Annotated in this window: 52 protein-coding genes and 1 riboswitch (1 of these 53 cut by a window edge); of the genes, 29 read left to right on the forward strand and 23 right to left on the reverse strand. The window is 67.9% G+C overall.

Features of this window, described 5'->3' with window-relative positions; translation table 11 throughout:
* The 18 genes from WS89_RS34945 to WS89_RS24225 all read left to right on the forward strand — a co-directional run.
* Window positions 1-86 (forward strand): DUF3400 domain-containing protein (locus WS89_RS34945; RefSeq protein WP_124556541.1); only part of this gene is annotated, 86 nt, incomplete at its 5' end.
* 85 nt (window positions 87-171) lie between these two features.
* Window positions 172-615: an HIT family protein gene (locus tag WS89_RS24145; protein WP_034208761.1), complete on the forward strand. Its 444-nt coding sequence runs from the start codon at window positions 172-174 to the stop codon at window positions 613-615.
* Window positions 612-1,025 (forward strand): gamma-butyrobetaine hydroxylase-like domain-containing protein, encoded by a 414-nt coding sequence (locus tag WS89_RS24150; protein ID WP_059504440.1) that lies wholly within the window; start codon window positions 612-614, stop codon window positions 1,023-1,025. Before WS89_RS24145 ends, WS89_RS24150 begins: the two co-directional genes overlap by 4 nt.
* A gap of 52 nt (window positions 1,026-1,077) precedes the next feature.
* Window positions 1,078-1,809, forward strand: a complete 732-nt coding sequence (gene ubiE, locus WS89_RS24155) for a bifunctional demethylmenaquinone methyltransferase/2-methoxy-6-polyprenyl-1,4-benzoquinol methylase UbiE (RefSeq protein ID WP_059504442.1) — start codon at window positions 1,078-1,080, stop codon at window positions 1,807-1,809.
* 41 nt (window positions 1,810-1,850) lie between these two features.
* Window positions 1,851-2,882 carry a Tim44 domain-containing protein gene (locus WS89_RS24160; protein WP_059793978.1) on the forward strand — a complete coding sequence of 344 codons (1,032 nt, stop codon included), beginning with the start codon at window positions 1,851-1,853 and terminating at the stop codon, window positions 2,880-2,882.
* A gap of 164 nt (window positions 2,883-3,046) precedes the next feature.
* A complete protein-coding gene (locus WS89_RS24165) occupies window positions 3,047-3,673 on the forward strand; it encodes a ubiquinone biosynthesis accessory factor UbiJ (protein WP_034208365.1) in 627 nt (208 codons plus the stop codon).
* 12 nt (window positions 3,674-3,685) lie between these two features.
* On the forward strand, window positions 3,686-5,263 hold the full coding sequence (ubiB, locus tag WS89_RS24170) for a ubiquinone biosynthesis regulatory protein kinase UbiB (protein ID WP_059504446.1): 1,578 nt from the start codon (window positions 3,686-3,688) through the stop codon (window positions 5,261-5,263).
* Between the two features lie 17 nt (window positions 5,264-5,280).
* Complete coding sequence (locus WS89_RS24175; RefSeq protein WP_059793980.1) at window positions 5,281-5,907, forward strand: SAM-dependent methyltransferase; 627 nt, start codon at window positions 5,281-5,283, stop codon at window positions 5,905-5,907.
* Between the two features lie 94 nt (window positions 5,908-6,001).
* Window positions 6,002-6,355: an FmdB family zinc ribbon protein gene (locus tag WS89_RS24180; protein ID WP_059504450.1), complete on the forward strand. Its 354-nt coding sequence runs from the start codon at window positions 6,002-6,004 to the stop codon at window positions 6,353-6,355.
* A gap of 61 nt (window positions 6,356-6,416) precedes the next feature.
* Window positions 6,417-7,067, forward strand: a complete 651-nt coding sequence (locus WS89_RS24185; protein ID WP_012329208.1) for a DUF502 domain-containing protein — start codon at window positions 6,417-6,419, stop codon at window positions 7,065-7,067.
* A 67-nt stretch (window positions 7,068-7,134) separates the two neighbouring features.
* Entirely contained in the window at window positions 7,135-8,937 is a 1,803-nt protein-coding gene (aspS, locus tag WS89_RS24190; RefSeq protein WP_059793982.1) for an aspartate--tRNA ligase, read from the forward strand.
* Window positions 8,938-9,094: 157 nt separating this feature from the next.
* Window positions 9,095-9,589, forward strand: a complete 495-nt coding sequence (gene nudB, locus WS89_RS24195; protein WP_059794089.1) for a dihydroneopterin triphosphate diphosphatase — start codon at window positions 9,095-9,097, stop codon at window positions 9,587-9,589.
* Window positions 9,586-10,860, forward strand: coding sequence for a cardiolipin synthase ClsB (clsB, locus tag WS89_RS24200; RefSeq protein WP_059793984.1), 1,275 nt, complete (start codon window positions 9,586-9,588; stop codon window positions 10,858-10,860). Before nudB ends, clsB begins: the two co-directional genes overlap by 4 nt.
* Before the next feature lie 199 nt (window positions 10,861-11,059).
* On the forward strand, window positions 11,060-11,659 hold the full coding sequence (locus tag WS89_RS24205) for a TetR/AcrR family transcriptional regulator (protein WP_006485742.1): 600 nt from the start codon (window positions 11,060-11,062) through the stop codon (window positions 11,657-11,659).
* A gap of 58 nt (window positions 11,660-11,717) precedes the next feature.
* Window positions 11,718-13,505 carry an acyl-CoA dehydrogenase C-terminal domain-containing protein gene (locus tag WS89_RS24210; RefSeq protein WP_059504456.1) on the forward strand — a complete coding sequence of 596 codons (1,788 nt, stop codon included), beginning with the start codon at window positions 11,718-11,720 and terminating at the stop codon, window positions 13,503-13,505.
* Window positions 13,506-13,618: 113 nt separating this feature from the next.
* Window positions 13,619-16,054 (forward strand): 3-hydroxyacyl-CoA dehydrogenase/enoyl-CoA hydratase family protein, encoded by a 2,436-nt coding sequence (locus WS89_RS24215; RefSeq protein ID WP_059504458.1) that lies wholly within the window; start codon window positions 13,619-13,621, stop codon window positions 16,052-16,054.
* A gap of 31 nt (window positions 16,055-16,085) precedes the next feature.
* Window positions 16,086-17,285 (forward strand): acetyl-CoA C-acyltransferase, encoded by a 1,200-nt coding sequence (locus WS89_RS24220; RefSeq protein WP_059504460.1) that lies wholly within the window; start codon window positions 16,086-16,088, stop codon window positions 17,283-17,285.
* Between the two features lie 91 nt (window positions 17,286-17,376).
* Window positions 17,377-18,144 (forward strand): enoyl-CoA hydratase, encoded by a 768-nt coding sequence (locus WS89_RS24225; RefSeq protein WP_059793986.1) that lies wholly within the window; start codon window positions 17,377-17,379, stop codon window positions 18,142-18,144.
* Window positions 18,145-18,196: 52 nt separating this feature from the next.
* Here the strand turns inward: WS89_RS24225 and fdhD are convergent, their stop codons facing one another.
* Entirely contained in the window at window positions 18,197-19,021 is an 825-nt protein-coding gene (gene fdhD / locus WS89_RS24230; protein WP_059504603.1) for a formate dehydrogenase accessory sulfurtransferase FdhD, read from the reverse strand.
* A gap of 120 nt (window positions 19,022-19,141) precedes the next feature.
* On the opposite strand from fdhD, the gene WS89_RS24235 reads away from it, so the two are divergent.
* On the forward strand, window positions 19,142-19,624 hold the full coding sequence (locus tag WS89_RS24235) for a nitrate reductase associated protein (protein WP_059504464.1): 483 nt from the start codon (window positions 19,142-19,144) through the stop codon (window positions 19,622-19,624).
* A gap of 35 nt (window positions 19,625-19,659) precedes the next feature.
* Here the strand turns inward: WS89_RS24235 and WS89_RS24240 are convergent, their stop codons facing one another.
* Window positions 19,660-20,055: an acyl-CoA thioesterase gene (locus WS89_RS24240; protein ID WP_006485741.1), complete on the reverse strand. Its 396-nt coding sequence runs from the start codon at window positions 20,053-20,055 to the stop codon at window positions 19,660-19,662.
* Between the two features lie 174 nt (window positions 20,056-20,229).
* Here WS89_RS24240 and WS89_RS24245 point away from each other — a divergent pair, with 174 nt between their 5' ends.
* Window positions 20,230-22,101 (forward strand): ABCB family ABC transporter ATP-binding protein/permease, encoded by a 1,872-nt coding sequence (locus WS89_RS24245; protein WP_059793988.1) that lies wholly within the window; start codon window positions 20,230-20,232, stop codon window positions 22,099-22,101.
* A gap of 249 nt (window positions 22,102-22,350) precedes the next feature.
* Here the strand turns inward: WS89_RS24245 and murU are convergent, their stop codons facing one another.
* Together murU and WS89_RS24255 are read right to left on the reverse strand one after the other, a co-directional pair.
* On the reverse strand, window positions 22,351-23,073 hold the full coding sequence (gene murU / locus WS89_RS24250) for an N-acetylmuramate alpha-1-phosphate uridylyltransferase MurU (protein ID WP_059793990.1): 723 nt from the start codon (window positions 23,071-23,073) through the stop codon (window positions 22,351-22,353).
* A gap of 22 nt (window positions 23,074-23,095) precedes the next feature.
* Window positions 23,096-24,145, reverse strand: coding sequence for an aminoglycoside phosphotransferase family protein (locus tag WS89_RS24255; protein WP_059793992.1), 1,050 nt, complete (start codon window positions 24,143-24,145; stop codon window positions 23,096-23,098).
* A gap of 221 nt (window positions 24,146-24,366) precedes the next feature.
* Here WS89_RS24255 and WS89_RS24260 point away from each other — a divergent pair, with 221 nt between their 5' ends.
* Genes WS89_RS24260 through rsmA form a run of 4 tightly spaced genes read left to right on the forward strand, consistent with a single transcriptional unit; the run spans window position 24,367 to window position 30,013 of the window.
* Window positions 24,367-26,727 (forward strand): LPS-assembly protein LptD, encoded by a 2,361-nt coding sequence (locus WS89_RS24260; RefSeq protein WP_059793994.1) that lies wholly within the window; start codon window positions 24,367-24,369, stop codon window positions 26,725-26,727.
* A gap of 51 nt (window positions 26,728-26,778) precedes the next feature.
* Window positions 26,779-28,137 (forward strand): peptidylprolyl isomerase, encoded by a 1,359-nt coding sequence (locus tag WS89_RS24265; RefSeq protein WP_059793996.1) that lies wholly within the window; start codon window positions 26,779-26,781, stop codon window positions 28,135-28,137.
* Window positions 28,138-28,148: 11 nt separating this feature from the next.
* Complete coding sequence (gene pdxA / locus WS89_RS24270) at window positions 28,149-29,138, forward strand: 4-hydroxythreonine-4-phosphate dehydrogenase PdxA (RefSeq protein WP_059793998.1); 990 nt, start codon at window positions 28,149-28,151, stop codon at window positions 29,136-29,138.
* A 47-nt stretch (window positions 29,139-29,185) separates the two neighbouring features.
* Window positions 29,186-30,013: a 16S rRNA (adenine(1518)-N(6)/adenine(1519)-N(6))-dimethyltransferase RsmA gene (gene rsmA / locus WS89_RS24275; RefSeq protein ID WP_059794000.1), complete on the forward strand. Its 828-nt coding sequence runs from the start codon at window positions 29,186-29,188 to the stop codon at window positions 30,011-30,013.
* Between the two features lie 85 nt (window positions 30,014-30,098).
* Here the strand turns inward: rsmA and WS89_RS24280 are convergent, their stop codons facing one another.
* On the reverse strand, window positions 30,099-31,034 hold the full coding sequence (locus WS89_RS24280; protein ID WP_059794002.1) for a DMT family transporter: 936 nt from the start codon (window positions 31,032-31,034) through the stop codon (window positions 30,099-30,101).
* A gap of 417 nt (window positions 31,035-31,451) precedes the next feature.
* On the opposite strand from WS89_RS24280, the gene gloA reads away from it, so the two are divergent.
* Window positions 31,452-31,835: a lactoylglutathione lyase gene (gene gloA, locus WS89_RS24285; protein ID WP_006477863.1), complete on the forward strand. Its 384-nt coding sequence runs from the start codon at window positions 31,452-31,454 to the stop codon at window positions 31,833-31,835.
* Window positions 31,836-31,943: 108 nt separating this feature from the next.
* Here gloA and WS89_RS24290 read toward each other — a convergent pair whose 3' ends face one another.
* From WS89_RS24290 to glyQ, 5 genes are read right to left on the reverse strand one after another with little or no spacing between them, the layout of a single operon-like run.
* Complete coding sequence (locus WS89_RS24290; protein ID WP_059504481.1) at window positions 31,944-32,831, reverse strand: M48 family metallopeptidase; 888 nt, start codon at window positions 32,829-32,831, stop codon at window positions 31,944-31,946.
* A gap of 45 nt (window positions 32,832-32,876) precedes the next feature.
* Window positions 32,877-33,641, reverse strand: a complete 765-nt coding sequence (locus WS89_RS24295; RefSeq protein ID WP_059794004.1) for a lysophospholipid acyltransferase family protein — start codon at window positions 33,639-33,641, stop codon at window positions 32,877-32,879.
* Between the two features lie 43 nt (window positions 33,642-33,684).
* Entirely contained in the window at window positions 33,685-34,248 is a 564-nt protein-coding gene (gene gmhB, locus WS89_RS24300; RefSeq protein ID WP_059504485.1) for a D-glycero-beta-D-manno-heptose 1,7-bisphosphate 7-phosphatase, read from the reverse strand.
* Between the two features lie 10 nt (window positions 34,249-34,258).
* Entirely contained in the window at window positions 34,259-36,358 is a 2,100-nt protein-coding gene (gene glyS, locus WS89_RS24305; RefSeq protein ID WP_059794006.1) for a glycine--tRNA ligase subunit beta, read from the reverse strand.
* A 22-nt stretch (window positions 36,359-36,380) separates the two neighbouring features.
* The gene (gene glyQ, locus WS89_RS24310) at window positions 36,381-37,385 is read right to left on the reverse strand and encodes a glycine--tRNA ligase subunit alpha (protein ID WP_006477868.1); all 1,005 of its coding nucleotides are present in this window, start codon (window positions 37,383-37,385) and stop codon (window positions 36,381-36,383) included.
* A 284-nt stretch (window positions 37,386-37,669) separates the two neighbouring features.
* Between glyQ and WS89_RS24315 the strand changes: the two genes are divergently transcribed.
* Window positions 37,670-39,343: a tetratricopeptide repeat protein gene (locus WS89_RS24315; protein WP_059794091.1), complete on the forward strand. Its 1,674-nt coding sequence runs from the start codon at window positions 37,670-37,672 to the stop codon at window positions 39,341-39,343.
* A gap of 54 nt (window positions 39,344-39,397) precedes the next feature.
* Here the strand turns inward: WS89_RS24315 and lnt are convergent, their stop codons facing one another.
* From lnt to WS89_RS24350, 8 genes are all read right to left on the reverse strand, one after another.
* Window positions 39,398-41,098, reverse strand: a complete 1,701-nt coding sequence (gene lnt / locus WS89_RS24320) for an apolipoprotein N-acyltransferase (protein WP_059794008.1) — start codon at window positions 41,096-41,098, stop codon at window positions 39,398-39,400.
* 52 nt (window positions 41,099-41,150) lie between these two features.
* Complete coding sequence (locus WS89_RS24325; RefSeq protein ID WP_059504489.1) at window positions 41,151-42,038, reverse strand: HlyC/CorC family transporter; 888 nt, start codon at window positions 42,036-42,038, stop codon at window positions 41,151-41,153.
* A 292-nt stretch (window positions 42,039-42,330) separates the two neighbouring features.
* The gene (locus WS89_RS34300) at window positions 42,331-42,480 is read right to left on the reverse strand and encodes a hypothetical protein (RefSeq protein WP_179949751.1); all 150 of its coding nucleotides are present in this window, start codon (window positions 42,478-42,480) and stop codon (window positions 42,331-42,333) included.
* Window positions 42,481-42,550: 70 nt separating this feature from the next.
* Complete coding sequence (locus WS89_RS24330) at window positions 42,551-43,183, reverse strand: gamma-glutamylcyclotransferase (RefSeq protein ID WP_059794009.1); 633 nt, start codon at window positions 43,181-43,183, stop codon at window positions 42,551-42,553.
* A 12-nt stretch (window positions 43,184-43,195) separates the two neighbouring features.
* The gene (gene ybeY, locus WS89_RS24335) at window positions 43,196-43,963 is read right to left on the reverse strand and encodes an rRNA maturation RNase YbeY (protein WP_059504491.1); all 768 of its coding nucleotides are present in this window, start codon (window positions 43,961-43,963) and stop codon (window positions 43,196-43,198) included.
* Between the two features lie 128 nt (window positions 43,964-44,091).
* Window positions 44,092-45,138, reverse strand: a complete 1,047-nt coding sequence (locus WS89_RS24340) for a PhoH family protein (protein WP_059504492.1) — start codon at window positions 45,136-45,138, stop codon at window positions 44,092-44,094.
* A 33-nt stretch (window positions 45,139-45,171) separates the two neighbouring features.
* On the reverse strand, window positions 45,172-46,557 hold the full coding sequence (gene miaB / locus WS89_RS24345) for a tRNA (N6-isopentenyl adenosine(37)-C2)-methylthiotransferase MiaB (protein ID WP_059504494.1): 1,386 nt from the start codon (window positions 46,555-46,557) through the stop codon (window positions 45,172-45,174).
* 214 nt (window positions 46,558-46,771) lie between these two features.
* Window positions 46,772-47,704, reverse strand: coding sequence for a LysR family transcriptional regulator (locus WS89_RS24350; RefSeq protein ID WP_059794011.1), 933 nt, complete (start codon window positions 47,702-47,704; stop codon window positions 46,772-46,774).
* Window positions 47,705-47,851: 147 nt separating this feature from the next.
* On the opposite strand from WS89_RS24350, the gene WS89_RS24355 reads away from it, so the two are divergent.
* The 3 genes from WS89_RS24355 (at window position 47,852) to ribB (ending at window position 51,090) form a co-directional block, all read left to right on the forward strand.
* The gene (locus WS89_RS24355) at window positions 47,852-49,027 is read left to right on the forward strand and encodes an MFS transporter (protein ID WP_059794093.1); all 1,176 of its coding nucleotides are present in this window, start codon (window positions 47,852-47,854) and stop codon (window positions 49,025-49,027) included.
* 211 nt (window positions 49,028-49,238) lie between these two features.
* Entirely contained in the window at window positions 49,239-49,925 is a 687-nt protein-coding gene (locus WS89_RS24360) for a helix-turn-helix domain-containing protein (protein WP_034208332.1), read from the forward strand.
* A 187-nt stretch (window positions 49,926-50,112) separates the two neighbouring features.
* Window positions 50,113-50,261, forward strand: a riboswitch (FMN riboswitch).
* Between the two features lie 118 nt (window positions 50,262-50,379).
* Complete coding sequence (gene ribB / locus WS89_RS24365) at window positions 50,380-51,090, forward strand: 3,4-dihydroxy-2-butanone-4-phosphate synthase (protein ID WP_034208331.1); 711 nt, start codon at window positions 50,380-50,382, stop codon at window positions 51,088-51,090.
* A 71-nt stretch (window positions 51,091-51,161) separates the two neighbouring features.
* On the opposite strand, the gene WS89_RS24370 is transcribed toward ribB, so the two are convergent.
* From WS89_RS24370 to WS89_RS24390, 5 genes are all read right to left on the reverse strand, one after another.
* Window positions 51,162-51,848 carry an HAD-IA family hydrolase gene (locus WS89_RS24370; RefSeq protein WP_059504500.1) on the reverse strand — a complete coding sequence of 229 codons (687 nt, stop codon included), beginning with the start codon at window positions 51,846-51,848 and terminating at the stop codon, window positions 51,162-51,164.
* Between the two features lie 180 nt (window positions 51,849-52,028).
* Window positions 52,029-53,015 (reverse strand): inositol 2-dehydrogenase, encoded by a 987-nt coding sequence (gene iolG / locus WS89_RS24375; protein ID WP_059794095.1) that lies wholly within the window; start codon window positions 53,013-53,015, stop codon window positions 52,029-52,031.
* A 73-nt stretch (window positions 53,016-53,088) separates the two neighbouring features.
* The gene (locus WS89_RS24380; RefSeq protein WP_059794013.1) at window positions 53,089-53,916 is read right to left on the reverse strand and encodes a TIM barrel protein; all 828 of its coding nucleotides are present in this window, start codon (window positions 53,914-53,916) and stop codon (window positions 53,089-53,091) included.
* Entirely contained in the window at window positions 53,913-54,968 is a 1,056-nt protein-coding gene (locus WS89_RS24385; RefSeq protein WP_059794015.1) for a hypothetical protein, read from the reverse strand. Before WS89_RS24385 ends, WS89_RS24380 begins: the two co-directional genes overlap by 4 nt.
* Window positions 54,969-55,108: 140 nt before the next feature.
* Window positions 55,109-56,029 carry the 3' portion of a LacI family DNA-binding transcriptional regulator gene (locus WS89_RS24390; protein ID WP_059794097.1) on the reverse strand. It continues 144 nt past the right edge of the window, so the window shows 921 of its 1,065 coding nt (coding positions 145-1,065); the start codon falls outside the window, past its right edge; it ends in the stop codon at window positions 55,109-55,111.

Consider the following 56,029-nt stretch of genomic DNA (forward strand, 5'->3'; position numbering starts at 1 on the left):
TCGCGCGCCAGGTGCTCGGCGAGAACTGGATGGCCGATTATGTCGCACGGGCGAACCATGGCGGGATCGAGCGCGTGCTGGTCTAATGCGGGCATGACGACCGCCCGACCGGGCCGGAAATGAGCGGGCGCCGGCGCAGCCATGCCGGCGCCGGTCCACATGGGAGCGACGATGGAATGCGTGTTTTGCCGTGAAGACGGCGGCGAGGTGCTCTGGCAGGACGAGGCGCTGCGCGTCGTGCTCGCGACGGGCGAGCACGACTACCCGGGCTTCTGCCGGGTGATCTGGGGCGCGCACGTGGCCGAGTTTTCCGATCTCGGCGAGCCCGAGCGGGCACACTTGATGCGCGTGGTCTATGCGGTCGAGCGGGCCGTTCGCCGCGTGATGCAGCCGAACAAGGTGAATCTCGCGAGCCTCGGCAACATGGTGCCGCACGTGCACTGGCACGTGATTCCGCGCTTTTCCAACGATGCTCATTTCCCGCAGCCCGTGTGGGCGCCGCGCCAGCGCAGCGTCTCCGAGGCGCTCCTGCGCTCGCGCGCGGCGCAGGCCTCGCTGCTGCACAATGCGGTGCGCGAGGAAATTCAACGCATGACCGATTCGAGGCAGCCATGAGCGGTTTGACTTCCACGACGCCGATTCCGTCCGGCGTTGTCGTGCACGCGGTATCGCGCGTGCTCGAATTGCAGTACCCGAACGGCGAGAGTTACCGGATTCCGTTCGAGCTGATGCGCGTGTATTCGCCGTCAGCCGAGGTGCGTGGCCACGGGCCCGGCCAGGAGACGTTGCAGACCGGCAAGCGCGAAGTGACGATCACCGCGCTCGAAGGCGTAGGCAACTACGCGCTGCAGCCGACGTTCTCCGACGGGCATTCGACCGGCATCTACTCGTGGGACCTGCTGTACGAACTGGCGACGCGGCAGGACGCGCTGTGGCGCGACTATTTCGACAAACTGAAGGCGGCGGGCGTCGAGCGCGACGCGCCGATGCAGGCGGCCAGCGCGCCGCACGGCCACTGCCACTGAAATCGACGGCGCCCGCTCGGCGCCGTCTTGGCATTTACTGAGGATCAACGCGATGAGCAAAACCCACTTCGGCTTCGAAAGCGTCGAGGAAAACGAAAAAGCGAAGAAAGTGGCGGGCGTGTTTCATTCGGTCGCGAGCAACTACGATCTGATGAACGACCTGATGTCGGCGGGCATGCACCGCGCGTGGAAGGCGTTCACGATCGCGCAGGCGAACGTGCGCCCCGGCTTCAAGGTGCTCGACATCGCGGCTGGCACCGGCGACCTGACCAAGTCGTTCGCGAAGGCGGCCGGGCCGACGGGCGAGGTCTGGCATACCGACATCAACGAATCGATGCTGCGCGTCGGCCGCGACCGGCTGCTCGACAAGGGTATCGTGACGCCGTCGCTGCTCTGCGACGCCGAGAAAATTCCCTTTCCGGACAACTACTTCGACGTGGTCACCGTCGCGTTCGGGCTGCGCAACATGACGCACAAGGATGCCGCGCTGGCCGAGATGCGCCGCGTGGCGAAGCCCGGCGGCCGCGTGATGGTGCTGGAATTCTCGAAAGTCTGGGATCCGCTGAAAAAAGCGTACGATCTGTATTCTTTCAAAGTATTACCGTGGCTTGGCGACAAGTTTGCGAAAGATGCTGAAAGTTATCGGTATCTTGCTGAATCTATCCGGATGCACCCCGATCAGGACACGCTGAAGACGATGATGGAACAAGCGGGCCTCGATGCCGTCAAATATTACAATTTGTCAGGTGGCGTGGTAGCTTTACACCTAGGGACCAAGTACTAAGGGGTTCTTTCCATACATTCGCCTTACATCTGGAGAAGCTGATGTCCGAATCGCGTTCGTTGTTCAACCGTAGCAAGCCGTCGAAGCCGTGGGCTCGACGGGTCGGCACGCTGCTGATGGTCGGCCTGCTCACGGCCGGCACGTTCGCATCGCTCGACGCCGAAGCCCGGCGCATGGGCGGCGGGCGCAGCATCGGCCGCCAGAATTCCGCCGTCACGCAGCGCCAGGCCACGCCGCCCGCGCAGCAGCCGATGCAGCAGGCCGCGCCGTCGCAGGCGCAGCGCGCGAACCCGGCTGCGCCCGCGCCGGCCGCGCAGCCCAACCGCTCGCGCTGGCTCGGGCCGATCGCCGGTCTCGCGGCCGGCCTCGGCATCGCGGCACTGCTGTCGCACTTCGGCCTCGGCGGCGCATTCGCGAGCATGATGGCGAACGTCATCGTGATCGCGTTGCTCGCGATGGTCGGCATCTGGCTGATCCGCAAGTTCATGAACCGCCGTCGCCCGCAGGAGCCGGCGTATTCGGTCGGCGGTGCCGCATCGTCGTCCGGCGGCTACTCGCAAAGCCCGTCGTTCCAGCAGGGCAACACCGGCAGCAACTACGCGGGTAGCGGCAGCAGCTACGCGAACGAAGCGCAGGGCGTGTTCGGCGGCGGTGCGGCGGCCGCCGGCGCGGCCGCGGCGGCAACGGCACCGCTGCAGGTGCCGGCCGGCTTCGACACCGAAGCGTTCCTGCGCAGCGCGAAAGTCTATTTCGTGCGCCTGCAGGCGGCATGGGACCAGGGCAACCTGGCCGACATCCGCGAGTTCACGACGCCCGAAATGTTCGCCGAGATCAAGATCGACCTCGATTCGCGCGGCAACGACGCGAACCAGACCGATGTCGTGCAGCTCGACGCGGAATTGGTCGCGATCGAGGATCGCGGCATCGAGCAGTCGGCGAGCGTGCGCTTCCACGGCCTGATCCGCGAATCGGCGAATACGTCGGCTGCGCCGTTCGACGAGGTGTGGAACCTGTCGAAGTCGGGCGGTCAGGGCTGGCTGCTCGCGGGTATCCAGCAGATCAACACGCACTGAGCGTGGCCGGCGGCCCGCCCCGCCGGGCGCTTGGGTGACGGCCGCCGCACTGCGACCGCTTGCCGCCCGGGTGTACGGTCAGGCACGGTCTGCCGCCGATCCGACGTTACAATAGAAACCCGCGTGGGCGCCCGGCCTGCGCGGGTTTTTTCTTTCCCAGCCCGATGACCTTTGCCGCCAAGCCTTTTGCTGCTGCCGTCAATCACTTGCTCGCGCGCGAATCATGGGCGCGCGATCGCCTGATTCCCTATGCGGGCAAGACTGCCCGGATCGACGTGTCTCCCGTCACGCTCACGCTGCTGGTGCAGCCCGACGGCTATCTTTCGGCCGTCGACGCGCACGATGCGCAACGGGTCGACGTGTCGATCGCGCTGGCCGGCGACACGGTCGCCGCATTTCTGCAGGGCGGCCAGGCGGCCGTGATGAAGCACGTGAAGATCGAAGGTGACGCGGAGTTCGCGACGCAGATCGCGAAGCTGGCCGAGCATCTGCGCTGGGAACCGGAAGAGGATCTCGCGAAGCTGGTCGGCGACGCGGCGGCGCACCGGATCGCGACGGTCGTGCGCGACGCTGGCGCGCGCGCACGCCGCACCGGCCGCAACGTGCTCGATTCCGTCGCCGAATACTGGCTCGACGAGAACCCGCAAGTCGTCCGGCGCGCGTCGCTCGGCGGCTTCGACGCCGAACTGGCGCGCGCACGCGATGCGCTCGCGCGGGTCGAAAAGCGGGTCGAGCGACTCGAACAAAAAATCGGCGCGCGCACGGGTTCCGGCCCGCGCGGCGCGCACTGAGGGCCGCAGGGCATGCGCATTTTCCGTTTCATCAAGATTGTCTACACCGTCATCCGCTTTGGTCTCGACGAAGTGATGCTGTCCCGGATCGACGACCGGCGCGTGAAGCTGCTGTTGCGGATCACGACGATCGGCCGCCGCTACTCCGATCCGCCCGCGGTGCGGCTGCGCCACGCGCTCGAAAGCCTCGGTCCGATCTTCGTGAAGTTCGGCCAGGTGCTGTCCACGCGCCGCGACCTGCTGTCGGTCGATTTCGCGAACGAGCTCGCGAAGCTGCAGGACCAGGTGCCGCCGTTCGATTCGGCGGTCGCGATCGCGATCATCGAGAAGTCGCTCGGTGCGCCGGTCGACGAGCTGTTCGACGAATTCGAGCGCGAGCCGATCGCGAGCGCATCGATCGCGCAGGTGCATTTTGCGAAGCTGAAGCAGGGCACACATGCTGGCAAGGCCGTCGCCGTCAAGGTGCTGCGCCCGAACATGCTGCCGGTGATCGATTCCGACCTCGCGCTGATGCGCGACATCGCGACGTGGACCGAGCGCATGTGGGCCGACGGCCGGCGCCTGAAGCCGCGCGAGGTCGTCGCCGAATTCGACAAGTACCTGCACGACGAGCTCGACCTGATGCGCGAGGCCGCCAACGGCAGCCAGTTGCGTCGCAACTTCGCGGGCCTCGACCTGCTGCTCGTGCCCGAGATGTTCTGGGATTTCTCGACGTCGCAGGTGCTCGTGATGGAGCGCATGACGGGCGTGCCGATCAGCCAGGTCGAGACGTTGCGCTCGGCTGGCGTCGACATCAAGAAGCTCGCGCGCGAGGGCGTCGAGATCTTCTTCACGCAGGTGTTCCGCGACGGCTTTTTCCATGCGGACATGCACCCCGGCAACATCCAGGTGAGCCTCGATCCGGAGACGTTCGGCCGCTATATCGCGCTCGATTTCGGGATCGTTGGCGCGCTGTCCGATTTCGACAAGAATTACCTCGCGCAGAACTTCCTCGCGTTCTTCAAGCGCGACTACCACCGCGTCGCGACGCTCCACCTCGAATCGGGCTGGGTGCCGCCCGAGACGCGCGTCGAGGAGCTCGAAAGCGCGATCCGCGCGGTGTGCGAGCCGTATTTCGACCGCGCGCTGAAGGACATCTCGCTCGGCCAGGTGCTGATGCGCCTGTTCTCGACGTCGCGCCGCTTCAACGTCGAGATCCAGCCGCAGCTCGTTCTGCTGCAGAAGACGATGCTGAACGTCGAAGGGCTCGGCCGCTCGCTCGACCCCGAGCTCGACCTGTGGAAGACCGCGAAGCCGTATCTCGAGCGCTGGATGACCGAGCAGATCGGCCTGCGCGGCTGGTACGAGCGGTTCAAGGTCGAGGCGCCGCAGTGGAGCAAGACGCTGCCGCAACTGCCGCGCCTGATCCACCATGCGATGGCCGCCCGCCACGACGCGCCGCGCGCCGCGAGCGAGGAGTTGATGCGCCAGATCCTCGTCGAGCAGAAACGGACGAACCGGCTGCTGCAGGCGTTACTGGTCTTCGGCCTGGCCGTCGGCGTCGGCGCGCTCGTCGCGCGCGTGCTGCTCGCGCTCGCGTACGGCGCTTGATCGAAAGGAGCACGGCGATGTCCGATCCGAAGCAACCGGCCGCACCGTCGGCCGCCGAATTCGCGACGAGCGACCCGGGCAGCGCGTCGTTCTGGAACGAGCGCTTCGAACGCGGCGTGACGCCGTGGGAATTCGGCGGCGTGCCGGACGGGTTCCGCGTGTTCGCGCATCGGCTCGAGCCGTGCGCGGTGCTGATTCCCGGCTGCGGCAGCGCGCAGGAGGCCGGATGGCTCGCGCAAGCCGGCTGGCCGGTGCGTGCGATCGATTTCGCCGCGCAGGCGGTCGCTGCTGCGAAGGCGCAGCTCGGCGCGCATGCGGGCGTCGTCGAACAGGCCGATTTCTTTCAGTACCGTCCGCCGTTCGACGTGCAGTGGGTGTATGAGCGTGCGTTCCTGTGCGCGTTGCCGCCGAGCCTGCGCGCCGGCTATGCGGCGCGGATGGCCGAGCTGCTGCCCGCGGACGGATTGCTGGCCGGTTATTTCTTCCTGGTGGCGAAACCGAAGGGGCCGCCATTCGGGATCGAGAGAGCGGAACTCGACGCGTTGCTCGCGCCGCACTTCGAGCTGGTCGAGGATTTGCCGGTGACCGATTCGCTGGCCGTGTTCGACGGGCACGAGCGCTGGCTCACGTGGCGTCGCCGCTGATGCGCGGGCGCCGCGACCATTGCCGGAGCGCGCCGGGGTTTCGGCTATAATTCAAGGTTTTGCAAGCCGTTTCCAGTTTCTGCGGGAAAATATCATGCCGATCTACGCCTATCGATGCGAAGCGTGCGGTTTCGCGAAGGACGTGCTCCAGAAGATGAGCGACGCGCCGCTGTCGCAATGCCCTGAATGCGGGAAGGATACTTTTCGCAAACAGGTGACCGCCGCCGGTTTCCAGTTGAAGGGCTCGGGGTGGTATGTCACCGATTTCCGCGGCGGCTCGGGCGGCGCCAGCGCACCGGCGACGGCGTCGGGCGACGCGGCGCCGGCAGCGCCCGCGGCGCAAGCCGCACCTGCCGCGGCCGCGCCTGCTGCGGCGAGCGGTTCGGGCAGCACCACGACGACGAGCGCCGCGCCGGCTCCGGCCGCGACGCCCGCCGCCGGCAGTTGACCGTCGCGGCCCGGCCGGGTCGCGACCAACCCGCGCTTCCGGCGCGGTTCATTGACGGCAGATGATGAAAAAGACGACCCTGAAAACGGTGTTCCTGACCGGCCTGCTGGTTCTCGTCCCGCTCGCGATCACGCTGTGGGTGCTCGGCCTCATCATCGGCACGATGGACCAGACGCTGCTCCTGCTGCCCGAATCGTGGCAGCCCGAGCGGATGCTCGGCTTCCATCTGCCGGGGATCGGCGCGGTGCTGACGCTCGCGTTCATCTTCGTGGTCGGGCTGGCCACGCAGAACTTCATCGGCCAGAAGCTCGTCACGTGGTGGAACGCGGTCGTGCGTCACATCCCGGTCGTCGGGCCGATCTACACGAGCGTCAAGCAGGTATCGGACACGCTGCTGTCGAGCAGCGGCAATGCGTTCCGCAAGGCGCTCCTGATCGAATACCCGCGCCGCGGCTCGTATACGATCGCGTTTCTGACCGGCACGCCCGGCGGCGACGTGGTCAACCATCTGACGGAAGAGTACGTGAGCGTGTACGTGCCCACGACGCCGAACCCGACGTCGGGCTTCTTCCTGATGCTGCCGAAGAGCGAAGTCATCGAACTCGACATGTCGGTCGATGCCGCGCTCAAGTACATCGTCTCGATGGGCGTCGTGGCGCCTTCGGCGCCGGTTCCGGCGCCCGCCCGCCGTCCCGTCGAGCCGCCGCTGTAAGTAAAGAATCATCGCCCGGGCCGCGCGTTGCGGCGCCCGTTGATCAAACCGAACGAAAGCAAACATCATGTCGATGCGTACTGAATACTGCGGTCTCGTGACCGAACACCTGCTGGGCCAAACCGTGTCGCTGTGCGGCTGGGTGCAGCGCCGCCGCGATCACGGCGGTGTGATCTTCATCGACCTGCGCGATCGTGAAGGCCTCGTGCAGGTGGTGTGCGATCCGGATCGCGCCGAGATGTTCGCGACCGCCGAAGGCGTGCGCAACGAGTTCTGCGTGCAGATCAAGGGTCTCGTGCGCAACCGTCCGGAGGGCACGGTCAACGCCGGCCTGAAGAGCGGCAAGATCGAAGTGCTGTGCCACGAACTGAACGTGCTGAACGCGTCGGTCACGCCGCCGTTCCAGCTCGACGACGACAACCTGTCGGAAACGACGCGTCTCACGCATCGCGTGCTCGACCTGCGCCGCTCGCAGATGCAGCACAACCTGCGCCTGCGCTACCGCGTCGCGATCGAGGCGCGCAAGTACCTCGACGAGCAGGGCTTCATCGACATCGAAACGCCGATGCTGACGAAGAGCACGCCGGAAGGCGCGCGCGACTATCTCGTGCCGTCGCGCGTGAACGCGGGCCAGTTCTTCGCGTTGCCGCAGTCGCCGCAGCTGTTCAAGCAGTTGCTGATGGTCGCGAACTTCGACCGTTACTACCAGATCACCAAGTGCTTCCGCGACGAGGACCTGCGCGCCGACCGTCAGCCGGAATTCACGCAGATCGACTGCGAGACGTCGTTCCTCGGCGAGCAGGAAATTCGCGATCTGTTCGAAGACATGATCCGTCATATCTTCAAGACGACGATCGACGTCGAGCTCGACGCGAAATTCCCGGTGATGCCGTACTCGGAAGCGATGGCGCGCTTCGGTTCGGACAAGCCGGACCTGCGCGTGCAGCTCGAATTCACCGAGCTGACCGACGCGATGAAGGACGTCGATTTCAAGGTGTTCAGCACGCCGGCCAACGCGAAGGACGGCCGGGTCGCGGCGCTGCGCGTGCCGAAGGGCGGCGAGCTGTCGCGCGGCGACATCGACGGCTACACGGAATTCGTGCGCATCTACGGCGCGAAGGGCCTCGCATGGATCAAGGTCAACGAGAAGGCGAAGGGCCGCGACGGCCTGCAGAGCCCGATCGTCAAGAACCTGCACGACGCATCGATCGCGGCGATCCTCGAGCGCACCAGCGCCGAAGACGGCGACATCATCTTCTTCGCGGCCGACCGCGCGAAGGTCGTCAACGACAGCCTCGGCGCACTGCGCCTGAAGATCGGCCATTCGGAATTCGGCAAGGCGAACGGTCTCGTCCAGGCCGGCTGGAAGCCGCTGTGGGTCGTGGACTTCCCGATGTTCGAGTACGACGACGAAGATGCGCGCTACGTCGCTGCGCACCATCCGTTCACGAGCCCGAAGGACGAGCACCTCGAGTACCTCGAGACCGATCCGGGCCGCTGCCTCGCGAAGGCGTACGACATGGTGCTGAACGGCTGGGAAATCGGCGGCGGCTCGGTGCGTATCCACCGCGAGGAAGTGCAGAGCAAGGTGTTCCGCGCGCTGAAGATCGGCGCCGAGGAAGCGCAGGCGAAGTTCGGCTTCCTGCTGGACGCGCTGCAGTACGGCGCGCCGCCGCACGGCGGTATCGCATTCGGTCTCGACCGCATCGTCACGATGATGGCCGGCGCCGATTCGATCCGCGACGTGATCGCATTCCCGAAGACGCAGCGTGCGCAGGATCTGCTCACGCAGGCGCCGAGCCCGGTCGACGAGCGTCAACTGCGCGAGCTGCACATCCGTCTGCGTCAGCCGGAGCAGCCGAAGGCGTAACGTGCTCTTCGCAGGTCGTGTGAGCGGTCACGCCCACGCGGCACCGATGAAAAAGGCGCAGCGATGCGCCTTTTTCGTTTTTTGCGGTACAGTCGCAGCACTTGCCGCACGTTCGGAGCACGGGTCCATGCACGGCCCTGTGCCGCATGAAACAAAGATGACGAAGCCGCCGAAAATCCCCGAATCCGTTCTCGTCGTGATCTACACGCCCGAGCTCGATGTGCTCGTGATCAAGCGTGCCGACCAGCCCGATTTCTGGCAATCGGTGACCGGCTCGAAGGACGCGCTCGACGAGCCGCTCGCCGTCACCGCCGCGCGCGAAGTGGCGGAGGAGACCGGCATCGCGATCGGCACGCCGGACGTGCCGGCCACCGCGCTCGTCGACTGGCATCACCGGATCGAATACACGATCTATCCGCAATACCTGCACCGCTACGCGCCGGGCGTCACGCGCAACGTCGAGCACTGGTTCGGCCTGTGCGTACCGCATCGCATCGACGTGACGCTGTCGCCGCGCGAGCATGTCGATCATGCGTGGCTGCCGTTCCGCGAAGCGGCCGCACGTTGCTTCTCGCCGTCGAACGCCGAAGCGATCCTGCAATTGCCCGTGCGCGTGGCGCTCGCGCGTGCGCCGCACGGCTCGTCCGCATGAATGCGGAAACCCGCAAGCGCTTCGCGCAATTGCGGCAGATGTTCCTGCAGGAGCGCGGCTCCGCGTCGCGGCTCGCGTTTACGGCCGGCAATACGGTGCGGCTGTGCGAAACCGGCGGCGAATTCTTCCGGGCGCTCATCGAACGGATCGACGCCGCCCGCGAGCAGGTGATGCTCGAAACCTACATCTTCTGCGACGACGAGGCCGGTCGCCCGGTGTCGGACGCGCTGATCCGCGCGGCGCAGCGCGGCGTGCGCGTGCGCGTGATCACCGACGGCATCGGCACCGCGCGCCTGCCGCTGTTCGACACGTGGGCCGAGTCCGGCGTTGAGCACTGCATCTACAACCGCTTCCTGTTCGGCCGCTTCGGCTTCTCGCGCACGCACCGCAAGCTCGCGGTGATCGATCATGCGGTCGCGTTCTGCGGCGGCATCAACATCGTCGACGACTACACGCAAGGCAGCGCGACGCTGCCGTTTCCGCGCTGGGATTTCGCGGTCGAGATGGCCGGCCCCGCGGTGTCGGACGTGCGCGCCGCATTCGAGCTGCAGTGGCACCGGATCCAGTTCGGCCACAAGCCCTATGCGCAGTACGCGGCGGGGCTGCACGGCGGCGAAGCGTTCCCGGACATGTTCCGGCGCTGGATGCGCAGCCACCGGTGGATCAAGGCCGGCGCGCTCCGGGTCGTGACCGAGCCGAGCGTCGCGTTCGTCGCGCGCGACAACGTCGTGAATCGCCGCGCGATCGAGAAGGCCTATCTCGCGGCGATCGGCCAGGCCCGCCAGCGGATCCTGCTCGCGAATCCGTATTTCATGCCGGGCCGCAAGCTGCGCCGCGCGCTGACGGGCGCGGCGCGACGCGGCGTCGACGTGCGGGTGCTGATCGGCCGCAAGGAGTTCGCGGCGCTCGATACGGCCGTGCCGTTCCTCTATCACACGCTGCTGCGCGCGGGCGTGCGCGTCGCCGAATACGACAAGACGATCCTGCACGGCAAGGTCGCCGTGATCGACGACAACTGGGCGACGGTCGGCTCGTCGAATCTGGACGCGCTGAGCCTGATGCTGAACAATGAAGCGAATGTCGTGCTGGTGCGCTACGATGCAGTGACGAACCAGTTGCGCGACGCGATCGCCGCTGCGTTCGCCGAAGGCCGCGAGATCGACGCCGCGCGCTACGCCGCGCGCCCGCGCGTCGAGCGATTGCTGAACTGGCTCGCGTACACCGCGTATCGTGTCGTGATGAAGGCACTGACGGTCGGCGGTTACGACTGACGCAGACTAAGCATTCGCTTCAAAAATCTGTCCGCACGTTCGTGCGGAAAAGCCGCTCCGGTCCCGCCGGAATCGCGCAAAATAGCGGCTCGGTTAGACACCGGTTTCTAATAATTTCCTTGTTTCGAGAGCGGCCGCACTCAATAATAGTACGGCCGTTCGATTTTATTCGAACCCCCGAACGGTTACAGAAAAAGCTATGCGAAAAGGCGAACAGACGCGTGCCGCGATACTCGAAGCTGCTTTGGATCTCGCCAGCCGTGACGGGCTGGAGGGGCTGACGATCGGCCTGCTGGCCGAGCGCATGCAGATGAGCAAGAGCGGCGTGTTCGCGCACTTCGGTTCGCGCGAAGACCTGCAGGTCGAGGTCGTCCGCGAGTATCACCATCGTTTCGAGAACGAGGTGTTCTTTCCGAGCCTGCGCGAGTCGCGCGGTCTGCCGCGTCTTCGGGCGATGCTGGCGCGCTGGATCGAGAAGCGCATCCAGGAGGTGACGACCGGGTGCATCTACATCAGCGGCGCGGTGGAGTACGACGACCGGCCGGACAGCCCCGTGCGCGAGCAGTTGATCGCGAGCGTGACCGCCTGGCGTGCCGCGTTGCTGCGCGCCATTTCGCAGGCGATGGAAGAAGGGCATCTGCGCACGGACACGGATCCGGAACTGATGCTCTTCGAGTTGTACAGCTTCACGCTCGGCCTGCATCACGACGCACGCTTCCTGCATTCGCCGGACGCGGTGCGCCTCACGTGGGCCGCGCTGGAAAAGACGATCGTTTCGTATCAGAGCGAGAGCCGTTAGCGGCGCGTGATCCGCCCGCCAGGAGCTCGAGCCGTTTTGCCCACCTTTGGAGAGAGTCATGGGACAGTACGCCGCGCCGCTGCGCGACATGCAATTCGTGTTGCACGAGCTTCTGAACGTCGAAGCCGAAGTCAAGCAAATGCCCAGGCATGCGGACCTCGACGCCGACACGATCAACCAGGTCCTCGAGGAAGCGGGCAAGTTCTGCTCCGAGGTACTGTTCCCGCTGAACCAGGTCGGCGACCGCGAAGGCTGCACGTATGAAGGCGACGGCGTCGTGAAGACCCCGACCGGCTTCAAGGAAGCGTATCGGCAGTACGTCGAGGCCGGCTGGCCGGCGCTCGGCTGCGATCCGGACTACGGCGGCCAGGGCCTGCCCGCGTTCGTGAACAACGCGCTCTATGAAATGCTGAACTCGGCGAACCAGGCATGGACGATGTATCCGGGCCTGTCGCACGGCGCGTACGAATGCCTGCACGCGCACGGCGCGCCGGAACTCCAGCAGCAATACCTGCCGAAGCTCGTGTCGGGCGAATGGACGGGCACGATGTGCCTGACCGAGCCGCACTGCGGCACCGACCTCGGCATCCTGCGCACCAAGGCCGAACCGAACGGCGACGGCTCGTACTCGATCAGCGGCACGAAGATCTTCATCTCGAGCGGCGAGCACGACATGTCGAAGAACATCGTTCACCTCGTGCTCGCGCGCCTGCCGGACGCGCCGCAAGGTACCAAGGGGATCTCGCTGTTCATCGTGCCGAAGTTCATTCCGGATGCTTCGGGCGAGCCGGGCGAGCGCAACGGCATCAAGTGCGGCTCGATCGAGCACAAGATGGGCATCCACGGCAACTCGACGTGCGTGATGAATCTCGACGGCGCGAAGGGCTGGATGGTCGGCGAGCCGAACAAGGGCTTGAACGCGATGTTCGTGATGATGAATGCCGCGCGTCTCGGCGTCGGCATGCAGGGCCTCGGCCTCACGGAAGTCGCGTACCAGAACTCGCTGGCGTATGCGAAGGAACGCCTGCAGATGCGCTCGCTGACGGGCCCGAAGGCACCGGACAAACCGGCCGACCCGATCATCGTGCATCCGGACGTGCGCCGCATGCTGCTCACGCAGAAGGCCTACGCGGAAGGCGCGCGCGCGTTCACGTACTGGTCCGCGCTGCAGATCGACAAGGAGCTGTCGCACGCCGACGAAGCGGTGCGCAAGGAAGCGGCCGACCTCGTCGCGTTGCTCACGCCGATCATCAAGGCGTTCCTGACCGACAACGCGTTCGAGTCGACCAACCACGCGATGCAGATCTACGGCGGCCACGGCTTCATCTCCGAGTGGGGCATGGAGCAGTACGTGCGCGACGCGCGGATCAACATGATCTACGAAGGCACGAACTCGATCCAGTCGCTCGACCTGCTGGGCCGCAAGGTGCTCGGCGACATGGGCGCGAAGCTGAAGAAGTTCGGCAAGCTCGTGACGGAATTCGCGGAAGCCGAAGGCGTGAAGCCGGAGATGGCCGAGTTCATCAACCCGCTCGCCGACATCGGTGAAAAGGTCCAGAAGCTGACGATGGAAATCGGCATGAAGGCGATGCAGAACCCCGACGAAGTCGGTGCTGCGGCCGTGCCGTACCTGCGTACCGTCGGCCACCTGGTGTTCTCGTACTTCTGGGCGCGCATGGCGCGCATCGCGCTCGACAACGAAGCATCCGGCGACCCGTTCTACAAGTCGAAGCTCGCGACCGCACGCTTCTACTTCGCGCGCCTGCTGCCCGAGACGGCCGCGACGATCCGCGCCGCGCGCGCTGGTTCGAAGACGCTGATGGAAGTCGACGAATCGCTGTTCTGACGCGAGTCCGGGCGGTGCGCGCCGCACGCCGCCCGAACGCAACGGTTCCTGGTACTCACTTCGCCGTGCAGCCCTCACATTCCGCGCTGCACGACACTATCCGGAGACATCCCGTGAGCAATTTCCTGATTCGCAAGGTCGCCGTGCTGGGCGCCGGCGTGATGGGCGCGCAGATCGCCGCGCACCTCGTCAACGCGCGCGTGCCGGTGCTGCTGTTCGACCTGCCGGCCAAGGAAGGCCCGAAAAACGCGATCGCGCTGAAGGCGATCGAGAACCTGAAGAAGCTGTCGCCCGCACCGTTCGGCGTGAAGGACGACGCGAAGTACCTCGAAGCGGCCAACTACGAAGACGACATCGCGAAGCTGGCCGAATGCGACGTCGTGATCGAAGCGATCGCCGAGCGGATGGACTGGAAGCACGACCTGTACAAGAAGGTCGCGCCGCACATCGCGTCGCACGCGATCTTCGCGACCAACACGTCGGGCCTGTCGATCACGAAGTTGTCCGAAGGTTTCTCGGACGAACTGAAGTCGCGCTTCTGCGGCGTGCACTTCTTCAATCCGCCGCGCTACATGCACCTCGTCGAGCTGATCCCGACTGCGCACACGCGTCCGGAAATCCTCGACCAGCTCGAAACCTTCCTGACGAGCGTCGTCGGCAAGGGCGTCGTACGCGCGAAGGACACGCCGAACTTCATTGCGAACCGCGTCGGCATCTTCTCGATCCTAGCGGTGATCACCGAAGCCGCGAAATTCGGCCTGCGCTTCGACGAAGTCGACGACCTGACCGGCAGCCGCCTTGGCCGCGCGAAGTCGGCGACGTTCCGCACCGCGGACGTGGTCGGCCTCGACACGATGGCGCACGTGATCAAGACGATGCAGGACAACCTCGCCGACGATCCGTTCTTCCCGGTCTACCAGACGCCCGCCGTGCTCGCCGAACTGGTGAAGCAGGGCGCGCTCGGCCAGAAGACGGGCGGCGGTTTCTACAAGAAGGAAGGCAAGGCGATCAAGGTGCTCGACGCGAAGACGGGCACCTACGTCGATTCGGGCGCGAAGGCGGACGAAACGGTCGGCCGCATCCTGAAGCGTCCGCCGGCGGAACGCCTGAAGCTCCTGCGCGAGACGGATCATCCGCATGCGCAATTCCTGTGGTCGATCTTCCGCGACGTGTTCCACTACATCGGCGTGCATCTCGAATCGATCGCCGACAACGCGCGCGACGTCGACCTCGCGATCCGCTGGGGCTTCGGCTGGAACGAAGGCCCGTTCGAAGGCTGGCAGGCCGCCGGCTGGAAGCAGGTCGCCGAATGGGTGCAGGAAGACATCGCGGCCGGCAAGGCGCTCGCGAACGTGCCGCTGCCGTCGTGGGTGCTCGAAGGCCCGGTCGCCGAGAAGGGCGGCGTGCACACGGCCGAAGGCTCGTGGGCGCCGGCGTCGAAGCGTTTCGTGCCGCGCTCGGACCTCGCGGTCTACGGCAAGCAGGTATTCCGCGCGCCGCTGATCGGCGAAGCGGGAGCCGATCCTAAGACCTACGGCAAGACGCTGTTCGAAACCGACGCGGTGCGCGCGTGGGTCGACGACCGTGCGGGTGAAGACGACGTCGTGATCGTGTCGTTCAAGTCGAAGATGAACACGATCGGGCCGAGCGTGATCGACGGCCTCGTGCAGGCGATCGAACTCGCGGAGAAGGACTACAAGGGCGTCGTGATCTGGCAGCCGACGTCGCTGAAGCTCGGCACGCCGGGCGGCCCGTTCTCGGCCGGCGCGAACCTCGAAGAGGCGATGCCCGCGTTCATGATGGGCGGCGCGAAGGGGATCGAGCCGTTCGTGAAGAAGTTCCAGGAAGGCATGCTGCGCGTGAAGTACGCGAACGTGCCGGTGGTGGCGGCCGTGTCGGGCATCGCGCTCGGCGGCGGGTGCGAGCTGATGCTGCACAGCGCGAAGCGCGTCGTGCACGTCGAGAGCTACATCGGCCTCGTCGAAGTGGGCGTCGGCCTCGTGCCGGCGGGCGGCGGCCTGAAGGAAGCGGCGCTGCGCGCGGCGGAAGCCGCGACGGCCGCGAATGCGACCACCGACATCCTGAAATTCGTCACGAAGTCGTTCGAGAACGCGGCGATGGCGAAGGTGTCGTCGTCGGCACACGATGCGCGCGCGATGGGGTACGTGAAGCCGTCCGACACGATCGTCTTCAACGTGTTCGAATTGCTCGACACCGCGAAGAAGGAAGCGCGTGCGCTGGCCGCCACCGGCTACCGTGCGCCGCTGCGCGCGAAGGACGTGCCGGTTGCGGGCCGTTCGGCGATCGCGACGATCAAGGCATCGCTCGTCAACATGCGCGACGGCCGCTTCATCAGCGACCACGACTATCTGATCGCGAGCCGCATCGCCGAAGCCGTGTGCGGCGGCGACGTCGAAGCCGGCAGCCTGGTCGACGAAGAGTGGCTGCTCGCGCTCGAGCGCCGCGCGTTCGTCGAGCTGCTCGGCACGCAGAAGACGCAGGAGCGGATCATGGGCATGTTGCAGACCGGCAAGCCGGTGCGTAACTGAGCGAGCGGACAGAGCGGACAAGGAGTCTGAAATGAGCAAACAATTGCAAGACGCATACATCGTCGCCGCCAGCCGCACGCCGATCGGCAAGGCCCCGCGCGGTGTCTTCAAGAACACGCGGCCGGACGAGCTGCTGGTTCACGCGATCAAGTCGGCGGTCGCGCAGGTGCCCGGTCTCGACACGAAGGTGATCGAGGACGCGATCATCGGCTGCGCGATTCCCGAAGCCGAACAAGGGCTGAACGTCGCGCGGATGGGCGCGCTGCTCGCAGGCCTGCCGCAGACGGTCGGCGGCGTGACGGTCAACCGCTTCTGCGCGTCGGGCATCACCGCGCTCGCGATGGCGGCCGACCGGATCCGCGTCGGCGAATCGGACGCGCTGCTCGCGGGCGGCTGCGAGTCGATGAGCATGGTGCCGATGATGGGCAACAAGCCGTCGATGTCGCCGCACATCTTCGATCGCAACGAAGATTTCGGCATCGCATACGGGATGGGCCTGACGGCCGAGCGCGTCGCCGAGCAGTGGAAGGTGAGCCGCGAGGACCAGGACGCGTTTTCGGTCGAGTCGCACCGCAAGGCGCTCGCCGCGCAGCAGGCCGGCGAGTTCGGCGACGAAATCGCTGCGTACACGATCACCGAGCGCTTCCCGAATCTCGCGACCGGCGAAATCGACGTGAAGACGCGCGAGATCAAGCTCGACGAAGGCCCGCGCGCGGATACGTCGCTCGAAGGCCTCGCGAAGCTGCGCACGGTGTTCGCGAACAAGGGCTCGGTCACGGCCGGCAACAGCTCGCAGACGTCGGACGGCGCGGGCGCGCTGCTCGTCGTGTCGGAGAAGGTGCTCAAGGAATTCAACCTGACGCCGCTCGCGCGCTTCGTGAGCTTCGCGGTGCGCGGCGTGCCGCCGGAAATCATGGGCATCGGCCCGAAGGAAGCGATTCCGGCCGCGCTGAAGGCCGCCGGCCTGAAGCAGGACGACCTCGACTGGATCGAGCTGAACGAGGCGTTCGCCGCGCAGTCGCTGGCGGTGATGCGCGATCTCGGCCTCGATCCGTCGAAGGTCAACCCGATGGGCGGCGCGATCGCGCTGGGCCACCCGCTCGGCGCGACCGGCGCGATCCGCGCGGCGACCGTCGTGCACGGCCTGCGCCGCCGCAACCTGAAATACGGGATGGTCACGATGTGCGTCGGCACCGGCATGGGCGCGGCGGGCATCATCGAACGCCTGTAAGCGGGACGCGACGAAGAGCGACGACGGTGCGCGGGCGACGAGCTCGCGCACCGTTTTTCATTCCGGTAGAGGACAGTTCAAGGAGACGGTTGTGGCCGACATTCAAGTGGAACGGGCCGACGGCGTGATGACGATCACGATCGCGCGCCCGGCGAAGAAGAATGCGCTGACGGCGGCGATGTACCAGACGATGGCCGATGCGCTCGCCGACGCGCAGGAAGACAAGGCGGTCCGCGCGATCCTGCTGCGCGGTAGCGAGGGCAATTTCAGCTCGGGGAACGATCTCGAAGATTTCATGAAGTCGCCGCCGAAGGACGACACCGCATCGGTCTTCCAGTTTCTGGCGCGGATCAGCGGCGCGAGCAAGCCGATCGTGGCGGCCGTGCCGGGCATCGCGGTCGGGGTCGGCGTGACGATGCTGCTGCACTGCGATCTGGTCTACGCAGCCGACACCGCGACGTTCTCGCTGCCGTTCGTGCAGCTCGGGCTGTGCCCGGAAGCGGCCTCGAGCGCCCTGCTGCCGCGCCTGGCCGGCCATCAGGTCGCCGCCGAGAAGCTGTTGCTCGGCGAGGCGTTCGACGCGCTGGAAGCGCACCGGATCGGCATCGTCAATCGCGTGCTGCCGGCGGCCGAACTCGACGCATTCGCGGCGAAGCAGGCGGCGAAGCTGGCGGCGTTGCCGGCGGCTTCACTGCGTGTGACGAAGGCGCTGTTGAAGGATACGGGCGGCGTGGCGACGCCCGCGCGGATGGCCGAGGAAGCGCGCCACTTCGGCGCGATGCTGCGCGCGCCGGAGGCGCGCGAGGCGATGACGGCGTTCTTCGAGAAACGCAAGCCGGATTTCCGTCAGTTCGACTGAACGGAGCAGGCCGCGCCGGCGGTGGCTCGCCGCTGCGCGGCCGCGATCGCGATCAGGCCGTGCCGTAGTCGACGTACCCCGTTTCGCGGCAGAAGCTGACGAGCCGCAAGCCGGCCGCCTTCGCGATCTCGATCGCGAGCGACGACGGCGCGGAGATGGTCGCGACCAGCGGGATGCCGACCCGCGCGGCCTTGCGTACGAGCTCGTAGCTCGCGCGGCTCGACAGGAACACGAAGCCGTCGGTGGGATCGGCACGCGACAGCACGAGCGAGCCGATCAGCTTGTCGAGCGCATTGTGGCGGCCGACGTCCTCGAATGCCGTCCGGATCGCGCCTGTTGCGTCGCACCATGCGGCCGCATGCAGGCCGCCGGTCAGTTTCGTGAGCGCCTGGTGTGCCGGCAGCGCATGCGCTGCACGCGCCAGCGCGTCGGGCGCAAGACGCGCGAGAAAGCCGGTATCGGGCACGCGTTCGGGCGCAAGGTCGAGCAGGTCGATGCTTTCTATTCCGCAGACGCCGCAGCCCGTGCGCCCCGCGAGCGCGCGGCGCCGGTCCTTCAGCGCGGCGAACGCCTGCTGGACGACTTCCAGGTGGACTTCCGCATGCGGCAGCGGCGCGTCGGCGTGCAGGATCACCTCGATGTCCTTGATGTCGCTGCCGCGCGCGACGATCCCTTCCGAGATCGCGAAGCCGACCGCGAACGCTTCGAGATCGCATGGCGTACACATCATCACCGCGTGCGAGATGCCGTTGAAGACGAGGGCGACCGGCCATTCCTGGCCGACGAAGTCGTGCGCGGTCTCGACCGCGCCGCCGCGCGTGCGGCTCACGGGCAGCTCGATCGCGCCGCGCGGTTCGTCTGATTGGGTCGGATTCACGAGCACTCCCGTTGATTCGAAGCACGGTCGGCGACGATCGTGCCGCCGCCCGCGCGCAGAGGTTCTAAAATACCCCAGGCAAGCCGGCCGCGCCGGCATCCGCCACGTCAGGTAACGACCATGGGACTCAGCGACGCTCCGTTGCTCTTCAACTTCGAACACGATTCGTCGGAAAACTTCACGTACATCCCGATGATCGTGCGTTTCAATCTCGACCGCTTCGGGCTGCGGATATCGCTCGAGCAGTGGCAACTGCTGCCGCTCGAGGACCGCAAGCTGCTCGCGCGCTTTCCGGCCGACGACGACACCGCGATCGAGCCCAACTTCGATCACGCGCTGTTCGAAATGCTGCGCACGCACGCCGATCTGGAGCCGTCATGGTTCCAGCCGGACGAGCAGCCGGCCTGGCGCGCCGTCGACGCGGTGCCGGAGTCGCTCGTGCAGCAAAGCGCGCTGGCCGGGCTGCCGGCGCCCGCGCTCGCGCAGTGGCAGCGGCTCGCGCCGTTCCAGCGCTACGTGCTGGTCAAGCTGTCGCGCAAGCCGGCGCTGAATCACGATTTCGTGCCCGCGATGCGCGAGTTCGGGCTGACGGCCGCGCACTGACGGCCGCCCGCCGCGCTGCGGTGCGCCGCCTGCCGTCAGAGCGGCGGCAGTTGCCGCGGCTTGCGGTCGGGCCCGGTCGCGACGTACGTGAGCGTCGCTTCGGTGACCTTCACGACTTCGCCCATCAGGCGCATGCGCTGCGCATACACCTCGACGTCGACCGTGATCGACGTGTTGCCGGTGCGCATGATGGTCGCGTAGAAGCTCAGCAGATCGCCGACGAACACCGGTTGCTTGAACACGAACGAGTTGACCGCGACCGTCGCGACGCGGCCGTTCGCGCGCTGGCTCGCGGGGATCGAACCGGCGATGTCGACCTGCGACATGATCCAGCCGCCGAACACGTCGCCGTGAACGTTCGCGTCGTGCGGTTGCGGGACGACGCGCAGCGCGGGCTGCTTCTGCGGGAGTTCGAGGGTCGAATCGGTCATGGCGGGGCTTTCATCCTGTAATAAATGGGCCGCCGCGCGCAGCGTGGCCGGCGAGGGCGCTGGCAGCGGCGCGAAGCGGCTTCTGCGACAATACAACGTTCGCAAATTGTACGAGAAAGCGCGCGAGCCGGCCGCCGATATGCGCGTCCCGTACCGCCGCACAACCCTTCCCCCATGCGCCGATTTCCCGCTTCCGGCGAGCCCGCGCCGGCTTCGACCGGGCCTCGCAACGACTGGCAGACCATCCGGTCGCTGCTGCCGTACCTGGTCACCTACAAATGGCGCGTCGCGCTCGCGCTCGGCTGCCTGATCGGTGCGAAGGTCGCGAACCTCGGCGTGCCGGTCGTGATGAAGCGCATCGTCGATCATCTGTCCGCCGTGCAGCAGCTCACCGCGCTCGGGCGTGCCGAGCAGTCGGCCGGCATCGTGCTCGCGGGCGGCGTCGGGCTGCTGGTCGTCGCGTATGCGCTCGTGCGGCTGTCGACGTCGCTCTTTACCGAGCTGCGCGAAATCCTGTTCTCGAAGGTCACCGAGAGCGCGGTGCGTCAGCTCGCGCTGCAGGTGTTCCGGCATCTGCACGGGCTGTCGCTGCGGTTTCACCTCGAACGCCAGACGGGCGGCATGTCGCGCGACATCGAGCGCGGCACGCGCGGCATCCAGCAGCTGATTTCGTATTCGCTGTACAGCATCCTGCCGACGCTCGTCGAGGTCGGGCTCGTGCTCGGCTTCTTCGTGGTCAAGTACGAGGCCTACTACGCGTACGTGACGTTCGCGGCGCTCATCACGTACATCGTGTTCACCGTGAAGGTCACCAACTGGCGCACGCATTTCCGCCGCACGATGAACGAACTCGATTCGCGCGCGAACTCGCGGGCGATCGACTCGCTGATCAACTACGAGACGGTGAAGTACTTCGGCAACGAGGAGTGGGAGGCGCAACGCTACGACGAGAACCTGAAGCGCTACCGCAAGGCCGCGATCCGCTCGCAGAACTCGCTGTCGGTGCTGAACTTCGGCCAGCAGGCGATCATCGGCACCGGGCTCGTGTTCATCCTGTGGCGCGCGACGCAGGGCGTGCTCGCGGGCAAGCTGACGCTCGGCGATCTCGTGCTGATCAACACGTTCATGCTGCAGCTGTACATTCCGCTGAACTTCCTCGGCGTCGTCTATCGCGAGCTGAAGCAGAGCCTGACCGACATGGACCGGATGTTCGGGCTGCTGACGGCGCCGAAGGAAGTGGCCGACCGGCCCGATGCGCCGCCGCTCGCGGTGGCCGGCGCGCAGGTGCGCTTCGAGCACGTGAACTTCGCGTACGAGCCGTCGCGGCAGATCCTGCACGACGTGACGTTTACGATCGAGGCCGGCACGACGACCGCGGTGGTCGGCCACAGCGGTTCGGGGAAATCGACGTTGTCGCGGCTGCTGTTCCGCTTCTACGATCTCGACCGGCAGGCGGGCGGCGCGATCCGGATCGACGGCCAGGACATCCGCGACGTCACGCAGGAATCGCTGCGCGCATCGATCGGGATCGTGCCGCAGGACACCGTGCTGTTCAACGACTCGATCTACTACAACATCGCGTACGGCCGGCCGACCGCGAGCCGCGACGAAGTGATCGCGGCCGCGCGCGCCGCGCACATCCACGACTTCATCGAGAGCTTGCCGAAGGGCTATGACACGCCGGTCGGCGAGCGCGGGCTGAAGCTGTCGGGCGGCGAAAAGCAGCGCGTCGCGATCGCGCGGACGCTGCTGAAGGATCCGCCGGTGCTGCTGTTCGACGAAGCGACGTCGGCGCTCGATTCGCGCTCGGAACGCGCGATCCAGCACGAACTCGACCAGATCGCGCGGCATCGCACGACGCTCGTGATCGCGCACCGGCTGTCGACGGTCGTGCACGCGCAGCAAATTCTCGTGATGGACCACGGGCGGATCGTCGAGCGCGGCACGCACGACGAACTCGTGCGCGCCGACGGGCTGTATGCGCAGATGTGGGCGTTGCAGCAGCAACGCGCGGCGGCCGGCGGGGAAGAGGCCGAGGCCGCGTGAGCGCGGGTGTCGCGACGCGGCGTGCGGCGGGAGCGGGCGGTGTGCAGGCTGTCGGCAGCGTGGTGTCGTCACCGCCGGGTGAGCCGGCGGGGCGTTCCCGACATTCGATCCCGGACCGGTTCGCGGCCGGTCGACCGGGCGCCACATCGGCCCGTCACTCCATCGGCTCGTCACCTCATCGAGCCGTCACCGTCACCCCATCGGCCGCCGCGCCGGCGAACCGGTAGTCGGCAGGCGGCCGCGAAACGATCAGCCCGCGGCGGTGCGCAGCCGCGCGTCGAGTTCGCCGAGCTGCGCGGGCGTGCCGACGTTCTCCCAGATCCCTTCGTACAGTTCGCCGCTCGCGCGGCCGGCTTCGATCGCCGCGCGATAGTACGGCGTCAGCGCGCGCCGCGTGCCGGGCGCGAGGTCGCGGAACATCCGCGTGTCGTACAGGCCGATGTTGCCGAACGTGAAGCGCGCGGCGCCGTCGAGCGCGAGACGGCCATCGTCGCCGAGCGCGAAGTCGCCGGCCGGATGGAATGGCGGGTTCGGCACCATCACGAGGTGCATCGCCGGCGTGTCGAGCGCGGCCATCCGGGCGGCGCGCGGCGCGAGCGTCCGGTAGTCGAACGCGCAGTACACGTCGCCGCTGACGGCCGCGAACACGGCCGGCTGCCCGTCGCGCTCGAGCAGCGGCAGCGCCTGCGCGATGCCGCCGGCGGTTTCCAGCGCGTCGCCCTCGGCCGAATACGCGAGCCGCACGCCCCAGCGCGAACCGTTGCCGAGCGCGGCCTCGATCTGCTCGCCGAGCCATGCGTGGTTGATCACGATGGTCTCGATGCCCGCACGCGCGAGCGCCTCGATCTGCCATACGATCAGCGGCTTGCCGCCGGCTTCGAGCAGCGGCTTCGGGCAGGTGTCGGTGAGCGGGCGCATCCGCTCGCCGCGTCCGGCGGCGAAGATCATCGCCGTGGTCAGGGTAGTGCTCATGTTCGACGGGGTGTGAGGACGGTCAGAACGTATAGCCGACGTCGGCCGGCGCGTTGCCCTCGAGCTCGTCGAGCAGCTTCGCGAACGGCACGAGCGGGCGGTAGCGTAGCGCGACCTTGCGCGCGTACGCGAGGAAGCGCGGCAGGTCGGCGAGGTAATGCGGCTTGCCGTCGCGGTAGTTGATGCGCGCGAACAGGCCGAGGATCTTGATATGGCGCTGCAGCCCCATCCATTCGAGCTGGCGGTAGAACTCGCCGAAGTCGGGATCGACCGGCAGGCCGGCCTTTTTCGCCTTTTCCCAGTAGTACGCGAAGCAATCGAGCTCGAACTCCTCGTCCCAGCTGATGAATGCGTCGCGCAGCAGCGACACGACGTCGTACGTCAGCGGCCCGTACACGGCGTCCTGGAAGTCGAGCACGCCCGGGTTCGGCTCGCACACCATCAGGTTGCGCGGCATGAAGTCGCGCAGCATGAAGCCTTGCGGCTGCGCATGCGCGCTCGCGACCAGCAGCGCGAACGTGCGGTCGAGCGTGCCGCGCATCGCGTCGGTGACGGGTTTGCCGAGGTGGCGGCCGATGAACCATTCGGGCAGCAGCTCCATTTCGCGGCGCAGGAACGCTTCGTCGAACGGCGGCAGCACGTCGGGCTTCGACGTGAGCTGGAAGCGGATCAGCGCATCGAGCGCGGCGCGCATCAGTGTTCGCGCGGCGGCCGGATCGGCCGGATCGAGCACCGAGATGTACGACGTGCGGCCGAGGTCGGTCACGAGCATGAAGCCCGCGTCGAAATCGTGGGCCAGCACGTCCGGCACGTGGTCGCCGGCCGCGGCGAGCAACTGCGCGACCTGGACGAACTCGCGGCACTTCTCGGGCGGCGGCGCATCGACCGCGATCAGCGTGCCGCCGGCGCTGGTGGCCGATGCGACGCGGAAATAGCGGCGGAAACTGGCGTCCGACGACGCGGGCGCGAGGGTCGACAGATCGAGCGCGTAGCGCTCGGCGAGCGGGCGCAGCCACGCGGTGAGCGCTTCGAGGCGGGCGTCGGGCTGGGATGCGGCGGATGGGGGCGTCATGAAACTCGGCGGAGGGGGGAACGTCTTGCCATATAATACCCCACGACTTTTTTGACGCGCCCCGCGTCAGCTTCCGCCGTGCAGGCTCGCCGCCTGTCGCGCCGTCCGCCCGATCGCCACCCCGGTTTGCGAAGAGCCGCAGTCGCGGCTCGACGGCGCGGGCTGCCGCGCGACGGCGCCGTGCAGGCGCGGTTGACAAGGGGCGATTCGCCAAACGATAGATGCCGCCCAAACCGCTATTCCCGAATGTTTTCCCCGGTGACGGGGCGCCGCGCAAACGGCGGCTCGCGCTCGCGCTCCTGGCCGTGCCCGGCCTCGTGCCGGCCGTGTCGTACGCGCAGCTGACGGGTGCGGCTGCGCAGCCGCAGCCGCTCGACTCGCCGTGGGATCTGCGTCTCGCGCCCCAGCTCGAGGATCATCCGCTGAAGGACGGCGCGAAGCCGGCCGCTTTCGTGATCGCCGACCATACGAGCGGCACCGCCGAGCAGGACCTCGCCGCGAAGGGTTCGGCCGAGCTGCGGCGCGGCGACGCCGTCGTGAAGGCCGACGCGATCCACTACGATCAGGATACCGACATGGCCGATGCGTACGGCCAGGTCAAGGTGATCAACGGCGGCACGTCGTTCGCGGGCCCCGAGGCGCACCTGAAGATCGAGGCGAACCAGGGCTTCATGACCGCGCCGAAGTATCACTTCAACGTGACGGGCGGGTCGGGCAGCGCGGAGCGCGTCGACATGGTCGACAACGAGCGCTCGGTGTTCGTCAACGGCACGTATACGGCGTGCCAGTGCTCGACGAACCCGGCGTGGTACATCAAGGGCAGCCGCTTCGATTTCGATACGGGCGCCGACGAGGGCACCGCGCGCAACGGCGTGCTGTTCTTCCAGGGCGTGCCGATCTTCGCGAGCCCGTGGATGACGTTCCCGCTGTCGGGCGAGCGGCGCAGCGGCCTGCTGCCGCCGACGTTCTCGATGAACTCGAGCAACGGCTTCGAGCTGACGCTGCCGTACTACTTCAACATCGCGCCGAACCGCGATCTCACGCTCACGCCGCGCATCATCTCGCGGCGCGGCGTGATGACCGAAGCGACGTTCCGCTACCTGTCGCCGTCGTATTCGGGTACGTTTACGGCCAATTACCTGCCGGACGACCGGCTCGCGCACCGCAACCGCTACGCGATCTACTGGCAGCACCAGCAGAACTTCGGCGGCGGCTTCGGCGGCTACGTCTACTTCAACAAGGTCTCGGACAACACGTATCCCGAAGACCTCGGGTCGTCGAACCAGTTCATCAACGGCACGCAGACGCTGTACCAGCAGGAAGCCGGCCTCACGTACAACAACGGCCCGTGGTCGGTGCTCGCGCGCTACCAGCACTGGCAGACGCTGCCGCCGTCGATCGCGCCGTACAGCCGCGAGCCGCAGTTGAACGTGAAGTACACGAAGTACAACGTCGGCGGCTTCGACTTCGGCGCGGAAGCCGACTACTCGCGGTTCCGCATCACGACCGCCGATGCGACCCAGGGCGACCGGATCGTCTTCAACCCGTACATCTCGTACGGCGTGTACGGCCCCGGCTACTTCGTCGTGCCGAAGGTCCAGTACCACTTCGCTTCGTACGACCTGAACTACCTGTCGTCGACCACGCCGAACAACCCGAAGCGCTTCACCGAGTCGATCCCGACCGTGAGCTTCGATTCGGGGTTGATCTTCGATCGTTCGGTGCGCCTGTTCGGCCAGGACTTCATTCAAACCCTCGAGCCGCGCCTGTACTACGTGTACACGCCGTATCGCGATCAGTCGAACGCGCCGCTGTTCGACACCGCGGAATCGGACTTCGGCCTCGCGGAGATCTACCAGCCGAACACGTTCGTCGGCAACGACCGGATCGCCGATGCGAACCGGATCACGGCCGGCCTCACGTCGCGCTTCATCGATCCGCGCACCGGCGACGAGCGCGCGCGCTTCGTGATCGCGCAGCAGTACTACTTCGCCGATCAGCGCGTCACGCTGAACCCCGGGCAGAGCGCCGTGCTGGCGCGCCACTCGGACCTGATCGTCGGCGCCGCGCTGAAGCTCGGCTCGGGCTTCATGTCGGAAACGGCGTTCCAGTACAACCAGAACAACAACCAGCTCGTGAAGTCGAGCGTCGGTTTCGGCTACAGCCCGGGCGAGCGCCGCGTGATCAACGTCGGCTACCGCTATACGCGCGCGAACACCACGCTCGACAATCAGCCGATCAACCAGTTCCTGGTGTCCGCGCAATGGCCGCTCACGCGCCGCCTGTATGCGATCGGCCGTTTCAACTACGACCTCGCCGGAGATCGCGTGGTCGACGGTCTGGTCGGCTTACAATACGACGCGGATTGCTGGGCGCTCGGGGTCGGGGTGCAGCGGGCCGCGAACGGCATCAATTCGTCGGGACAGCAGAACTCGTCGACGCGATTCATGATGCAGCTGACGCTCAAGGGCTTGTCGACCATCGACAACGGCCTCGTGTCCGCATTCCGCGCCGGGGTGCCGGGCTACACGCCGTTGCCGCCGCCGCCGCCGCCGATGTCCCGCTTCAGCAACTACGAGTAACGCCGGCATGTCTGCACCGGTCAGCACGATTTCAATGGAGTTTCAGTGGCAATGAAGAAAACCCTTCGTTTCGCGGCAGTCGTGTCCAGCCTCGCCGCGTCCGCCGCGCTGCTCGTCGCCGCGCCGGCCGCGGCGCAGGCGCTCGGTTCGCAAGGTGCGCAGCTCGCCGACGAAGTCGTCGCCGTCGTCAACAACGACGTGATCACGGGCCGCGAACTCGACCAGCGCGTGGGCCTGATCGCCCGCCGGCTGCAGCAGCAGAACGCGCCGGTGCCGCCGGCCGACCAGTTGCGCGCGCAGGTGCTGAACCAGATGGTGCTCGAACGTATCCAGGTGCAGAAGGCCAAGGACGACGGAATCCGCATCGACGACGCGACCGTGCAGTCCACGCTGCAGCGGCTCGCGCAGGCGAACGGGATGACGCTCGACCAGTACCGCGCGCGTCTCGAGGCGCAGGGCGTGCCCTGGAGCATCTTCACGAGCGACGCACGCACCGAGCTGATGCTGTCGAAGCTGCGCGAGCGCGAGGTCGACGGCAAGATCACGGTGTCGGACGCCGAGGTCGCGAACTACATCGCGAGCCAGCGCGGGCCGAACGCGTCGCAGCAGCAGGACCTGCGTTTCCAGCACATCTTCATCAAGGCGCCCACCAACGCGCCGCAGGCCGACATCGAAGCCGCGCAGAAGAAGGCCGAAGCGCTGCTGCAGCAGGCGAAGTCGGGCGCCGATTTCGAGCGGCTCGCGAAGAACAACTCCGAAGCGAACGACGCGAAGAAGGGCGGCGATCTCGGCTTCAAGTCGCCGAGCGCGCTGCCGGCCGACGTCGTCGACGCCGCGTCGAAGCTGCGCCCCGGCCAGGTCAATCCGACGCTGATCCGCGTGCCGGACGGCTTCGAGATCGTGCGCCTGGTCGATCGCCGCCAGAGCCAGGGCGCGAGCGCCGCCGCGCCGAAGATCGTGCAGACCCACGTGCGCCACATCCTGCTGCGTGTCGGCGAAGGCAAGTCGGAAGGCCAGGCGCGTCAGCAACTGATCGACATCCGCAACCAGGTCGAGGCCGGCGGCGATTTCGCGAAGTTCGCGCGCACCTACTCGCAGGACGGTTCCGCATCGCAGGGCGGCGATCTCGGCTGGATCAGCCCGGGCGAGACCGTGCCGGAATTCGAGCGCGCGATGAACAACCTGCAGGACGGCCAGATCAGCCAGCCGATTCGTACCGAGTACGGCTACCACCTGATCCAGGTGCTGAACCGCCGCGAGGCCGAAGGGTCGGTGCAGCAGCAGATGGACATCGCCCGTCAGGCGATCGGCCAGCGCAAGGCGGAACAGGCATATGCCGACTGGCTGCGCGAGCTGCGCGATTCGTCGTACGTGCAGTACAAGATCGGCGGCGTCGGCCCGGCGAACTGAGCGAGCATCGGATGACCACGCCCGCGCTGCAGATCGCGATCACGACCGGCGAACCCGCGGGGGTCGGCCCGGAACTGACCGTGCAGGCGTTGCGTGACGCCGCGCAGCGCTGGCCCGACGCGCATTTCACCGTGCTCGGCGATGCAGCGCTGCTCGACGTGCGGGCCGCGGCGGTCGGCGCCGACCGGGCCGCGTGGGCCGGCGGCACGCAGGTGTCGGTCGCGCATCATGCGCTGGCGGTGCCGGCGCAGGCGGGCAAGCTGGACGCGGCGAACGGCCGCTACGTGCTCGGGCTGCTCGACGCGGCGATCGACGGCGCGCTGGCGGGCCGGTACGACGCGATCGTCACCGCGCCGCTGCAGAAGAGCACGATCAACGACGCGGGCGTGCCCTTCACCGGCCATACCGAATACCTGGCCGAGCGCACGCATACGCCGCGCGTCGTGATGATGCTGGCGGGCACCGGCGACCGGCCGTTGCGCGTCGCGCTCGCGACCACGCACCTGCCGCTGAAGGACGTATCGGCCGCGCTGACCATCGACGGGCTCGTCGAGACGCTCGCGATCATCGATCGCGACCTGCGGCGCGACTTCGGTCTCGCCGCGCCGCGCATCCTCGTGACGGGCCTGAACCCGCATGCGGGCGAGAACGGTTATCTCGGCCGCGAGGAGATCGACGTGATCTCGCCGGCGCTGGCCCGCGCGAACGCGCAACGCATCGACGCGCGCGGCCCGTATCCGGCCGACACGCTGTTCCAGCCGCGCCATCTGGCCGATGCCGACTGCGTGCTCGCGATGTTCCATGACCAGGGCCTGCCCGTGCTGAAGTACGCGACGTTCGGCGAGGGCATCAACGTGACGCTCGGGCTGCCGATCATCCGCACGTCGGTCGATCACGGCACCGCGCTCGATCTGGCCGGCACGGGCCGCGCGGATCCGGGCAGCATGATCGCCGCGCTCGATACGGCCGTCACGATGGCGCGGCATCGTCGCGCAGCCTGACGCTGCCGGCTTACCCCATTCGTCGTATTTTTCGTTTTACTCAGTCGATGTCGAACAGCAGACAGCACCAAGGCCATTTCGCGCGCAAGCGCTTCGGGCAGAACTTCCTCGTCGATCACGGCGTGATCGACTCGATCGTCGCGACGATCGGCCCCGCGCGCGGCCAGCGGATGGTCGAGATCGGCCCCGGGCTCGGCGCGCTGACCGAGCCGCTGATCGAGCGCCTCGCGACGCCCGAGTCGCCGCTGCACGCGGTGGAGCTCGATCGCGACCTGATCGGGCGCCTGCAGCAGCGCTTCGGCGCGTTGCTGGAGCTGCACGCGGGCGACGCGCTCGCATTCGACTTCCGTTCGCTCGCCGCGCCCGGCGACAAGCCGTCGCTGCGGATCGTCGGCAACCTGCCGTACAACATCTCCAGCCCGCTGCTGTTTCACCTGATGACGTTCGCCGATGCGGTCATCGACCAGCATTTCATGCTGCAGAACGAAGTCGTCGAGCGGATGGTCGCGGAGCCGGGCACGAAGGCGTTCTCGCGGTTGTCGGTGATGCTGCAGTACCGCTACGTGATGGAAAAGATGCTCGACGTGCCGCCGGAATCGTTCCAGCCGCCGCCGAAGGTCGATTCGGCGATCGTCCGGATGATTCCGTACGAGCCGCACGAACTGCCGGACGTCGATCCGGTGCTGCTCGGCGAAATCGTCACGGCTGCGTTCTCGCAGCGCCGCAAGATGCTGCGCAATACGCTCGGCGATTACCGCGAGACCGTCGATTTCGATGCGCTCGGCTTCGATCTCGCGCGCCGTGCGGAGGACGTGAGCGTGGCCGAATACGTCGGCGTCGCACAGGCGCTCGCGGCGCGGCGCAAGGCCGGATGACGCGCGTGGCGCAAGCCTGTCGGCTGTATCGAAGAGGCTGCCTGACCGGCAGCTTTTTTATTGCCCGCGCGTCTTGCGCCGGTCGTCACGACCGCCGGCGCGGCGGCGCGTTGACGAGCGCGATGCCGGTCAGCACGAGCGCGGCCGCGGACATGAAGCGCCAGCCGACCGTTTCGCCGAGCAGCAGCACGCCGAACGCGACGCCGAACAGCGGCGACAGGAACGTGAAGACGGACAGCCGGGACGCGCTGTAGCGCGTCAGCAGCCAGAACCACGACAGGTAGCTGACGAACGCGACGATCACCGACTGGTACGCGAGGCTCGCGATCGCGAGCGGCGTGACCTGCGCGAACGACATCTGCCCGAGCAGCGCGGCGAGCGCGACCAGGACGACCGCCGATACCGCGAGCTGGTAGAACAGCGTCTTGCTCGCGCTCACCCGCGCGAGCGTCGTCGAACGTACGACGACCGTCGTCGCGGCCCACATCGCGCCGCCGAGAATCCCGAGCGCGTCGCCGGCGAGCCCGGCCAGCACGGACGCGCCGGGCGCGCGTGGCTTCAGGAAGCCGTCGGCGAACGCGAGCGCGATGCCGGCGAATGCGAGGCCGACGCCGGCCCATTGCGTGCGCTGCAGTCGCTCGCCCGGTGCGAACAGGTGCAGGCCGAGCGCGGTGAAACACGGTGCCGTGTACAGGAAGATCGCCATGTGCGACGCGCTCGTCAGCGTCAGCCCGAAGAACACGCAGACGAATTCGCCGGCGAACAGCGCGCCGGCCGCGAGCCCCGCGCCGAACGTGCCGTCCGCCTGAAACAGCGGCGTGCCGCGCGTGCGGGCCCAGCCCCATAGCAGCAGCGCGGCGATCACCGAACGCAGCCCGGCCTGGAACATCGGCGCGATCGCGGCGTTCGTGCTCTTGATCGCGACCTGCTGGAAGCCCCAGATCGCGCACAGCAGCAGCATCAGGCCGACGGCGCGCGTATCGAGTGTGCGGCGCACGGGGGCGGCGGCGAGCGCGGTCATCGGCGCACCTCGCGGATGCGGTACGGCGACGGCGCGTTCAGGTGGGCGGCGCGCCCGGCGCGCTCGAATCGATGGTTTCGCACGGCAGTGGGGCGTACGGAAGAGTGGGTGGTCGCGGTCGGGCGGCAGGATGCATGCCCGATTTTGGTGCGAAGTGGAAGGATGTTACCCGATCGGCGCGGTGGCCGGGGGAGGCGGATCGTGCCGTTTTCCGCCGCCGCGCTCGTGCTCGCGACAGGCAACCGATGCACCGCATCGGGCCGCGCCCCGACCCGGTGCATCTGGCCAGGCGCTCCCGGCTAGGTGCCCTCGGCCAGGCGCCCCCAACTAGGCATCCCCAACTAGGCGTCCCCGGCGAAATTCACCCGACTCCGGTAGAATTTCCGGCTCTGGAAAGTCCCCACAGGAGTACAACACATGCGTTTGCTGCATACGATGCTGCGAGTCGGCGATCTCGACCGCTCGATCAAGTTCTACACCGAATTGCTCGGCATGAAGCTGCTGCGTCGCGAGGATTATCCGGAAGGCAAGTTCACGCTCGCGTTCGTCGGCTACGAAGACGAGAGCACGGGCACCGTGATCGAGCTGACCCACAACTGGGAGACGCCGTCCTACGATCTGGGCAACGGCTTCGGCCATCTGGCGGTGGCGGTCGACGATGCGTACGCGGCCTGCGAGAAGATCAAGGCGCAAGGCGGCAAGGTCACGCGCGAGGCGGGCCCGATGAAGCACGGCACGACCGTGATCGCGTTCGTCGAGGATCCGGACGGCTACAAGATCGAGTTCATCCAGAAGAAGTAAGCGCGCGATGAACCGGGCTGCGGCATGCGATGCCCGCCGCAGCAACGAAACAGGGCGGTGCGGGGTAACCCGTACCGCCCTGTTTCGTTGGCGGCGAAGCCGCGCGCGTCAAAGCGACGGCAGCAGCTCGGGCGGGTGATGCTTGAGCGTGTGCCGCGCTTCGCGGAACTCGGGGAAGATCGATTCGACGGTCTGCCAGAAGGCCGGGCTGTGGTTCATCTCGCGCAGGTGCGACAGCTCGTGCGCGACGACGTAGTCGATGATCGACATCGGAAAATGGATCAGCCGCCAGTTCAGGCGGATCTTGCCGTCGCTCGAGCAACTGCCCCAACGCGTCGCGGCCGACGACAGCGCGTACATCGAATACGTGACGCCGAGCCTTTCCGCGTAGACCGCGAGGCGCTCACCGAAGATGCGTTTCGCTTCGCCTTGCAGCCAGCCCTGCACGCGATCCTTGATCTGCTGCATGTCGGCCTGCACGGGCAGCGGCAGCGACAGCCGCAGCGCATCGGCATCGAAGCCGACGGCGCCCGCGCCGAGCGCGATCGTCACCGTCTTGCCGAGATACGGCAGTTGCGCGCCGTCGCGCCAGTCGATCTGCGGCAGCGCGCGCTGCTCGGTGCGCGTCTTCCACTCCGCGAGCTTCGCGAAGATCCAGCGTTGTTTCTCGGCGATCGCCGCTTCGATGTCGGCGAGCGTGACCCAGCGCGGCGCGGTGATCGACAGCCCGCTGCCGTCGATCGTGAAGCCGATCGTGCGGCGCGCCGAGCGCTTCAGCCGGTATTCGAGCACACGGCTGTCGAGCGCCAACGTGCGCACGCGTGAACGATCGGGCGCCGGGCCCGGATCGAGCGGCGCGGCCGGGGCGGCTTCGGGCGGTGCCGGCGGCGCGGCAGGCGCCGACGGGGCCGCGGCCGGCCCGTCGAAGAGCGGCAGATCCATCTGGCGATGATCGAGGGCCACGACGGCAGGCCGTGGCCGCGGACGCTGTTTCATCAGTTCGCTTCTTTTTGTCGTACGCAACGGCTGCAATCCGGGGCTTCAGGCGCGCGCGGCATCGCGGGTGCCGGCGTTGCCCGCCTGACGATACGCATCGGGATCGATGCGGCGCATTTCCGCTTCGATCCATGCTTCGACCTGCGAGTTCAATGCATCGGGCGTCAGCCCTTCGCTCGCGATCGGCTTGCCGATCGACACGGTGACGACGCCCGGGAATTTCGTGAACGAGTTGCGCGGCCACACACGACCTGCATTGTGCGCGATCGGCACGACCGGTGTGCCGGTTTCGATCGCGAAACGCGCGCCGCCCGTCTTGTACTTGCCCTGCTTGCCGACCGGCGTGCGCGTGCCTTCGGGGAACATGATCATCCATGCGCCTTCCGACAGGCGCTTCTTGCCCTGGCGGATCACCGACGCGAACGCGTTCTTGCCTTCCTTGCGGTTGATGTTGACCATGTGCAGCATCCCGAGCGCCCAGCCGAAGAACGGCACGTACAGCAGCTCGCGCTTGAACACGTAGCAGAGCGGCTTGGGCATCAGCGCCGGAAACGCGAGCGTTTCCCACGCGGACTGATGCTTCGACAACAGCACGGCCGGGCCGTCGGGCAGGTTCTCCATCCCTTCGATCCGGTAGCGGATGCCGTTCAGCCAGCGCACGACCCACAGCGTCGACTTGCACCAGCCGGCTGCCATCCAGTAGCGCGCGTCGGGGCGCATGAACGGAAACGCGATGAAGCACGCGGTGGCGTACGGCACCGTGTACAGGATGAAGTAGATCAGCAGCAGCAGGGAGCGGACGAAGCGCATCGGTGTGAGTCTGGCGTTGGGGAGGATGCGCGCGGCAGCCGCATCACTCGTATTCGTGTGAAAGAAAATCGAGCGCGAATGCGCGCAGGTCGTCGTGGACTTTCGTGCCGTCCGGCAGATTGCCGGCGGCGAGCGTCTTCTTGCCCTTGCCGGTCAGCACGAGGTGCGGCTGGAAGCCGACCGCGACGCCGGCCTGCAGGTCGCGCAGCGAATCGCCGACGACCGGCGTGTTGGCGGGATCGATCTCGAAGCGCTCGGCGATCATCTGCATCATGCCGGGTTTCGGCTTGCGGCAGTCGCAGCGATCCTCGGCCGTGTGCGGGCAGAAGAACACCGCGTCGATGCGCGCGCCGACCGCGGCGGCCGCGCGATGCATTTTCAGGTGCATCTCGTTGAGCGCGGCCATGTCGAACAGCCCTCGACCGATGCCGGACTGGTTGGTCGCGACGACCACGCGGTAGCCCGCGTGGTTGAGCCGCGCAATCGCCTCGAAGCTGCCGGGCAGCGCGATCCATTCGTCGGGCGTCTTGATGAACGCGTCCGAATCGACGTTGATCACGCCGTCCCGGTCGAGGACGACGAGCTTTCGGTTGGGGCTGATCGGCATCGTTCGGCCCTTATGCGGCGAGCTTCGAGATGTCGGCGACGCAGTTCATCTGCTGGTGCAGCGCGGACAGCAGCGCGAGACGGTTCGCGCGCAGTGCCGGATCTTCCGCGTTGACCATCACGTCGTTGAAGAACGTGTCGACCGGCGCACGCAGCGCGGCGAGCGCCGAGAGCGCGCCCGTGTACGCACGCGCCTCGAGCTGCGACTGCACGCGCGGCGTGACGGCCGCGAGCTGTTCGTGCAGCGCCTTCTCGGCGGCCTCGACGAGCAGGGTCGACTGCACCGCGCCGTTCGCGACGCCTTCCGACTTCTTCAGAATGTTCGAGATTCGCTTGTTCGCGGCCGCGAGCGCTTCGGCTTCCGCGAGGCGCGTGAATTCACGCACCGCGTCGAGGCGCGCGACGAGATCGTCGATGCGCGTCGGGTTCAGGCTCAGCACCGCGTCGATTTCGCCAGCCGAATAGCCGCGCTCGCGCAGCAGGCCGCGCAGGCGATCCATGAAGAACGCGAAGATCGCGTCGGTCGATTCGGCGACGCCCGGCACGCCGTCAAAGCGTGCGTGGGCCGTGCGCAGCAGCGCCACGAGATCGAGCGGCAACTGCTTTTCGAGCAGCAGGCGCAGCACGCCGAGCGCGTGGCGGCGCAGCGCGAACGGATCCTTTTCGCCGGTCGGCGCGAGGCCGATGCCCCAGATGCCGACGATCGTCTCGAGCTTGTCGGCGAGCGCGACGGCGGTCGACACGGGTGTGGTCGGCAGCGCATCGCCGGAGAAGCGCGGCTGGTAGTGCTCGGCGCAGGCGAGCGCGACGTCGTCGGCTTCGCCGTCGTGGCGCGCGTAGTACGTGCCCATCGTGCCCTGCAGTTCCGGGAACTCGCCGACCATGTCGGTCAGCAGGTCGGCCTTCGCGAGACGTGCGGCGCGCTTCGCGTGCGCGGTGTCCGCGCCGATCGCCGGGGCGATCTCGCCGGCCAGCGCCTCGAGGCGCTCGACGCGTGCGAGCGCCGAACCGAGCTTGTTGTGATAGACGACGTTCGCGAGTTGCGGCACGCGTTCGGCGAGCGGCTTCTTCTTGTCCTGTTCGAAGAAGAACTTCGCATCGGCGAGGCGCGGGCGCACGACGCGCTCGTTGCCTTCGATGATCTCGCCCGGCGTCTTCGTCTCGATGTTCGACACGATCAGGAAGCGCGAGCGCAGCTTGCCGGCGACGTCGGTCAGCGCGAAATACTTCTGGTTCGTCTGCATCGTGAGGATCAGGCATTCCTGCGGCACCTGCAGGAATTCGTCCTCGAAACGGCACGGGTAGACCACCGGCCATTCGACCAGCGACGTTACTTCGTCGAGCAGCGATTCGGGCATCACGACCGTGTCGCCGTTCGCATGTTCGTTCAGCTGCGTGCGGATCGTTTCGCGGCGATCGGCGAAGTGCGCGATCACGCGGCCCTTGTCGCGCAGCGTGTCGGCGTACGCGCGCGCATGCTGGATCGCGACGAGACCGTCGGACAGGAAGCGGTGGCCGAGCGTGGTGTCGCCGGCGTCGACGCCGAACGCGGTGACGGGCACGACGCGGTCGTCGTGCAGCACCGTCAGGCGATGCACCGGGCGCACGAACTTCACGTCCGAGCCGTCCGGGCGCTGGTACGTCATGAATTTCGGGATCGGCAGCTTCGCGAGCGCTTCGTCGAGCGCGGCCTGCAGGCCGTCGGCGAGCGTGACGCCGGCCGCCGAATAGTTGATGAAGAACGCTTCGGCCTTGCCGTCCTGCGCGCGCTCGAGATCGGCGATCGACAGGTTCGGGTGGCCGAGCGCCGCGAGCTTCTTCGCGAGCGGGGCCGTCGGCTTGCCTTCGGCGTCGAGCGCGACCGACACGGGCAAAACCTTTTCGCGGACCTGCCGGTCGGGCGCGACGGCGCGCACGTTCTGCACGACGACCGCGAGGCGGCGCGGCGTGGCGTAGCGTTCGAACACGAGTTCGCCTTCGACGAGGTCGCGCGCCGCGAGGCGTTGCGCGAGACCTTCGGCGAATGCGTCGCCGAGGCGCGCGAGGGCCTTCGGCGGCAGCTCTTCGGTCAGCAGTTCGACGAGCAGGGGGGCGGGATGATTATGCGTCATGGTTGGAATGAATCTCGTCTCGTCAGTCCTGATCGATCTTGCGTTCGACCTTGAGCGGCGGCGCCCATGCCGGCTGCGCGGCGTCCTGGGCGTCGGTGGTGAGGCCCGGCACGCCCGGCGGGTTGCCGAGCATCGGAAAGCCGAGCTTCTCGCGCGAGTCGTAGTAAGCCTGCGCGACGAGACGCGACAGCGCGCGGATGCGGCCGATGTACGCCGCCCGCTCGGTGACCGAGATCGCGCCGCGCGCGTCGAGCAGGTTGAACGTGTGGCCGGCCTTCAGCACGAGCTCGTACGCGGGCAGCGCGAGCTGCGCGTCGATCATCTTCTTCGCTTCGGCTTCGTAGCTGTTGAAGAACGTGAACAGCAGGTCGACGTTCGCGTGCTCGAAGTTGTAGGTCGACTGCTCGACCTCGTTCTGGTGGTACACGTCGCCGTACGACAGGCGGCGCAGCTCGGGGCCGTTCGGGCCTTGCTCCTCCCACTCGGTCCACACGAGGTCGTACACGTTCTCGACCTTCTGCAGGTACATCGCGAGGCGCTCGAGGCCGTACGTGATCTCGCCCAGCACCGGCTTGCATTCGAGGCCGCCGACTTCCTGGAAATACGTGAACTGCGTGACTTCCATCCCGTTCAGCCACACTTCCCAGCCGAGCCCCCACGCGCCGAGCGTCGGGTTCTCCCAGTCGTCCTCGACGAAGCGCACGTCGTTCTGCTTCAGGTCGAAGCCGAGCGCTTCGAGCGAGCCGAGGTACAGGTCGAGGATGTTTTCGGGCGCCGGCTTGAGCACGACCTGGTACTGGTAGTAGTGCTGCAGGCGGTTCGGGTTTTCGCCGTAGCGGCCGTCCTTCGGGCGGCGCGACGGCTGCACGTACGCGGCGCGCCACGGCTCGGGGCCGACCGCGCGCAGGAACGTGTGGACGTGCGACGTGCCCGCGCCGACTTCCATGTCGATGGGCTGGAGCAGGGCGCAACCCTGCTTGTCCCAGTAGGACTGCAGCGTCAGGATGATTTGCTGAAACGTAAGCATGAAGAGCCTTCGTGGCGCTGGCGCTCCGTTGCGGACGGCGCTCCGGGCGGGCCCGGAGGGTCGGCTCGCGCGGCGGCGCGGCTTGTTAGTGTGCTGAAACGCGTAATTTTACCGGATCGGCGACCGGATGCGGCCGGAAGGCGGATGCGGGCGTTGCCGCACCGGTCCGGCGGCCCGCGCACACGGGCGCCGGCGCCCATGCCGCGGCGCTTCGCGCGGGCGTTATGATGCGCGTATTGCGGTGCGCGCTGCGCGCCGCGTCACCGCTTGCCGATGCCGATTGCATGGACGAACCGACCGACATTCTGATTCCCCTGCTTCCGCCGTTCCTCGCCCTGCTCGGGCACGCCGCCGACGCTCAGGCGCGCGGCGAGCGCTCCGCGCACGATCTTTGGCTCGCCGCCGCCGCCCATCTGCACGCGGTCGATACGGCGGCGATCGCGCAGCTCACGGCCACGCTCGTCGCGCGGCAGCGCACGGGCGATGCGGTTGCGCTCGCCGAATGCGCGGCGCGTGCGCAGCCGGGTGTTGACGCGTACTTCAATCACGGCTACGCGCTGCAGATGGCCGGCCGTCACGCGGATGCGGTCGCGCCGTACCGCGCGGCGCTGGCGCTCGATGCCGGTTGGCCGTCGCTGCGCAACAACCTCGCGATCGCGCTGCGCTTGTCGGGCGGCGACCGCGCGGAAGAGATCGCGCTGCTCGACGCGGCCGTGAAGCATGATCCGCACGACGTGCAGGCGTGGATCAATCTCGTCGTCGCGCGGATCGCGACGCACGATCTGGACGGTGCGCTCGCGTGCGCCGAGCGGCTCGCCGAGCTCGCGCCCGACAACGCGCTCGCGATGAACAACGTCGCGATGGCGATGAAGGAGGCGCAGCGCTGGGACGATGCCGAGCGCCATGCGGCGCGGGCGTGCGAACTGGCGCCCGACGATGCGTCGTTCCGCTTCAATCTCGCGATCATCCAGCTCGTGCGCGGCAACCACGCAGCCGGCTGGCGCGGCCACGAGGCACGCTGGGACGGCGCGGGCGAGTTGCGCGGCCGCCGGCCGGCGCTGCCGGGCCCGCGCTGGCAGGGCGAGCCGCTCGCCAGCAAGACGCTGCTGGTGTGGGGCGAGCAGGGGCTCGGCGACGTGCTGCAGTTCTGCCGCTTCGTCGCGCCGCTCGCCGAACGCGTGCATCGCGAGGGCGGCCGGCTCGCGTGGAATACGTTTCCGGCGCTCGGCACGCTGATGCAGCGCAGCCTCGGCGCGCACGCGGACACATTCGGCGCGGGCGGCGGCGTCGACGCGCTGCCGGCATTCGATTACGAAGTACCGCTGATCGGCCTGCCGCTGATGCTCGGCATGGAGGCATCGACGCTCGCCGCGTCGGTGCCGTACCTGCGGGCCGAGCCGGGCGCATGCGACGCATGGCGCGCGCGGCTCGCGGGCGACGGCCGGCCGAAGGTGGGGCTCGTGTGGACGGGCAGCGCGGGCCATCAGCGCAATCCGTTCCGGCGCGTCGGGCTCGAGCGCTATGCCGACGCGTTTCGCGGCATCGACGGCGTCGCGTTCTATTCGCTGCAGCCGGGCGCGGACGCGGATGTCGCCGACGCGCGCGCGGCGGGTTTCGCGATCGAAGACTATACGGCCGAATTGAAGAGCTTCGACGATACGGCGGCGTTCATCGGCGCGCTGGATCTCGTGATCACCGTGTGCACGTCGGTCGCGCACCTGGCCGGCGCGCTCGGCGCGCGTACCTGGGTGCTGCTCGACGTGAATCCGCACTGGCCATGGCTGCTCGATCGCCGGGACAGCCCGTGGTATCCGACCGCGACGTTGTACCGGCAGCCGACGTTCGGCGCGTGGGCGCCGGTGATGGAGGAAGTGAGCCGCGACCTGCGGCGCGTCGCCGCGCAGTGGGAACCATCGGATCGATCGGACCGATCGGACCAATCGGCCCGGCAGGCCTGAACCGCCGGCCCGCCCGCGGTCACGGGCCGCCGCGCTCGACGGCGGCCCGTTGCGTCATTGCGCTTCGTCGTCGCCGTGGCGTCGGCCGTTGCGCCGGCGCAAGCCCGGCCCGAACGTGAAGCCGAACGCGAGCAGCACGAACGACACCGCGAGTACGATGTTGTTGCCGCTCGTCACGTACGGCGTGAAGCCGCTGGTGCCTTCGATCCGCACGTCGAGCGAGCCGATCGTGAACGGCTTCAACTGGCCGAGCACGCGGCCGTGCGCATCGATCGCGGCCGTCATCCCCGTGTTGGTCGAGCGCAGCATCGGCCGGCCCGTTTCGAGCGAGCGCATCCGCGCGATCTGTAGATGCTGGTCGAGCGCGATCGTGTCGCCGAACCACGCGAGATTCGTCACGTTGACGAGCACGCCGGGCGGCTGCGGATTGTCGCGGATCGTCGCGGCGATTTCCTCGCCGAACAAATCCTCGTAGCAGATGTCGGCCATCACCGGCTGGTTGTGCACGAGGAACGGCTTCTGCACGGGCGCGCCGCGCGCGAAGTCGCCGAGCGGCATCTTCATCAGGTTGACGAACCACCGGAAGCCCCACGGAATGAATTCGCCGAAGGGCACGAGGTGATGCTTGTCGTAGTGATAGATGTCGCGCGAGTTCGGCGTCACGCCGTACAGGCTGTTCGTGTAATCGACGTACCGGCCGTCCTCGGTCACCGACGCGCCGACCGCGCCGAACAGCACGGCCGAACCGGTCGTGTCGCTGAACTTGCGGATCGCGACGGCGAACGGTTCGGGCAGTTCCTGGATCATCACCGCGATCGCGGTCTCGGGCGTGACGATCAGGTCGGCCGGCTTCTCGACGATCATCTGCTGGTACATCTTGATCGCCGCGTCGATGCCTTCCTGCTCGAACTTGATGTCCTGCTTCACGTTGCCCTGCAGCAGCCGCACGGTGAGCGGCGCGTTCGCGGGCACGGTCCACGTGACCTGCGACAGCGCGAGGCCGGCCGCGACGAGCGCGGCGGCGATGCCGGCCGGCGCGGCGATGCGTACGCGCGCGTTGCCGCTCGATGCGCCGGCGCCGCCGACCCGCAGCGGCGACGGGCGCGCGGCGGCGAGCGCCTGCACGACCAGTGCGGCGAACAGCGCGAGCACCCACGCGATCCCGTACACGCCGACCACCGGCGCAAAGCCTGCGAACGGGCCGTCGACCTGCGGGTAGCCGCTGCCGAGCCAGGGAAAGCCGGTGAACACGGTGCCGCGCAGCCATTCGCCGAGCGCCCACGCGCTCGCGAACGCGAATGCGCCGTGCCAGGTCGGCGAGAACGGCCGCGGGTCGGGCTCGCGGCGATGCCACGCATGGCCCGCGCAGAACGACCACAGCCCGGCCGCGAACGCCGGGTACAGCGACAGATACAGCGAGAACAGCACGAGCGCGCCGCCCGCGAGCGGCGCGGCCATCTCGCCATACACGTGCATGCTGATGTAGAGCCACCAGACGCCGCTGATGAAGTTGCCGAAGCCGAACGCGCCGCCGGTGAGCGCGGCGCCGCGCCAGCTCGACGTGCGCGTCAGCTGCGCGAAAAACCAGACGAATACGACGAGCTGCAGCCAGCCGCCATGCGGCGTGGGTGCGAAGGCGAGCGTATTGGCCGCGCCGGCGAGCAGCGCGGCCGGATAGTGCCAGCGCGGCAGCGCGCGGCCGGGCGCCGGCGCGAGAAGGCCGCCAGCCGGGCGGGACGGGATCGGATCGTCCATGTGAAGCGGAAGAGGGCGAGCGGTTGAAGGAAGCGCGGCCGGCGCGGGGCGGTCAGTCTTCGTGCGAGGTTTCGGCGCGCCGGCTGGCGAGCGGGTTGCGGCGCACCAGCAGCACATGAACCTGGCGCGCATCGCCGCGCTGGATTTCGAACACGAGGTTGCCGAGCTGCAGCTTCTCGCCGCGGTGCGGCACGCGTCCGAAATGATGGGTGATCAGCCCGCCGATCGTGTCGACTTCGTCGTCGGGGAAATCGGTGCCGAACACCTCGTTGAACTGCTCGATCTCGGTGAGCGCGCGCACGCGGTAGCGGCCGTCCGGCCCCGAGATGATGTTGCCGGCTTCCTCGTCGAAGTCGTATTCGTCCTCGATGTCGCCGACGATCTGTTCGAGCACGTCCTCGATCGTGATCAGGCCAGCGACGCCGCCGTATTCGTCGACGACGATCGCCAGGTGGTTGCGGTTCACGCGGAAGTCGTGCAGCAGCACGTTCAGGCGCTTCGATTCCGGAATGAACACGGCCGGGCGCAGCATCCCGCGCACGTCGAACTCTTCCTCGGCGTAGAAGCGCAGCAGATCCTTCGCGAGCAGCACCCCGATCACGTTGTCGCGGTTCTCCTCGTACACGGGATAGCGCGAGTGCGCCTTTTCGAGGACGAACGGGATGAAATCCTCGGGCTTGTCGGCGATGTTGATCGCGTCCATTTGCGCGCGCGGCACCATGATGTCGCGCGCGCACAGATCGGATACCTGGAACACGCCTTCGATCATCGACAGCGAATCGGCGTCGATCAGGTTGCGTTCGTGAGCGTCCTGGAGGATTTCCAGCAATTCGCCGCGGGATTCGGGCTCGGGCGAGATGAAGTCGGTCAGGCGCTCGAGCAGCGAGCGCTTTTCTTGCGGTTTGTCGGTTGGCTTACGACTGGGATACGAATCGTTCATGGTGGTGCGCCCGGGTCATGCCGGGGCGCGCGGTCACGGAGTAGGCAAGGATACACCAAGGGCACGACGCGGCCATGTCACCCGGCCGCGCGGCCAGGGCGGGCGGCTCGCGCTGCCCCGCTCGCGGACGGCCGCGCCGGGCGCGGCGGCGTCCTCGGGCTCATCCTATCGCAGAAAGAGCCGGCGGGGCGCTGCGGCCAAAAATCGGCGGCGGGAAGGGCGACGCGGCCCGACGCGGGAAACGGCCGTGACGGCGGCATTCCGCCGCAGGCGGGCGCCGCCGGCGCGCGGTTCAGAACCGCATGCCGGCCGAGCAGCCGCCGGCTGCCGCGCCGTTGGTCGCGGCGCCGCCGCAACCGAGTATCCCGCAGCCGGACAGCGCGACGCTCGCGGCGACGAGCAGCGCGGCGATCCTGCAACGTGACCGGCATGACGGTTTCATCGGCAGTGTCCTCGGGAAGGTGGGCGGCGCAGTGCCGCATGCATGGCGGCAGGCCGGGTGTCGTGTCGGATCATCGGCATCGTGCGAGCAACCCTTCCAGCGCGCGGTCGGGGATGCCGCTCGCGCGCAGCGCGTCGACCGTGCGGCTCACGTAGTCGAGCGTCGTGCCGTAGCGGCCGGCCGCGCAGCCGAACACTTCCTTCACGACGGGGTCGGTCAGCTTGCCCGTATAGGTCGGTGCGTCGCGGCGCATCACGAACGCGAGCGCGGTCACGCGTTCGCCGGTCTCGAGCGAGCACGGCAGCCACGCGGGCCGGTACGAGCCCATCGGCATCTCGCGCTTCCACAATGTCTCGAGGTGCGGCTGCGCGGTCGGCCCGGCGAGCCGGAAGGCGATGCCCGTGCACGAGCCGCCGCGATCGAGCGCGAGCACGAGGCCCGGCCGTTCGGGGGTGCCGCGGTTCACGCGCGACCACAGGTAGAGCCCGCGGTGATAGCCGTGCACCTTGCCGCGCACGGCCGCGACGGTCGGCAGCCCGGGGTTCCAGATCAGCGAGCCATAGCCGAACAGCCAGAGATCCTGCCGGCCGTCCCAGTCGCGCATCGTATGCGCGAGGGACGCGGCGAGTTCGTCTTCCGTCAGCAGACGGCCTTCGCCGATCGACGGCGGGTAGGCGGGCGGCAGCATCGCGGCGTGACGCATCGGACGGATGGCTTACTGGTACGGGTTCGGAAAACCCAGTTTCGCGAGGATGTCGACTTCGAGCGCTTCCATTTCGGCCGCGTCCTCGTCGCTCGTCTCGTGGTCGTAGCCCTGCGCGTGCAGCGCGCCGTGCACCAGCAGGTGCGCGTAATGGGCCATGAGCGGCTTGCCCTGGTCGTGCGCTTCCTTCTCGACCACCGGGCAGCACAGCACGAGGTCGCCGATCACGGTGCCGTCGGGCGCCGGGTCGTACGCGAAGGTCAGCACGTTGGTCGGATAGTCCTTGTGGCGGTAGCCGGCGTTCAGCGTACGGCCTTCGTTTTCGCCGACGAAGCGCACGGTGAACTGCGCGCTCGCGAACAGCGCCGGCTCGATCCATTCGGCGATCAGCTTGCGCTTGGGCAGCGTCTTGCGCAGCTCGCTCGTGATCTCGTCGCCGTACTGCACGGACAGGTCGAATTCCAGCGCGCGCGGCTCGTCTTCCGGGTCGTCCTCGCGCGGGGCGAATTCGGCGCCGACGTGCAGCGTCACGCTGTCGTAGTGCTCGGGCTGCAGCGCGAGCTTCGCGCGCATCGCCGGATCGTTGTGCTGCGCGACGATCGCGACAGCCGCGTCGCCCGAGCTGCCCGACAGGTCGAACATCAGGCTGCGGCCGTCCGGGAAGTCGATTCGCAGCCCTTGTGCGTTGACGGTCCGGGCCTTGCCCTTTGCGTCGAACAGCGAAAGGCGGGGGGAGTCGGACGCGGCGCGGCCGGATTTGCGGGAACGGGAGGATTTCATGACGCGTGCGGCGATTGGGACGCGTTGAGGATACACCAAACGGCCGATCGCGCCCGAATTCGCCCGGGCGAAAAAAAGCCCGGCGCGCCGTCTGGCGGGCCGGGCCGGCCGGGGCAGCGCGCCGCCGCTCAGCCGTCCTGGTGCTGCGCGTGGAATTCGTCGTACGCCTCGACGATGCGCGCGACGAGCGGATGGCGCACCACGTCCGCGCTCGTGAAGCGCGTGAGCGCGATGCCGCGCACGCCGCCGAGCACCTGCTGCGCCTCGACGAGGCCGCTCTTGTGGCCGCGCGGCAGGTCGACCTGGCTCGTGTCGCCGGTCACGACCGCCTTCGAGCCGAAGCCGATCCGCGTGAGGAACATCTTCATCTGCTCGGGCGTCGTGTTCTGCGCCTCGTCGAGGATGATGAACGCGTGGTTCAGCGTGCGGCCGCGCATGTACGCGAGCGGTGCGATCTCGATCATCTGGCGCTCGAACATCTTGGCCGTCTTGTCGAAGCCGAGCAGGTCGTACAGCGCGTCGTACAGCGGCCGCAGGTACGGGTCGACCTTCTGCGCGAGGTCGCCCGGCAGGAAGCCGAGCCGCTCGCCGGCCTCGACGGCCGGGCGCGTCAGCACGATCCGCTTGACCTGGTCGCGCTCGAGCGCGTCGACCGCGCACGCGACCGCGAGGTAGGTCTTGCCGGTGCCGGCCGGCCCGATGCCGAACGTCACGTCGTGCGACAGGATCTGCTTCAGGTATTCGCGCTGCGCGGGCGTGCGGCCGCGCAGGTCGGCGCGCCGCGTGTAGAGCTTCGGCGCCGGTTCTTCGTCCGGCTCGTCCGCGTCGAGCTGCACGACGGGTTCGTCGAACGGATGGTCGGGGTCGCCGCGAAAGCGCACGTCGAGCGGTTCCTGGCGGCCGTTGCCGGCCGTGTGGCGCACCTCGACCAGCGCGAGCTGGATGTCGTCGACCGACAGCGGATCGCGCGCGCGGTTGTAGAAGTTTTCGAGCGCGGCGAGGGCGAGCTTGGCGCCGCGCCCGCGGATCGTGATCCGGTGGCCGCGCCGCGCGAGCGTGACGTCGAGCGCCTGTTCGATCTGCCGCAGGTTTTCGTCGAGCGGGCCGCAGAGGTTGGCGAGGCGCGCGTTGTCGTCGCGCGGGGCGGTGAATTCCAGTGCTTGGACGGTCTTCAAAGTAGCGTCGGGCTCCTGTCGGGCGTCGGTCGGTCAGTGGGTGGCCGCGCTCGCGTCGTCGCTGACGAGCACGAGCTCGCCGCGCAGCGAGTGCGGGTACGCATGGTTGATCCTCACGTCGATCATCTGGCCGATCAGGCGCGGGTGCGACGCGAGCGGCGCCGGGAAATTCACGACCCGGTTGTTCTCGGTGCGGCCCGCGAGTTCGTTCGGGTCCTTGCGCGACGGGCCCTCGACGAGGATCCGCTCGACCTTCCCGACCATCGACTGGCTGATGCGCGCGACGTTCTCCTCGATCGTCGCCTGCAGATGTTGCAGGCGTTTGAGCTTCACTTCGCGCGGCGTGTCGTCGGCGAGGTTCGCGGCCGGCGTGCCCGGGCGCGGGCTGTAGATGAACGAGAAGCTGGTGTCGTAGCTCATCTCGTGCACGAGCGCCATCATCTTGTCGAAATCCTCCTCGGTCTCGCCGGGGAAGCCGACGATCATGTCGGTCGACAGCGACAGATCGGGGCGGATCGCGCGCAGCTTGCGGATCACCGACTTGTATTCGAGCACCGTGTAGCCGCGCTTCATCGCCATCAGGATGCGGTCGGAGCCGTGCTGGACCGGCAGATGCAGGTGGCTCACGAGCTTCGGCACCTTCGCGTAGGTGTCGATCAGGCGCTGCGTGAATTCCTTCGGGTGCGACGTCGTGTAGCGGATCCGCTCGATGCCGGGGATGTCGGCGACGTATTCGATCAGCGTCGCGAAATCGGCGATGTCGGTCGAGCCGGCCGTCAGCGCGCCGCCGAATTTTCCACGATAAGCGTTCACGTTCTGGCCGAGCAGCGTGACTTCGCGCACGCCCTGATCGGCGAGGCCGGCAATTTCGGTCAGCACGTCGTCGAGCGGGCGCGACACTTCATCGCCGCGCGTGTACGGCACCACGCAGTAGCTGCAGTACTTCGAGCAGCCTTCCATGATCGACACGAACGCGCTCGGCCCCTCGACGCGCGCGGGCGGCAGGTGGTCGAACTTCTCGATTTCTGGGAACGTGATGTCGACCTGCGCGCGGCCGCTCGCGCGGCGCGCGTCGATCATCTGCGGCAGGCGGTGCAGGGTTTGCGGGCCGAACACGAGGTCGACGTACGGCGCGCGCGACACGATCGACGCGCCTTCCTGGCTCGCGACGCAGCCGCCGACGCCGATCAGGAGGCCCGGCTTCGCTTCCTTCAGCTCGCGCACGCGGCCGAGATCGGAGAACACCTTCTCCTGCGCCTTCTCGCGCACCGAGCACGTGTTGAACAGGATGATGTCCGCGTCTTCCGGCGTGTCGGTCTTTTCGAGGCCTTCGGCCGCGTTGAGCACGTCCACCATCTTGTCCGAGTCGTACTCGTTCATCTGGCAGCCGAAGGTCTTTACGTAAACTTTCTTGGTCATGGGGATTCGCCGTTCGCAGTGGTTGACCTGGGGGCGTCGTCAAGGGTGAGTCGGGACGGCCGTGCGCGGCACGCGAATCGCGCGCAGCAGGCAGGAAAGGCCGTCGGGAAAGCCTTCCATTATAGCTTTTCGCGCCACGACGGACGGGCGGCCGGTTGCAGGCGCGCGACGCAGGATCGTGGGTTCCGACCCCTAGATGAAGGCGGGCCGGGCGTCAGCGGCACGCGTTCATCAAGTCGTCGAGCGCCGCCTCCTCGCGCGCGAAGCGTTCGGCGAGAAAATCGAGCAGCACGCGCACGCGCGGCGCCATGTAGCGCTTGCTGTGATAGATCGCGTGCAGCGGCGCATCCTGGTGCCGCCAGTCGGGCAGCAGCACGCGCAGCCGGCCCGCGCGGACGTCGTCGGCGATGTCCCACAGCGACTTCAGCGCGATGCCGTGGCCGCGCAGCGTCCATTCGCGCGTGAGGCCGCCGTCGTTGGTCTCGAACGCGGTCGACACGGGCACCGTGTGGATCTGCACTTCGTCGCCGCGCGTGAAGTGCCAGGTGTTCATCGGGCCGGACGCGATCGTGATCACGTTGCACGGAAAGCGGGCCAGATCATGCGGATCGGCCGGCACGCCATGGCGTTCGACGAACGACGGCGCCGCGCACAGCACGCGCCGGTTGGTCGCGAGCCGGCGGGCGATCAGCGCGCCGTCGGGCGGGGCGGCGAAGCGGATCGCCAGATCGATCTCGTCCTGCCACAGGTTCGACGACGAATCGGACGCCGTGAGCGAAAACGTGACGCCCGGATGCAGCGTCGTGAATTCGTGAAGCCAGTCGAGCAGTTGGTGGCGGCCGAAATCGGACGTCGACGACAGCCGCACCTTGCCGCTCACGACGTTGCGGCCTTCCTGCAGCATCGCGTCCGCGTCGTCGAGCGCCTGCAGCGCCTGGCGGCAGCAGTTCAGGTACAGCTTGCCTTCGTCGGTGAGCCGCAATTGCCGCGTCGAGCGTTCGAACAGCCGCGTCGCGATCTTCGCCTCCAGCTTCGCGAGCCGCGCGCTCGCGGCGGCCGGCGTGAGGTTCAGCTTGCGTCCGGCGGCGGACAGGCTGCCCAGTTCCGCCGCCTCGACGAACAGCCGGATGTCGCCCAGTCGGTCCATGCGATTTTCCAGAGATATTTGAAAATGGTTCAAATGCCACACCAATTATCAAATATAGGCGTCTTCGGGACAATGCGCGCACATCCCGCTTTCTTGTGCGGTGCGGCACCGAACCGGCGCCGCGGCCGCCGCCTTCCGGAGAACGTCATGCCCCTTCCGTTACTGGCGCTCGCGATCAGCGCCTTCGCCATCGGCACAACCGAATTCATCATCATGGGCCTCCTGCCCGAAGTCGCGCACGACCTGGCCGTGTCGCTGCCGTCGGCCGGCCTGCTCGTCACCGGCTACGCGCTCGGCGTCGCGGTCGGCGCGCCGCTGCTCGCGGTGCTGACGAGCCGCATGCCGCGCAAGGCCGCGCTGCAGTTGCTGATGGCGATCTTCGTCGTCGGCAACGTGCTGTGCGCGATCGCGTCCGGTTACGCGATGCTGATGGTCGCGCGCGTCGTCACGTCGTTCGCGCACGGCTCGTTCTTCGGCATCGGCGCGGTGGTCGCCGCGTCGCTCGTGCCGGCCGACAAGCGCGCGAGCGCGATCGCGCTGATGTTTACCGGGCTCACGCTGTCGAACGTGCTCGGCGTGCCGTTCGGCACGTTCGTCGGCCAGTTGCTCGGCTGGCGCGCGTCGTTCTGGATCGTCGCCGCGCTCGGCGTGCTCGCCTTTGGCGGCGTGGCCGCGCTCGTGCCGAACCGCCACGACAGCGGGCCGGTCGGCCTCGGCCACGAAGTGCGCGTGCTGAAGGAGCCGCAGGTATGGCTCGCGCTGCTGATGACCGTGCTCGGCTTCGGCGGCGTGTTCGTCGTGTTCACCTACATCGCGCCGATTCTCGAGACCGTATCGGGCTATTCGCCGCGCGCGGTCGCGCTGATCCTCGTGCTGTTCGGCGCGGGGCTGACGATCGGCAATACGATCGGCGGCAAGCTCGCCGACCGCGCGCTGATGCCGTCGCTGATCGCGATCCTCGTCGCGCTGATGGCCGTGATGGCCGCGTTCGCGAAGACGAGCCACCTGCCGGTCGCGGCTGCCGTCACCGTATTCGTCTGGGGGATCGCCGCGTTCGCGACGGTGCCGCCGCTGCAGGCGCGCGTGGTCGAGAAGGCCGCGAGCGCGCCGCATCTCGCGTCGACGCTGAACATCGGCGCGTTCAACGTCGGCAATGCGGGCGGTGCGTGGCTCGGCGGCCTCGCGCTCGAACACGGCTTCGCGCTCGATGCGCTGCCGTGGGTCGCGGTCGCGGTGACGTTCGCGGCGCTCGTCGTCACGTGGCTCGCGATGCGGCTCGATGCGCGCGGCCCGGCGCGCGGCGCGGCGCAGGCGGCGCAGTGAGCGTCGCCGCGGTGCCTTGCGCGGCGACGCCATGGCGGCAGGAAAGGTTCGCGAGAAACGCATTCCTCCGCAATGCTGATAACGGTGTGAAGATAACTTCGTTTGCCCGTGCAAGGGCGGGTGATAGCGTCTCGATACGCGCCATGACCGGCGCAACCCGATTCCGGCTTACCCCCTACGCAGGGCCGCGCGGCGGCCCGGAGGCCATGCTATGTCTTCATCCCTGGCGCTCGTGCGCGACGTGTCTTCCTTCGAGTCCGGCAATGCCGCCGACCTGCGCGCGTCCGCGTCGCTCGACGCGCTCGAGCAGGTCGTCGGCGTGAACCTGGCGCGCTTGCGCGCCGAGCGGCAACTGTCGCTCGATGCGCTCGCGCGGCTGTCCGGCGTGTCGCGCGCGATGCTCGCGCAGATCGAATCGGCGCGCAGCGTGCCATCGATCAAGGTGCTCTGCAAGATCGCGGCGGCGCTGAAGGTATCGGTCGCCGCGTTCCTGCGGCGCCATGCGGTGAACGGTTTCGAGCATCTGGCGGCCGAGCGCGCGTCGCGCGTCGTCAGCTCGAACGGCCGCTTCTCGGCACGTGCGCTGTACCCGGAAGGCGAGCCGGCCGCGGCCGAATTCCACGAGCTGCGGATCGCGCCGCTGCATACGGAGCCCGGCACGCGCCGCGCACCCGGCACGACGGTCAACCTCGTCGTCAGCGAAGGCACGCTCGAAGTCAGCGTGCACGACCGCCGCCAGTTGCTCGCGACCGGCGATGCGATCGTGTTCGATGCCGACCAGCCGTACAGCCTGCGCAACCCGGGCGACAGCGAAGCGCGTGCGTTCCGCGTGACGGTGAGCCCCGAGGTGCCGCCGCGCTGGCTCGTGCCCGACGCGGCGCACGCCGCTGCCAATTGATCGTGCGCGCCGTGCGGCGCGACTGCGTTTCCCGGCCGTCGCGGCGTCGCGGGTCGGTCCGCCGGCCGTTCGGACGACGCCGTTAGACGGAGTCGTCAGTAAGGTTTTACCGGTAGTTCGCTGCGCGTCGCGCGCGGCTGTTGTATGCTTGGCCCGCCGATGACGGGGCGTTCCCGTCCGGCAATCAGTGCGTCTTCAGGGCGGGGCGAAATTCCCCACCGGCGGTAGGCCGGCGTAAGCCGGCGAGCCCGCGAGCGCCCGCGCATCCGCGCGGGGTCAGCAGATCTGGTCGAATGCCAGAGCCGACGGTCACAGTCCGGATGAGAGAAGATGTGCAGATAGTCATGTCCGTCAGGGCCGCTTCGCGCTGCATGCGAAGCGGGTTGTCGTTCTGTCTGTTTGCAATGCCCTGAAACGTTTTTCGCCCAAATCGTATTTGCGAGGAGCGTTTCACATGTCCTTGATGTCCGTTTCGTCGGCGCCTGCCGACGCCTTTGCCGATCTCCCGCTGCTGGATTCCGAACCGGTGCCGCCGCGCATCGCCGCTGCGCTCGACGCGATGCGCGCCGGCCGCGCGGTCGTGCTGCAGGACGACCACGATCGCGAGAACGAAGCCGACCTGATCGTCGCCGCCGAGCGCATCACGCCCGAGACGATGGCGCTGCTGATTCGCGAGTGCAGCGGCATCGTGTGCCTGTGTCTGACCGACGACACGGTGCGCGCGCTCGAACTGCCGCCGATGGTGCAGACCAACGAAAGCCGCAACGGCACCGCGTTCACCGTGTCGATCGAGGCGCGCGAAGGCGTGCATACCGGCGTGTCGGCGGCCGATCGCGTGACGACGATCCGCGCGGCGATCGCCGACGATGCGAAGCCGTACGACATCGTGCGCCCCGGCCACGTGTTTCCGTTGCGTGCGCAACCGGGCGGTGTGCTGGCGAGACGCGGCCACACCGAAGGCACCGTCGACCTGTCGATCCTCGCGGGCCTGAAGCCGGCCGGCGTGCTGTGCGAGCTGATGAATCCGGACGGCACGATGACGCGCGGCGACGACGTCGAGCGCTTCGCGCAACGGCACGGGCTGCCGATGCTGACGATCGCGGAACTCGTCGAGTTCCGCGAGGCGCTGGCGGCGGCGCGCGAACGCTGCTGCGAGCCGGCCTGAGCGAAGGCAAGGCGGGCGCGTTCGCGCGCCCGTGGCGCGGCCGGATCGACCGGATCCGGCCCGAATGACGATCAGGACTGCACGTCGCCGAATTCGCCGCGCATGCCGGCTTCGACGAGCGCCGGCAGTTCGTCCATCCTGCGCATGATCCGCGTGATGCCCATCGCGCGCAGCGCGTCCGCGTAGTTGTCGGGGATGTGGCTCGCGCCGACGAACGCGATCGTCTTCATCCCGGCCGCCCGCGCGGCATTCAACCCCGAGATGCTGTCCTCGACGACGACGCAGCGCGCCGGCGCGACGCCGAGCGTGTGCGCCGCATGCAGGTAGACGTCGGGGTAGGGCTTCGGCCGCGCGACCTGTTCGGAGCTGAACACGCGCTCGCCGAAGATCTCGGTGAGCGATGCGCGCTTCAGCGAGTTGCGCACGCGCACGAGCCGGCTGTTCGACACGACGGCGGCCGGCAGCGTGACCTTCAGCAGCGCGTCGCGCACGCCGCCGATCGGCGCGAGCGATTGCGCGAGCGCGACTTCGATGTTGTGCTCGATGGTCTCGATGAAGTTGGCGGGCATCTCGACCCCGAAGCGGGATTCGATGCCGGCGAGGAAGCGCGACGTCTGCTGGCCGAATGCCGACTTCGCGGCGGCTTCGAAATCGAGGTTCGGGAACGTGGCGGACAGCGTGTCGAGCAGCACGCGGTCGGCGATGACTTCGCTGTCGACGAGTACGCCGTCGCAGTCGCAGATGAGGTGATCGAGCATGGTGATGAAAATGCGGGATATCGGCGACGCCGATCGATTCGCCATCATACGTGCTTTCGCGCGCAGGCCGCGCGACGTGGCGGCAAATTCGCCCGATGCGGCCGTGCCGGTGCGGCATGCCGTGCCGCCGATCGCGCGACGGCGGCCCGCTTGCCCGGATCGCCGCCGTCGTGTGCTGTGTCACAGCTCGATCGCGTGCCCCGTTTTCCACGACGTCGTCGCGGCTTCGGCCAGTTCGAGCGCGGCGAGCCCGTCGTCGATCGTCGTCCGGACCGGCGTGCCGTCGTGCAGCGCGTCGACGAAATGCGCGATCTCGGCCGCGTATGCGTGCCGGTAGCGTTCGAGAAAGAACGGCTCCGGCACGTCCGTCGCGATGCCGCCCGCGAGCCATGCGCTCACCTCGGTCGGCCGCACGTTGCCGGCCTGGAGCATCCCGTGGCTGCCGAGCAGCTCGAAGCGCTGGTCGTAGCCGTAGGCCGCGCGCCGCGACGTGTTGATCTGGCACAGCAAGCCGCGCCGCGTGCGGATCGTCACGGCGGTCGAATCGATGTCGCCGGCGTCGCGCACGGCCGGATCGGTCAGGCAACTGCCCGTCGCGTGCAGCGTCTGCGCTTCGTCGCCGAGGATCCAGCGGAACACGTCGAAGTCGTGGATCAGCATGTCCTTGAAAATGCCGCCCGAGCTGCGGATGTAGTCGGCCGGCGGCGCGCCCGGATCGCGGCTCGTGACGACCAGCATTTCCGGCGCGCCGATTTCGCCACGCTCGACGCGCGCCTTCAGCGCCGCGAAGGTCGGGTCGAAGCGGCGCTGGAAGCCGATCATGCACGTCACACCGGTGCGCCGCACGACGTCCGCGCACGCACGCGCGCGTTCGACGGCGAGGTCGACCGGCTTCTCGCAGAACACCGCCTTGCCCGCGTTCGCGGCCGCGACGATCAGGTCCGCGTGCGTGTCGGTGCTCGACGCGATCACGACGGCCCGCACCGACGCATCGCCGAGCGCGCGCTCGATATCGGCGGCTTGCGCGCCATGCGTGCGGGCGAGGGCTTCCGCCGACGGCGTGTGCCGGTCGATCACGTACTTCAGTGTCGCGCCCGGATGGCGCGCGAGATTCGCCGCGTGGATCTTGCCGATTCTGCCCGCGCCGAACAAAGCGAATTCGATCATTTCGTGCTCCTTGGGATGATGTTTTTTCACGATGCGCGCCCGGCGTGGGCCGCGCACCGTCACGACCGTCCGCTCAGCGATCCGTCAGCGCGTCGCGCACGTAGTCGATGCTCGCCCGCAGCCGGTCCTCGATGTCGCCGGCTTCGGCGATCTCGCTCGCGAACGGCTCGAACGACAACGCGCCGCGGTAGCCTCGCGCGAGCAGCGCGCGCAGTTGCCGGATGTTGCCGAGCCGGTCGGCGCCGCCGACCAGCACGCGGTGGCCGTCGCGCATGCGGTCGACCGGCAGGTCGATTTCCTCGACGCCCGAGAGGTGCACGAGGCCCGTCAGGTTCGGGAAGAAAATGTCTTCGCCGGCGAGGTGATGATGGAACGTGTCGTGCACGAGCCGGAACACCGGTTCGCCTGCCGCCGCGTAGATGCCCTTCACCGCGTCCGACTTGCGGCGCAGCGCGCATTCCTCGAAACCGAGCGGCTCGATGAAGCCGAGCAGGCCGCGGGCCGCGAGGATCGGCTTCAACGCCTGCAGCGCCGTCACGAGATCCGCATGGCGCGCGTCCGCGCCGCGCGTGTCGCTGCGGCCGTTGGTCGGGCACAGCACCAGCGCACGCGCGCCGCATTGCGCGGCGTAGTCGGCCAGCGCGGTCGCCTCGTCCGCGCGCTCGGCGTTCCATTGCTCGAAGCGCTGCAGCGCGTTGATCGTCAGGATCGTCACGCCGCCGGCTTCGGCCGTCGCGCGTACGGCGGCCGCCGGCGTGCCGTCGGCGAGCTCGACGCCATCGAGATCGTTGCGGATCTCGATCGCGTCGACGCCGAGGCGCCGGCACAGCGCGACGTAGCGGTCGAACGGCAAGCGCGGCGCGCTCATCCGGTTCAGCGAAAAATGGAAGGCTTGCGTCATCGTTCTGTCCTCGGGGCTTGAGTGGGGTGGGGTCCGGATCGGGTGTCGGCGTGCGCGGCAAGCGCTTGCCAGGCGTCGCGCAGCCATTGCGCGCATGCGACGTTGTTGTCGAAGATCGAATAGCGGGCGCCGCCGCCGTAGTCGGGAAACGGAATGAACTCGCAACTGATCTGTTCGAGTCGTGCCGGCCGCGCGCCAGCGGGCGCCTGCGCTTGCGCGTGCAGCAACTGGCGCAGCGCGGTTTTCCACGGATCGAGCGACGCTGCATGCCATTCGCCGTGATAGGCGCCCGGCGCGGGTGCGACGAACGGATACTGGATGCCGCGGCCGGGCCTGCCGTCCGCGCGGCGCATCCAGCGATTGTCGGGGTTGTTCGGCGTCACGCTGCGCGCATGCGCATGCCGGACCCAGCCGCGCGCGATCCAGTCGGCGTAGATCGGGGCGGGCGATGCCGGGTCGAGCATCGCGCGGCCGCCGTCGGCCGACCCGCGCAGGCCCGCCGCGTCGAGTTCGGCGCGATTGCCGATCTTGAACAGCAGGTGCGAATGATCGAGCGTGATCCGGAACGGTGCGCCGGCTTGCTCGACGTGCCGTGCGACGCGCGCCACGCGCGCGAAATGCTCGCTCCACATGTCGACATGCACTTCGAGGCTTGGCAGGCAGCCGACCGGCTCGCCCCATGCGTAGGCGCGCAGGTAGAAATCGGCGACTTCGCGATCCGTCAGCGGATGGCCGTCCGCGTGGTGCGCGAACAACTGGCAGTTGAGCACGGTGCTGCCGAAGCGGGCGCCCGCCGCGACGATCTCGGCGACATGCGCTTCGTCGGAGCCCGCGCGCCAGATGCCGCCGATCACGCGAATCGGCAGCGCGTGGCGGTCGACCAGCGCGAAATACGGCGACAGGTCCTCGCCGCGCACCGGGTTCTTTTCGACGTAATCGAACACGCCGGCGGCGGCGACCATCCGGAAGCGCTCGGCGGGCGCGGGCGGCGGCAGCCCGTCGTGCTCGAGCACGCCGTCGAGGTTCACGCCGATGAGGATCGGTTCAGCCATCGTCTCCTGTCCGTCGTCTATCGATGGCTGACCACTGTACGGATGCGCGGCGCGGGCCGCATGACAAACGTTGACGAAAAATCGCCAATGCGACGATCGATTTTTTCGCCGCGAGGCTGCGGCACGCCGTGCGGCGCGATTCACGCCTGCAGGTACGCGCTCGTTCTCACGTTCGCCGGACAGAACACGCGGAATTCGACCGGGTCGTCCGGTGGCGGCTGTTCGACGATGCCGCATGCATGCAGCACGTGCTGCAGCGCGGAAATCGCCTGCCCGTCGGGATCCTGATCGATCGCGAGATCCATCGCGCCGGCTTCGATGAAGGTGCGGTGCAGGTCGATCATCTCGTGGCCGATCCACACGACGCGCCCGATCGCACCGGCCTTGCGCAGCGCCGCTTCGATCCCGGCCGACCCGGCGCCGCTGTTGTAGATCGCGACCACGTCGTCGTGCGCCTGCAGGGCCTTCGACACCGCGCGGTAGCAACGGTCGTCCTGGTCGAGCGTCTCGACCGGCGCGTCGTCGCAGCGCAAGGCGGCGAACGCGGCGGCGAGCTGGTCGCGGCAGCCGGCCATCCGGTCGGCGTGCGCGCGGTAGCCCATCCGGCCGCCGAGCAGCAGCACGCGGCCGGGGCGCGCCGCGAGGCGGCCGATGTAGTAGCCGGCCGTGCGTCCGGCGCGGTAGTTGTCGATGCCGGCAAAGTGCACGCGGTCGATGCCGCCGATGTCGGTGACCATCGTGACGACGGTCTCGCCGCGCGCGATCGCGCCGGCGAGCGCGTCGCGCATGCGGGCCGTGTCATGTGCGGTGACGATCAGCGCCGCGCGCCGGTACGCGGGCCGTTCGACCAGCGCGGCGGCGCGCTCGTCGTCGGCGGCGGGCAGGATCGTCCGGTGCACGACCACGCGCCGGTCCAGCATCTGCAGCGAGCGCTGCAGCGCCTGCTGCAACCGCCGGAAGAACGGCGCGTCGGTGTCCGGCAGCAGCACGTCGACGTGGATCAGCCCGTGCCGCGTGTCGGGCAGCTGCCGCGGCACGCCGAGCTGCCGAGCGGCTGCGAC

It is taken from the genome of Burkholderia sp. MSMB1072 (assembly GCF_001524725.1).
Lineage (GTDB): Bacteria > Pseudomonadota > Gammaproteobacteria > Burkholderiales > Burkholderiaceae > Burkholderia.

Excerpts from the sequence above, each read along its gene's own strand:
- clsB (WP_059793984.1), top strand. The coding sequence starts at position 9,586 with ATGAATGCGGAAACCCGCAAGCGCTTCGCGCAATTGCGGCAGATGTTC.
- WS89_RS24280 (WP_059794002.1), bottom strand. The coding sequence starts at position 31,034 with ATGACCGCGCTCGCCGCCGCCCCCGTGCGCCGCACACTCGATACGCGC.
- WS89_RS24220 (WP_059504460.1), top strand. The coding sequence starts at position 16,086 with ATGAGCAAACAATTGCAAGACGCATACATCGTCGCCGCCAGCCGCACG.
- WS89_RS34300 (WP_179949751.1), bottom strand. The coding sequence starts at position 42,480 with ATGAAACCGTCATGCCGGTCACGTTGCAGGATCGCCGCGCTGCTCGTC.
- WS89_RS24385 (WP_059794015.1), bottom strand. The coding sequence starts at position 54,968 with ATGGCTGAACCGATCCTCATCGGCGTGAACCTCGACGGCGTGCTCGAG.
- glyQ (WP_006477868.1), bottom strand. The coding sequence starts at position 37,385 with ATGCTTACGTTTCAGCAAATCATCCTGACGCTGCAGTCCTACTGGGAC.
- WS89_RS24160 (WP_059793978.1), top strand. The coding sequence starts at position 1,851 with ATGTCCGAATCGCGTTCGTTGTTCAACCGTAGCAAGCCGTCGAAGCCG.
- WS89_RS24180 (WP_059504450.1), top strand. The coding sequence starts at position 6,002 with ATGCCGATCTACGCCTATCGATGCGAAGCGTGCGGTTTCGCGAAGGAC.
- rsmA (WP_059794000.1), top strand. The coding sequence starts at position 29,186 with ATGTCGAACAGCAGACAGCACCAAGGCCATTTCGCGCGCAAGCGCTTC.
- WS89_RS24235 (WP_059504464.1), top strand. The coding sequence starts at position 19,142 with ATGGGACTCAGCGACGCTCCGTTGCTCTTCAACTTCGAACACGATTCG.
- pdxA (WP_059793998.1), top strand. The coding sequence starts at position 28,149 with ATGACCACGCCCGCGCTGCAGATCGCGATCACGACCGGCGAACCCGCG.
- WS89_RS24240 (WP_006485741.1), bottom strand. The coding sequence starts at position 20,055 with ATGACCGATTCGACCCTCGAACTCCCGCAGAAGCAGCCCGCGCTGCGC.
- WS89_RS24350 (WP_059794011.1), bottom strand. The coding sequence starts at position 47,704 with ATGGACCGACTGGGCGACATCCGGCTGTTCGTCGAGGCGGCGGAACTG.
- WS89_RS24355 (WP_059794093.1), top strand. The coding sequence starts at position 47,852 with ATGCCCCTTCCGTTACTGGCGCTCGCGATCAGCGCCTTCGCCATCGGC.
- WS89_RS24260 (WP_059793994.1), top strand. The coding sequence starts at position 24,367 with ATGCCGCCCAAACCGCTATTCCCGAATGTTTTCCCCGGTGACGGGGCG.
- WS89_RS24185 (WP_012329208.1), top strand. The coding sequence starts at position 6,417 with ATGATGAAAAAGACGACCCTGAAAACGGTGTTCCTGACCGGCCTGCTG.
- WS89_RS24165 (WP_034208365.1), top strand. The coding sequence starts at position 3,047 with ATGACCTTTGCCGCCAAGCCTTTTGCTGCTGCCGTCAATCACTTGCTC.
- WS89_RS24205 (WP_006485742.1), top strand. The coding sequence starts at position 11,060 with ATGCGAAAAGGCGAACAGACGCGTGCCGCGATACTCGAAGCTGCTTTG.
- WS89_RS24175 (WP_059793980.1), top strand. The coding sequence starts at position 5,281 with ATGTCCGATCCGAAGCAACCGGCCGCACCGTCGGCCGCCGAATTCGCG.
- WS89_RS24325 (WP_059504489.1), bottom strand. The coding sequence starts at position 42,038 with ATGAACGATTCGTATCCCAGTCGTAAGCCAACCGACAAACCGCAAGAA.
- ribB (WP_034208331.1), top strand. The coding sequence starts at position 50,380 with ATGTCCTTGATGTCCGTTTCGTCGGCGCCTGCCGACGCCTTTGCCGAT.
- WS89_RS24245 (WP_059793988.1), top strand. The coding sequence starts at position 20,230 with ATGCGCCGATTTCCCGCTTCCGGCGAGCCCGCGCCGGCTTCGACCGGG.
- WS89_RS24290 (WP_059504481.1), bottom strand. The coding sequence starts at position 32,831 with ATGAAACAGCGTCCGCGGCCACGGCCTGCCGTCGTGGCCCTCGATCAT.
- aspS (WP_059793982.1), top strand. The coding sequence starts at position 7,135 with ATGTCGATGCGTACTGAATACTGCGGTCTCGTGACCGAACACCTGCTG.
- WS89_RS24330 (WP_059794009.1), bottom strand. The coding sequence starts at position 43,183 with ATGCGTCACGCCGCGATGCTGCCGCCCGCCTACCCGCCGTCGATCGGC.
- ubiE (WP_059504442.1), top strand. The coding sequence starts at position 1,078 with ATGAGCAAAACCCACTTCGGCTTCGAAAGCGTCGAGGAAAACGAAAAA.
- WS89_RS24150 (WP_059504440.1), top strand. The coding sequence starts at position 612 with ATGAGCGGTTTGACTTCCACGACGCCGATTCCGTCCGGCGTTGTCGTG.
- murU (WP_059793990.1), bottom strand. The coding sequence starts at position 23,073 with ATGAGCACTACCCTGACCACGGCGATGATCTTCGCCGCCGGACGCGGC.
- WS89_RS24380 (WP_059794013.1), bottom strand. The coding sequence starts at position 53,916 with ATGACGCAAGCCTTCCATTTTTCGCTGAACCGGATGAGCGCGCCGCGC.
- WS89_RS24265 (WP_059793996.1), top strand. The coding sequence starts at position 26,779 with ATGAAGAAAACCCTTCGTTTCGCGGCAGTCGTGTCCAGCCTCGCCGCG.
- glyS (WP_059794006.1), bottom strand. The coding sequence starts at position 36,358 with ATGACGCATAATCATCCCGCCCCCCTGCTCGTCGAACTGCTGACCGAA.
- WS89_RS24315 (WP_059794091.1), top strand. The coding sequence starts at position 37,670 with ATGGACGAACCGACCGACATTCTGATTCCCCTGCTTCCGCCGTTCCTC.
- WS89_RS24370 (WP_059504500.1), bottom strand. The coding sequence starts at position 51,848 with ATGCTCGATCACCTCATCTGCGACTGCGACGGCGTACTCGTCGACAGC.
- lnt (WP_059794008.1), bottom strand. The coding sequence starts at position 41,098 with ATGGACGATCCGATCCCGTCCCGCCCGGCTGGCGGCCTTCTCGCGCCG.
- miaB (WP_059504494.1), bottom strand. The coding sequence starts at position 46,557 with ATGACCAAGAAAGTTTACGTAAAGACCTTCGGCTGCCAGATGAACGAG.
- WS89_RS24145 (WP_034208761.1), top strand. The coding sequence starts at position 172 with ATGGAATGCGTGTTTTGCCGTGAAGACGGCGGCGAGGTGCTCTGGCAG.
- ubiB (WP_059504446.1), top strand. The coding sequence starts at position 3,686 with ATGCGCATTTTCCGTTTCATCAAGATTGTCTACACCGTCATCCGCTTT.
- WS89_RS24255 (WP_059793992.1), bottom strand. The coding sequence starts at position 24,145 with ATGACGCCCCCATCCGCCGCATCCCAGCCCGACGCCCGCCTCGAAGCG.
- gmhB (WP_059504485.1), bottom strand. The coding sequence starts at position 34,248 with ATGCCGATCAGCCCCAACCGAAAGCTCGTCGTCCTCGACCGGGACGGC.
- WS89_RS24210 (WP_059504456.1), top strand. The coding sequence starts at position 11,718 with ATGGGACAGTACGCCGCGCCGCTGCGCGACATGCAATTCGTGTTGCAC.
- gloA (WP_006477863.1), top strand. The coding sequence starts at position 31,452 with ATGCGTTTGCTGCATACGATGCTGCGAGTCGGCGATCTCGACCGCTCG.
- ybeY (WP_059504491.1), bottom strand. The coding sequence starts at position 43,963 with ATGAAATCCTCCCGTTCCCGCAAATCCGGCCGCGCCGCGTCCGACTCC.
- iolG (WP_059794095.1), bottom strand. The coding sequence starts at position 53,015 with ATGATCGAATTCGCTTTGTTCGGCGCGGGCAGAATCGGCAAGATCCAC.
- WS89_RS24295 (WP_059794004.1), bottom strand. The coding sequence starts at position 33,641 with ATGCGCTTCGTCCGCTCCCTGCTGCTGCTGATCTACTTCATCCTGTAC.
- WS89_RS24360 (WP_034208332.1), top strand. The coding sequence starts at position 49,239 with ATGTCTTCATCCCTGGCGCTCGTGCGCGACGTGTCTTCCTTCGAGTCC.
- nudB (WP_059794089.1), top strand. The coding sequence starts at position 9,095 with ATGACGAAGCCGCCGAAAATCCCCGAATCCGTTCTCGTCGTGATCTAC.